The sequence below is a fragment of the Streptomyces justiciae genome, assembly GCF_015163075.1.
In the GTDB taxonomy this organism is placed as follows: Bacteria; Actinomycetota; Actinomycetes; order Streptomycetales; family Streptomycetaceae; genus Streptomyces; species Streptomyces justiciae.
In genome coordinates, this window is the sequence record NZ_JADDXU010000002.1 from 799,230 (window position 1) to 854,678 (window position 55,449).

The following is a 55,449-nucleotide window of genomic DNA, read 5'->3' on the forward strand; positions in this document are numbered from 1 at the left end:
GTCGGACTTCGCCGCCGACATCCGGCTGCGGTCCGAACTCGCCCCGGGCACCTCGCTGTTCGCGCCCCCGGGAATCACGGCCGCCCCGGCGCCGACCTCGCTGACCAAGCCCCCCGCTCCCGGCGTCGAAGCGGCGCAGGAGCCCGAGCAGGCCGACCACCCGGACCGCATCACCGACGCCCAGGCCGTCCGCCTCGCCTACTACCCGCACATCGAACGCGTGGCGTCCCTGCTGCGCAGCCGGCTGCCGGTGCTCGTCATCAGCGAGAAGCTGATCGTGACCCATCTGTGGGAGGAGATGGTCACGTTGGCCGAGTGCCGCGGCATCCGGCTCGACGACGACTCGCAGGAGGACGAGAGCGGCCGCGGCTCCGGTGACCCGGTCGGGGACATGAACGGCGCGTCGATGAACACCCGCCAGCGCCGCCTGGCCCGACTACGCGCCCAGCTGGAGGAGTTGAAGGAGGGCGACGTCATCGTCCTCACCCACCTCGACCTGCTGGCCGGCAGCGCCGACATCGGCCGGCACGCCGAGGCGCGCGAACTGGTCGAGCTGCTCTACGCCTTCCCCGACCAGCTGGTCCTCGCCTTCGCCGACCCGACCCTGCCGTTGCCGGACGTGCTGGCCGAGCGGTTCAGCGCCCGCGTCACCCTCAGCGGTCTGCCACCGAAGGTGAAGACACCGGAGACCGAGGAGACACTCCTGGGGGCCGCCCTCGTGACCCGGGAGGAGGCGGAGACCTTCGAGGGGTTCCAGCCGCGCGAGTTCTACAAGCACGTCGCCGGCATGAACCCCGTACGACTGCGCCAGGCCATGCGGTACGCGCACGAGAAGCACCGGACGCAGCCGAAGCGGGCCACCCAACAGGATCTGCGGGAGACGCTGTTGACGTTCAAGGCGCAGCAGTCCTCGCACTTCGAGGTCCCCAACGTCACGCTGAACGACATCGGCGGCTACGACGAGGTCAAGGACGAGATCCGGCAGACGCTCGCCATCATCAGCGGTGCGCAGAGCCTGCCCGACGACATGGAGGAGGTGCGCTCCGAACTCGTCCCGCGCGGCATCATCTTCTACGGCCCGCCCGGCACCGGTAAGACGCTCTTCGCGAAGGCCATCGCCAACGGCATGAACGCCACCATCCAGGTGGTGTCCGGGCCCGAGGTCACCGACATGTACGTCGGTGAGAGCGAGCGCAAGGTGCGGGAGATCTTCGCCTCCGCGCGGCGCAGCGCGCCCTCCGTCATCGTCTTCGACGAGATCGACGCGATCACCATGGAGCGCAGCAACCGCCCCGACGGCGGCAGCCGGGCCGGCAACAGCGTGGTCGCGCAGATCCTCACCGAGATGGACGGCTTCCGGCCCGAGGTGCCGATGCTGGTGATCGGCACGACGAACCGCATCGACATCATCGACAAGGCGCTGCTGCGGCCGAGCCGGTTCCGCTCCATCGCCATCTCGCTGCCCGACGTCACCGCCCGCCGCGCCATCCTGCGTCACCACGCGGGCCGCTACCACATCTCCCTGGACGACGAGGTGCTGGAGCTGATCGCCGAGGCGACCGCGGGCCGCAACGGCGACGAGCTGCGCTCGCTGATGCGGGACGCGTTCGTCGGCCGCCACATGCACGGCATCGAACCGGACGCCCGCCGGCTGGGCTGGCTGGTGGGACGGCTCCAGCAGGGCCGCCTGGAAATGATCTCGGAGCGCCGATGAGCACCGCGACGGCCACCTGGAGTGGCGACGACCTCAATGCCGTACGACGTCTCAAGGCGCTCGGCCGCAGCATCGACCAGCACTTCGTGGGGCGGCGGCTCGCCCTGGACCTGCTGGAGGTCGCGGTGCTGGCGCACGAGCACGTGCTGCTGCTCGGGCCGCCCGGCACCGGCAAGACGGACCTCGTCAGCCGGTTCGCGTCGGGGCTCGGCAGCCGTCCCTTCGTACGGCTGCTGACCCGGTTCACGGAACCGGCGGAGCTGTTCGGGCCGGTGGACGTGCCCGCCTTCCAGAACGGCGACCAGTACCGGTTCCGCACCGACGGCATGCTGCCGAAGGCTCATGTCGCGTTCCTCGACGAGATCTTCCAGAGCGGCAGCCCGATCCTCAACACGCTGCTGACGGTGATGAACGAGCGCGTGTTCCACAACGGCCACGACGTCGAGGCCGTCCCGCTCATCACGCTCGTCGGCGCGGCCAACTCCCTTCCGCAGGACCCCTCGTTGCTCGCCTTCGCCGACCGGTTCCTGCTGCGGCTGACGATCCCGCCGGTGGCCGCGAACCGGCTGGACGAGCTCCTGGAGAAAGGCTCCGCGCCCGGCCGCGGCACGTCCGCCGGTGACGAGCACGCGTGGATCGACCCGGCCACCCTGGACCGCCTCGGCCGGCAGCTGGCGCACGCCGATCTGAGCGAGGTCACCCCCGAGTACGCCGAGCTCGTCCGTGAACTCCTCGGCCAGGGCGTGACGTTGTCCGACCGCAGGATCATCCGGGGCCTGCGGCTCGTCGCCGCGGCGGCGCTGCGCGAGGAGCGGGTCCGGGCCGAGGCCCCCGACCTGTGGCCGCTGGAACACTTCTGGTCCGACCCGGCGCACGCGCCGGTGGTACAGGAGGCGGTACGCCGTCGCACCGGCGGCCCCGCCGAGGACCCCGACGAGCCCGCCCGGACCGTACAACGCCTGGTCTCCGAGGCGCGCGTCCTCGGCCGCCAGGTCGGCGCCGGGTCGCCGCCCGCGTCCGTGGAACGCGTCCTGCGTCAACTCAATGCCCTGAGGCTGGAGTTGAGGCGTGCGGTTCCGGGCAACAGAGAGGGCGAGAGGGAGCTCGCGAGTATCATCGACAACACTCTGGCCTTGCTGGACCAGGGCTGACGCACACCTCCGGGCGCCCGCGCCCGGCCGCGGAATCAGGGGGACACCAACTCTATGTGCAATCCGCGCAGGGTCCGTGTCGAAGCCACCAGGGAAGTCGTCGAGGCGTGGGAACTGGCCCTGGAGCGGCGTGCCAGCGCCAGCGACTCCGTGGTCAGCGAGCTGGAGGTGCGCCACCCCTTCGGCGGCACGCTGGGGCAGGCCACCCGGCAGGTCTTCGAGGCCACGCTCACCACGGCCGAGGGCTGGCGCGCCGAAGGAGGCGGCCATGTCCTGGAGTTGACGGACGGCCGGGTCCGCTACGACCCGGCCACCGGTGAACTCGTCGTCACCGCCCGTCTGGAGGACCAGGTCACCGTGGAGGGCCACGCCGCCGAGACGCTGCGCGGCACAGTCCGCGAACAGGCGACCGGCAGCGGTGAAGGGCGGTACTACGCCGACGGGTTCGCCGGACGCACCCGTGAGGTGGCCGAGCGCGAGGCGCAGGCGGTCGCCGAGGCCGACGCCGTGCGCCGGGCGCGTGAGCTGGCGGGGCGGCTGCGGGTGCAGGCGAGCCGCGAGTCGACCACCGCGGCCGCCGCGGCGGAGGCCCGGCTCCAGCGGGCCGCCGACGACGACGCGCGGGCCCGGCTGGCGGAGGAGCGCGAGCGGGTCCGGGCCGATCTGGAGGCCCGCAACCGGGAGCGCATCACCCGGCTCGGCCAGGACGGGCTGCGGGCCGTCAACGGGGTGCTGGCCACGGCCTACCAGCGGGCGCTGCTCGACTTCGCCCGGCAGCACGGCGCCACCGGCATCCGGCAGGAGGAGTCCGACGGCGGCATCGACATCGAGTTCGAGCTCGACATCGACGTCGACGGGATGGCGAACTGAACTCCGGACCCGCTCGGAGGCTTCGGCGGCGAGGGGAGTCCGGCTGGAGATCGGTTCCGGCGGCGAGGGGCGTCCCGCTGGAGATCGGTTCCGGCGGCGAGGGGCGTCCCGCTGGAGATCGGCTTCGGCGGCGTGGGGAACTGATCCCGGAGGGAGAACTGATCGATGCGGGTGCGGGTGCGGTTCCGGTTCAACACGGACACCGGAGAGGTCGAGCTGTTCCAGGTGGACGACATCGGTACCGGCTCCGGTCCCGACCACGACGCCGAACACGACCGGATCAGCGCCGAGTTGGGGCAGGTCCTGGCGCGCAGACCGGACGTCGAGGAGATCTCGCCGTTCGACGAGCCGCCGCTGTGGCGGCACGACCCGACACCGCAGACCCCGGCGCACGACCGGGACGAGGAGACCGAGGGTCCCGAGCCGGGTGAGCGGGAGACCACATGAGCCGGCGCACCCGGCTGCTGCTCAAGGCCGCGCGCTGCTACGCCGAGGCCCAGGCGCACACCGAGGCCGCCCGCTGCTACGACCTCCTCGGCTGGCAGTGGTCGGCGGCCGACGCCTACCAACGCGCCGGCGACCTGGAGCACGCCGCGCGCACCTACCGGCAGGCCGGCCACCCGGAGCAGGCGGCCCGCTGCTACCGGCTCCTCGGCCGCCCCGAACTCGCCGCCCGCTGCTGGCAGGAGCGCGGCCGCAGACTGGAAGCCGCCTGGGAGCTCCTCCTGGCCGGTGACATCGCCCCCGCCCGCAGGCTCCTCGCCGCCGCGGACACCGTCGGCAAGGGCCCGCAGCAGCTCCGCCTCGAACTCGCCCGCGCCCTCGCCGACCGTCTCGGCGGCGGCCCGCCGGGCCCCCTCCTCGACCTCTTCCCGCGCGTGGAGGCCCGTCTGCCCGCCCTGGCCTCGCGCACCGAGCGGCGTCTGATGCTGGACTGGGGCGTCGAGGCCGCGGACCGCGTCGAACGGTTCGACTGGGGGGCACGGCTGTTCCGTGCGGCCTACGACGGCCAGGGCGGCGGCGACGTGCTGAACCGCTGGCGGGAGTGGGCCGGCGAGCGGCTCGGCTCCGCCGCCTGGCTGCCGTCCGGGCCGCCCGTGGAGGCGGGCGTCGCGGCGGAGGCCGGCCGGGCGGAAGGTCCCTGATTCCATGGAACGCAGCGAAAGCCCTCTGCGCCGGCTGCTGAACCGCATCACGCCGGAGAACGCGCCCTCCTCCGGCACTCCGCCGACGCCGATCGTGGCCCGCCCCGCCCCGCGCGGAGCCCCGCCACCGGCCCCACCGACCCCGCAGCCGCCTCCGGCCCGCCCCCAGCCCCGGCCGCCGCACCAGTCCAACGGTGCCCACGACCACGGCGTCCCCTTCAGCGTGCGCCCGGCACGTCCGCCGGAGGAGGAGCCGCCGATCCCGGTGCCGCCGGTGTCGTACACCTCCTCCCCCGTCGTCGACTGGCGGGTCGCCGCCCGTTTCCCCGCCCCGCACCGGATTCTGGGCGCGATCGAGGCGCTGCACCGGGCCGGGGCGGCGGAGTGGAGCTGTCACGTCGAGCCGGGCGGCGGGGCCGTCTGGCTGCTCAGCGTCATCGGCCCGGCCGTCGGCACCGACCTCCTGACACTGCACGGCGGGGAGCCCCGGCCGGTGCTCGGGCACGGCGCACTCGCCGAACGCAGCGGCGGGCCGCACCAGTTGGCAGAGGTGCTGTCCTGGCCCCGGCTCGACACGGTGGACCTGGTCTCCCGCCTCCCCCTCTCCCCACCGGACCGCACCACCCACCCCACGCTGCACGTCCTCGCGGCACCCCAACTCCTGTCCTCCGTGGCCCGCCAGGCTCTGACCTTCGGTGTGGAGGTGTCGACGCTCGCGGTGCGGGCCCGCCCGTTGGACAGCCCGGAGACACCTCAACGCGAGGCGACAGTCCTGTTGTTGACATCGCCCGACGAGATCCCGCACGCGCTGCTCGTGGCCCTCTCCGCGCTTCCCCGCACCTCGGTGTGCCGCCCGGTGGCCGCCTGCGAACGCCTGCTGCTGGACGTACGACTGCGCCCTCCCGTCGACGACGCGCTGCTGTACTCCCCGGTACCGCAAGGAGAGTTGTGGTTGATCGGGGACGTCGAGGAGTGGCCACCGCTAAGGCTGGAGCCGCTCGGCACGCCCTCACCGATACCGGCCGAACTGATCGGCGTGGCCCCCGAACCACCCTCCGCCTCCTACGTGTTGCCGGAGGGGGCACCCTCGGCGGAGATACGGCTGATGGCCGACGTGCACGCGCCCACCGCGGTCGACGCGGTCCTGCTGCACGACGACGAACTCCCGTTGCTACGGCGGTATCTGCCGGGCCGCCCCCTGGGCGAGGCGGGCTTCCTGCTGCCCGGCCCCGGCCATCATCTGCTCCTGGAACCGGCCGGGTTGGCCCGCGACCTGCCCTTCGGGGTGCCCTTGTGCCGGATCGGTCCCGGCAGCCTGTTCCTGGAGTCCGGGCACACGCTCACGCCCCCGCTGCCGCCCGCGGCCCGCGCCCGCCTGTTCGGCCTCGACGGCACGTCGGCGGTCGTCTGCTGGCACGGCGGCCGGCACCGCTTCCCGCTCGCCCCGATGGTGCCCCTGTGGGCCCTGTGGGCCCCACCGGACCCGGTCGCGGTCTCGACGGGCCTGTCCAAGGCGGGCCGCGAACTCCTCGACGCCCTGGACGCGCTGGCCGGCGCGACGGGCACGCCCCAGGGGCCGGCCCCGACACCTCACCAGGACCCCGGCGAAGCGCTCGAACGGGCCACGCGACTAAGGGCGTTGGGCGACCACGAGGCCGCCGCCGAGGCGTACCGTTCAGCGGGCGACCCACTGGAGGCGGCCCGCCTGTTCGAACAGGCGGCGCTGGAGGGGACGGAGGACCGGTGACGGCAGCACGTTTCGGCGCCGAGCGCCTCACAGTGGTGACGGCAGCGCTCTTCGGCGCCGAGCGCCTCTCAGGAAGCCGTACTGGAGCAGGAGCGGTAGGCCCCCATGCCGAGCGGCCCGCAGCGAGCCGTACACGTCCGCCGTGGCGAACGGCTGCCCGGCCGGCGTGGAGCGGGGCCGGTGCCGCAGATCTCGGCGGCCGGCCACCCGCGGGAAGCCGCCCGACCCACGGGCCCAGCCCCACCGCTCCGGACGCCGTCGCCTCGCCGTCAATCCCCCATCGCCGACCCGGCGCATCGGAGTGCCCGTGACCGCCGCCCCCGGGACCACGGCCCCGCCCGGCCCCCGCCGGCTCCTCACCCTCACCGGTACCGACCCCTGCACCGGCCTCTCCCGTGACGGCACTGCCTTCGTGCATCTCACCGACCGCACCCTGAGTTGTCGCGACGACACCGGGCGGGTGTTGTGGTCGGCGGCCGGTGAGGGGCTGCCGGCGGCCGTGGCGTGGGGCCCGGACGGCGGTGAGGTGTTCGTGCTGCGGGCCGGGCGGGTCGAGGTGTACGACGGGGACAGCGGGGTCCTCGCCGACGACGGGTTCCCGGTGCCGGCGGGCGCGGACACGCTCACCGTGTCGCCCGACGGACTGTGGCTGGCCTGCGCCGGCGACGGGGTGCTGGTGCACCACCGGGGCACGCTCACCTCGACCCCGCTGCCGACCGTGGACCCGGTGATCGCCCTGGCCTGGGACCCGCAGGGCCGCCAGCTGTGCCTGGCCACCGCCACCGCGCTCCAGCTGTGGAGCGTCTCCCCGGTCCGGATGGACTTCGCCCCGTGCACCGGCCGTACCGGCATCACCGCGCTCGCCTGGTCACCGGACCGGGACGTGCTCGCCTTCGCCGACGCGACCGGCCTGCACCTGGTCGACCGGGCCACCGGCCGCCCCCTCGCCGACGCGTCGGTCTCCGGTGCCGTCGTGGGGCTGGGCTTCAGCCGGACCGGACGGTACGTGGTGGCCGCCACGGACCAGGAGGCGCTGCTCGTCCTGGACCGCGCGCTGGAGCGGGTCGCGACACTGCCCGCCCGCGCTACGTCACCGCGGGACCTGAGCGTGTCGGCGACGGGCCGGGTGCTCGTCACGGCCGGCGCGGGCACGGAGCTGTGGGAGCTGCCGGACGCGGCCCCGTATCGCGCGGAGCGCCGTGTGGGCGTAATGCTGCGCGGCTGGGCCGCGGCGATGTGCCGGTCCGTGGGCAGCTCGCTGCCGGCGCTGCGGGACCGGGCGCCACGGATCACCGGGCAGACGCTCCTGAACGACGGCGGCGACGGCCTGTGGGCCCCAGCGGTCGCGGCGTCGACACGCGACGGCCGATGGCTGCTGGAGACCGAACCGGGTTCGCTGGCCGCACTGCACACCGGCCGTAACTACGCCCACGGACAGCCGAGCGCACCCACCGGCCGTAACGACGCCCACCGACAGCCGAGCACACCCACCGGCCGTAACGACGCCCACCGACAGCCGAGCGCACCCACCGGCCGTAACGACGCCCACCGACAGCCGAGCGCACCCACCGGCCGAGCCGACACCCACCGACAGATCACCACGGCCACCGGCCCCGGCGGCGCCCACGACCTCGAACTCTCCCCCACCGCCCCCGATCTGCTGGCGTGCGCCTCGCGCGAAGGACAAGCCGGGCTGACCGTCCTCGACCTGGCCAGCGGTGAGGCCCGGGCCGTGCTGGAGGGCGGTCAAGGTCCCGCCTGGTGCCCGGCTCCGACCACCGACGGATCGGCGACGCTCGTCGTGCCCGAACCCGGACCCGCACCGACCCACCTGTTCGTCCACGTCCTGGACGCCCGCGGCACCCCGGCACAACAACGCAAGAGCCTGCATCTGCCGCAGGGCACCGGCCGCCCCTGCTGGTCACCGGACGGTACGACGCTGGCGGCCGGCACCCTGGGCGCGGTCATGCTGTGGCACATGCCGCGCCGGGAGCGGGCCCGTCGACTGCCCCTGCCCTCCGGCGCGTTCGCCACCCGCGTCGCCTGGTCGCCGGACGGCAGCCGGCTGGCCGCGACGCCGCCCGCCGGTCAGGGGTCGTTGGTGGTGTGGTCGACGCTCACCTGGCGCGTGCAGCGCGAGTTCGGTGCGCCGGGCGGGCGCGGCTGGGCGCCGGCGCTGGCGTGGTCACCGGACGGTTCGCTGCTCGCGGCGCCGGGTCCCGGTGCGGACACCACGGTGGTCGAGGTGTGGGACGTGGGCCGGGGCACGGTGGCGATGACTCTGGAGGGCGCTCCGGGTCTGGGGCCGGTGTGGGCGGTGCGCTGGGACCGGGACGGTCACCGGCTGGCGGTGACGCACAGCGGTGGGCGTACGGTCGTATGGGAGCTCCAGACCTCCGCGGAGGCGACGGAACCCGGACCGCGGCTGCCCGAATCCCCTGACTACCTGGCCGAGTTGGGCGCCATGGCCGCCGCCGTCGACGCGGCCGTACCCCTGGCCGCGCTCGCGGACATCTCGGCGCTGCTGCGACCGGCGCCGCCTCCGGGGCGACGCATCGTCCACCGAAGCCCGGCCGCCCGCGCGCTGCGGGACCTGGGCTGGCCGCGGTCGGCGCATCCGGCGCTGAGCGCGCTGGTGGCGTCGCGGCTGCCGGGGGACGCACGCTACGTCCCGCCGCCGGGCGTCCCGCTCCAGGAGCTGCGGACGACGCTGGAGTGGGGCCTGCGGGGCAGCGCCGAACAGCCGGAGCGGCCCTCCGTCACGGGCGACGAGCTGGCCGCCGCGCTCGACCGCGTCGACCGTGAACTCCTGCCGCTGCTCGCCCTGTTGGGGCCGGACGCGGTCCGCGAGGACCCGGCGCTGCCGCTGCGGCTGGCGGACGGGCCCTGGGCGTCGGCCGCGGAGGCCGCCGCCGGGCTCCCTGACCTGCCCTCGCGGCTGCCCGTCCTGCTCGGTGACGACGTCCCCGGCCCCACCACGGCCGGCGCCCCGGCGCAGTGGGCCCGGCACGGCCCGCCGGACCGGCTCGTGCCCAGCCAAATGGCGTTGCCCGCACCCCTGTTGAACGCGCTGTGGGCGCAGGACGCGCTGCTGTACCGCACCCGGCGCGGGCGGCTGCCGTGGACCGAGCGGGACGCGGTGCTCGTCCTCGACACGGGGGCCGCGGCCCAGGGGCAGGTGGGGAGTTGTCTGCGGCTGTGCGCGCATCTGCTGGCGGCGGCGCTGCTGGAGGCCGACCGCGCGGTGGCGCTGGTGCGCCTCGACGGCCGTGAGGCGGCCGCCCGGTTGACGTCGGCGTCGGATCTGCGCCGGCTGTGGACGCCGGTGCTGCCGGAGCCCGCCGACCCGGTACGCGCGGCGGCGCTGGCCCGTGCGGCGGCGCGCGCCCTGGCCGCCGTCGACTCGGGCGAGCCCCGCACCCTGCTGCTGACCCATGTCCACGAGCCGCCCCTGCCCGTGCCGGGCGCGCTGACCCTGCGCGTCCACTATCCACGGCATCCGGCACCGCCGGACGGGCCGGACACCTGGGTGCTGGCACCCGAGCCCGAAGGGGCCGACCTGCGGCGGGTGCTCGTACAGATCCTCGGGAAGCTCTAGCTCGCCCCTGCGAAAGCTCTAGCTCACCCTGGTCACTCTGGTCACCCGCACAGCATCTGCTCCACCGCGTCGGGCCCCATCTTCTCCAGCAACGCCTCCAGCGTGTCCGGCCGGAAGGCGTCGCCGAGCACCTCGACGCCCGTCTCGTCCCAGCTGATGCGCAGCCGTACGAGCCGTCCCTCGGGATGGTCGTCGTACTCGGCGGCGTCGATCAGGTCCGGCAGGTCCTCCACGAAGCGGTACTCGGTGCTCATGCCCCAGTCCTCTCGTCCACGGTCCAGATCCCGGCGATCCGCTCCCCGCACGCCGGGCAACTCCCGTCGCGCAGAAGGCTCTCCGTCTGCCCCCATACCCCTCGGGACACCACCTCGACCCCGCATCCCGGGCAGCGGGTGGCCCGCCCCTCCGCGCCGAGCGCCCGCTCGACGTACACATAGCGCAGTCCGGCGGCCCTCCCGATACGCGCCGCGTCCGCGAGGCGCTCCGGCGAGGTGGGGCGATGGTCGCGCATGCGGTACGTGGGGGTGAAGCGCAGCAGATGCCAGGGGGTGTCCGGGCCGAGGGAGGCCACGAACTCGGCGATGCGCACGAGCTGTTCATCCTCGGCGCTGGTTCCGGGGATGAGCGGCGTGCTGACTTCGACCCACACCCCGGCGGCCTTCAGCAGCCGCAGCGTCTCCAGGACGGGGGCGAGCGGCGCCCCGGTGAGCCGGCGGTGCGCGTCCTCGTCGGCGGCCTTGACGTCGACGTTGACGGCGGCGAGGACCGGGCCGACGCGCTCGACGGCTTCGGGGGTGAGGAAGCCGTTGCTCTTCCAGACCAGCGGGACGCCCAACGGGCGGGCGTGGGCGCCAAGTTCGAGGGTGAGTTCGGCTGCGAGGGACGGCTCCGAGTAGGAGAGGGCGAGTCCGCCGCCCCGCTCGGCGGCGGTGGCGACCAGCTTCTCGACGTCGGCGTCCTGCGCGGAGACACGGCTGCCCGGGTCCCTGCCGTACTGCGAGACACGGTGGTTGACGCAGTAGTCGCAGCGGAACGAGCAGCCGGGCGGGGCCAGCGTCAGCAGCGGCAGGCCTGGGCGGAAGTGGTAGAAGGGCTTGCGCTCCACGGAGGACCAGTGCTCGACGGTCGTCCCCCAGGTCGCCGTCAGGACCCGATCGCCTTCCCTGCGCCGCACCTTGCAGGCGCCGGTGTCACCGTCGCGCAGCCGGCAGCGGAAGGGGCAGAGCGTGCACTGGAGGCCGCCGTCGACGGCACGGTAGAAGTCCGCCGGTACCCACGCGACCACCCAGCCACCTCACCCCGTCACCCGGATTTCCACGGTACTCCGTTCCCGAGCGCCGCAGGGCGCGGACATAATGCTCGGATGACTGAGGTCTCCCCCTTCCCCAGCGGGGCGCTCCCGCTCCACAAACCGGTCGTCGTCATCGGCGCCGGGCCCGCGGGTCTGACGGTCGGCAACATCCTGCGGGCCGCGGGCATCGACTGCGTGGTCCTGGAGACGGAGACCCGCGCTTTCATCGAACAGCGGCCCCGCGCCGGGGTGTTGGAGGAGTGGGCGGTACGCGGCCTCGAACAGCGGGGCCTCGCCGCGAACCTGCTGGAGCGTGCGCAGCGGCACACGGAGTGCGAGTTCCGGCTCGGCGGGGAGCGGTACCGGTTCGAGTACCGGCGCCTGACGGGCCATCACCACTGGGTGTACCCACAGCCGTTGCTGGTGACGGACCTGGTGCACGAGTACGCGGACGTCCGCGGCGGCGACATACGCTTCGGCGTCCGGGACGTACGGCTGCACGGCCTGGACTCGGACCACCCCGTCGTGGAGTACGTCGACGACCTGGGCGAAGACCGGCTGATTCCCTGCGACTTCGTGGTGGGCGCCGACGGGGCACGCGGGGTGACCCGCGCCCTGCTCACCCCGGACCGCGCGCTCGTCTCCCGGCACGACTACGGCATCGGCTGGCTGGCGCTGCTCGCGGAGGCGCCGCCGTCCAACGACTGCGTGGTCTTCGGCATCCACCCCAACGGCTTCGCCGGGCACATGGCACGCAGCCCCGAAGTCACCCGCTACTACCTGGAGTGCCCTCCCGGCGACGACCCGGACAACTGGTCGCAGGACCGGGTGTGGTCGGAGCTGCAACAGCGCCTGGGCGCGAACGGCGCCCCGCCGCTCACCGAGGGCCGCCTCATCGAGAAGCGCGTCCTCGACATGCACAACTACGTGGTCGAACCCATGGTGTTCGGCCGCCTCTTCCTCGCGGGCGACTCCGCCCATCTCACCGCGCCCATCGCTGCGAAGGGCATGAACCTCGCCCTGCACGACGCGTTCCTGCTCGGCGACGCGCTCGTCGCCCAGCTCACCAAGAGCGACTCCACCGGCCTGACCGGCTACTCGGCGGCGTGCCTGGGCCGCGTCTGGGACTACCAGGAGTTCTCCCAGTGGCTGTCGGAGATCTACCACGGCACGTCGTCCGGCGACCCGTACCTCGCGGGCACCACCCAGGCCCGCCTGCGCCGCCTCTTCAGCTCCCCCGCGGCGGGACTCGCGTTCGCCGAGCAGTACCTGGGCAAGGACCCGCAGTACTGAACCGCGCTATCTAGTCGTGCACCGGCCGGTCACTGAGCCGGTGGTCCGCCACGTTCAGCGCCTCGTCGACCAGGCGGCGCAGATGCCCGTCGCGCAGGGCGTAGATCACCCGCCGCCCTTCCTTCCGCGTGGTCACCAGCCCCGCCAGCCGCAGCCGCGCCAGATGCTGGCTGACCGCGGGCCGGGCCGCCCCGCACGCCTCGGTGAGGGTCGTGACGTCCGCTTCCCCGCCGGTCAGGGCGTGCAGCAGGGTCAGCCGGGTGCGGTCGCCGAGCAGGGCGAGGAGTTCGGCGGCGAGGGCGAACTGTTCGTCGCCCGGGGTCTGCGGGTGCGCATGATGCGCAGGTGATAGGTGCATGCGTGCGCTCATACGCACATAATGGCGGTGTGGGCGGCGCGCGTCCACCGCACGCACCGGAAGGGGCTTCACGTGAGCGACCGGCACCACCACGAACACGGCCACGGCCACGGGCACACCCACGCCGCTCACGGCCACGGGGACGGCCACACCCACGCCCCTCACGGCCAGGCCCACAGCCATGAGCACACCCACACAGCCCACCAGCACAAGCACAAGCACACCCTCCGCCACCGCCTGAAGCACCTCCTCACCCCCCACTCCCACGAGACCGCCGACAAGCTCGACCCGGCCCTGGAGTCCTCGGCGCGCGGTATGCGCGCCCTGTGGGTGTCGCTGGTGGTTCTCGGCGTGACGGCGCTGGCGCAGGCCGTCGTGGTGGCCGTGTCGGGTTCCGTCGCGCTGCTCGGCGACACCGTGCACAACACGGCGGACGCGCTGACCGCCGTACCGCTCGGGATCGCGTTCGTGCTGGGCATGCGCGCGGCGACCCGGCGCTTCACCTACGGCTACGGGCGGGCCGAGGATCTCGCGGGCATCGCGATCGTGCTGACGATCGCCGCGTCGGCCGCCTTCGCGGGGTGGACCGCGATCGAGCGGCTCCTCGACCCGCGTCCGGTGCAGCACGTCCCGGCGGTGGCGATCGCCGCGCTGGTGGGGTTCGCGGGCAACGAGTGGGTGGCCCGCTACCGCATCCGCGTCGGCCGTGACATCGGCTCGGCCGCGCTGGTCGCCGACGGACTGCACGCCCGCACCGACGGGTTCACCTCACTCGCGGTGCTGCTCGGTGCCGGCGGTTCGGCGCTGGGCTGGCAACTGGCCGACCCGCTCGTGGGGTTGGCCATCACGGCGGCCATCGCGCTCGTGCTGCGGGACGCGGCGCGCGAGGTGTTCCGGCGGGTGATGGACGCCGTGGACCCGGCGCTGGTGGACCGGGCCGAGCGGGCCTTGCTGGAGGTCGAAGGGGTTCGCGGGGTGGGCGAGTTGCGGCTGCGCTGGATCGGGCACCGGCTGCGCGCCGAGGTCGCGGTGGTCGTGGACGGCGACGCGACGGTACGGCAGGCGCACGCCATCGCCGTCGACGCGGAACACGCGCTGCTGCACGCCGTGCCGCGCCTCACCGCCGCCCTGGTGCACGCCGACCCGGCGCCGCTCCCGGGCGAGACCGACCCGCACCTCACCCTCGCCCACCACATGGCGGCCTAGGGCCTGCCCGGCGGATCATGCCGCAGACGCGAGGTCTGGCACGCGCATCTGCCGCGTTGTCGTCGGTTGCCGACGCTCCGCGTCGCCGCCCTCCTCCGCCTTGCAGCTGCACGCACCAGACCCCGCTCACCGGCGCTAATGAAGTTCCGCCGCTTTCCTGCGACCTGATCCGCCGGACAGGCCCTAGCTCAGACGCCCAGCCCGTCCAGCACCACCGCACCCGGCAGCTCGGCGAACGCCTTGCCCGGCACGAGGAGTTTGCCGCGCCGGCGTCCGCTGCCGACGAGGACGTAGGGCAGGTCGACGACGGCCGAGTCCACCAACAGGGGCCAGTCGGCGGGGAGTCCGAGGGGAGTGATGCCGCCGTACTCCATGCCGGTCTCCCCCGTCGCCGTGTCCATCGAGGCGAACGAGGCCTTGCGGGCGCCGAGTTGGCGCCGTACGACACCGTTGACGTCGACCCGGGTGGTGGACAGCACGACGCACGCGGCGAGCGTGGACTCGCCGCCGCGCTTGCCCGCCACCACGACACAGTTCGCGGACCGCTCCAGCAGCTCCTGCCCGTAGTGCTCCACGAAGACGGCGGTGTCGGCCCACTGGGGGTCGGTGTCGACGTAGACGATCTGCTCGGCGGGCACGCTGCCGCTCCACCGGCGTACGGCGTCCGCTACGGGCGCGGTCAGTTCGTCGAGGCAGTCCGGGGCCGGTGTGGCGTGGTCGAAGCGTCCGATGGGTGCGTCCATGACCGCACGCTAACAGCCGTGCGGCGCCGGCCCGCCGGGTGTCTCACGTCGCGGGCGGGACCGAGATGGCCAGCACGAACACCGTCGGTTCGGTGCCCTGATTGCCGTAGGTGTGCGCGGCGTTGGCGTCGAAGGTGACGCTGGAGCCGGCCGGGACGCGGTGCTCGGCGCCGTCGACCGTGAGGGTCAGCTCCCCGGCCGTGACATGGCCGATCTCGACGGTGCCGACCGGGTGCGGATCGGAGGAGCTGCTCTCCCCCGGCATCAGCTTCCACTCCCACATCTCCAGCGGGCCGGGCGCCTCCGTACCCGCGAGCAGCCGGCTGTAGCTGCCCGCGTCGGTGTGCCAGAGCCGCACCACCTGCTCGGGAGGGACGATCCGCACCTTGGGTCCCTGTTCGTAGTCGAGCAGGGTGGTGACGCTGACGCCGAGCGCGTCGCCGATCTTCACCACCGTGCCGATGCTGGGGTTGGTACGGGCCTGTTCGATCTGGATCAGCATGCCGCGGCTGACTCCGGCACGGGCGGCGAGCACGTCCAGGGTGAAGCCGCGCTCGGTCCGCCAGCGCTTGACGTTGCGCGCCAGGGACTGGGTCAGCAGGTCGAGGTCCGACACTTCACGTCCAATATTTTGTATGACAGCGTGCAAGTTGATGAACTACGGTGGGGTGCACCGAATCGTTCATCGAACTGTACTGCGAGGCGCTCCCGTGACAGCACTCTTCGCCCTGGCCACGAGCCTGTTGTGGGGCCTGGCCGACTTCGGCGGCGGACTGCTGACCCGGCGCACCCCGGCGCTGACGGTGGTCGTCGTCTCGCAGGCGATCGCGACGGCCGTGCTCGGCGCGGTCGTGGTCGCCACGGGCGGCTGGAGCGAGGTCGGCCCGCGCCTGTGGTTCGCGTTCGCCGCGGGCCTGGTCGGCCCGGTCGCGATGATCTGCTTCTACAAGGCGCTCGCGCGCGGCCCGATGGGCGTCGTCTCCCCGCTCGGCAGCCTCAGCGTCGCGGTCCCGGTCGGGGTGGGCCTCTTCCTCGGCGAGCGTCCCGGCCCGATCCAGTTCGCGGGCATCGCGGTCGCGGTCCTCGGCGTCGTCCTCGCGGGCGGCCCGCAGCGCGGAGGCGCCCCCGTGCAGCGCGAGACGATCGTCCTCACCCTGATCGCCGCGCTCGGCTTCGGCATGGTGTTCGCGCTGATCGCGGAGGCGTCGACGAACGTCACCGGCCTGTTCCTCGCGCTCTTCGTCCAGCGCGTCACGAACGTCGCGGCGGGCGGCGTGGCCCTGTACGCCTCCGTCCGCAAGGGCAACGCGGCCCTCCCCCCGACCGGCTTCGACTGGTCCACGCTCCCGACGCTGGCCTTCGTCGGCCTGGCCGACGTCGCGGCGAACGGCACCTACGCGATCGCGGCCCGCCTCGGCCCGGTCACGGTGGCCGCCGTACTCGCGTCGCTCTACCCGGTGGTGACGGCCCTGGCCGCACGCGGCTTCCTCAGCGAACGCCTGAAGGCGATCCAGGCAGCGGGCGCGGGCCTCGCCCTGGTGGGCACCCTGCTCCTGGCGACCGGCTGAATCAGTCGAGCTCGGCGAGCTTCGCCGCGGTCTCCTCGTCCAACCCCGCGAGGGCGTTCAACTGCTCCGGGGTGATCCCCTCGGGTATCGGCACCGGCGCCGGCGTCCGCAGCGGCGGCTGCCACCCCTCCTCGGCAGTCCAACGCCGTACGACGCGCGCGGGCGCCCCCGCGACCACGGCATGGTCGGGCACGACACCCCGCACCACCGCACCGGCGGCGACGACCACGTTCCGCCCGATCCGCGCACCGGGCAGGATCACGGCACCGGTCCCGATCCAGCACCCCGACCCGATCTCCACCGGCTCCATGCGCGGCCACTGCTTGCCGATGGGCTCGTGCGGATCGTCGTACGAGTGGTTCGTCGACGTCACATAGACGTACGGCCCGAAGTAACAGTCGCTGCCGATGGTGACGGTCGTGTCGGCGATGACATGGCTGCCCCGCCCCAGCACCACTCCGTCCCCGATGCGCAGGATGGGGTCGGGACCAAGATCCAGGTCGGGCATGAGCCCGGCCGTCAGCGTGACCTGCTCCCCGACGATGCAGTGCGAGCCGATATGAATCCACGGCTCCCCGAAGACTGTGCCCAGCGGGAAGGCGAGCCTGGTACTCGTTCCCATCGCGCCGAAGCGGAAGCGCCCCGGCTGCTCGGCGGTCACGGAGCCCGTGCGCTGCACCCAAGCCCAGCCGGCATGGACGGCGCGCTGCGCCACGCGGCGCCGCCAGGATGAGAACGTGTTCTTGCGCTTCAGCACCCGCTCACGGTACTGAGAGGACGGCCCCCGTATGAGGTCGGGGGCTTGTGATCTTCGCCCTACCGGGTGGCGTACGGTGCGGAGGTACCGAGGACGGCCAGGAGGAGCGAGGCGATGACGCACAAGGCGTTGATCACGGGCATCGGCGGCAGGGAACCGAAGATCGACGGGGAGGCTTTCGTCGCCCCCAACGCGACGGTGATCGGAGACGTGACCCTCGCCGCGGGCGCCAGCGTCTGGTACGGAGCGGTGGTCCGAGGCGACGTCGAGACCATCTCCGTGGGTGCCCGCAGCAACATCCAGGACAACTGCACCCTCCACGCCGACCCCGGTTTCCCGGTGACCATCGGCGAACGGGTCTCGGTGGGCCACAACGCGGTGGTGCACGGGGCGACGGTGGGCGACGACTGCCTGATCGGCATGGGCGCGACGGTCCTGAACGGCGCGGTGATCGGCGAGGGCTCCTTGGTGGCAGCCCAGGCGCTGGTACCCCAGGGGATGCAGGTCCCGCCGGGTTCACTGGTGGCGGGAGTCCCAGCGAAGATCAGACGCGAACTGACGGAGGAAGAGCGCCAGGGCGTAACCCTAAACGGCACGCTCTACGCAGACCTGGCGAAGGCCCACAACGAAATCCACGGCTAGGGCAGCCCACCTAGGGGCGCGGGGAACTGCGCGACCAGCCACAACAGACCCGCGCCCAAAACTACTCAGCAACCCCTACGGTCTCAGCCTCCACCGAAGCCCCCTGCGCCTTCTTCGCTTTCCTCTTCAGCACCAACATCGAGGTCAGCCCAATAAGAACGGCCAGCGCCAGCCCCAGCCAAGAGAACCGCTTCAGCCAGTCCTCCGCGACGACACCCACGTAGTAGATGACCGCGGTCGTACCCCCGGCCCAGATGATCCCGCCCAGCACATTGGCGATCAGGAACTTCCAGTACGGCATGTGCAGCACACCCGCCAACGGCCCCGCAAAGATCCGCAGCAGCGCGACGAAACGGCCGAAGAACACGGCCCACATGCCCCACTTCTCGAAGGACCGCTCGGCCGTCGCGATATGCCCCTCGCTGAAGTGCTTGGGGAACTTCTTCCCCAGCCAGGCCAGCAACGGCCGCCCACCCTTGCGCCCGATCGCATAGCCGATCGAGTCACCGATGACCGCACCCGCGCTGGCGCAGGCGCCGAGGACGACGGGGTTGATGTCACCGTGCTGGGAGGCGAGCAGCGCGGAGGAGACGAGGATGATCTCGCCCGGCAGCGGGATGCCCAGGCTCTCCAGGCCGATGACCAGGCCCACCAGCAGATAGATGCTGACCGCGGGTACGGTCTCGAGCCATTCCTGGACGTGCACCGCCGGTTCCTCCCGTGTCCTGTGATCCCGTGTGATCCCGGCGCACGCCCACGTGGGCGTGCGCCGGAAGCCTACCCGTTAGGAGACGGCGGCCGAGTCCCAGAGGTTGCACCGATGCGCGCTGTGGACGTCCGTGCTCACGGCGTTACCGCCCGCGGAAGCGGTCCGCAGCGAGAGCACCTTCCCGGTACCGGAGGGCATCGCGGGCTGTCCCTCCGCCCGCGGCACCCCGCCCCGCACGAAGGACCCCCAGTACTGGACCATCTGCCGGGACAGGACCCGCTGCTCCGTGTTCAGCGGGGATTCCAGGCCGAAGTGCTTGAAGAGGTACTGCACCTCGTTGACATGGGTCGCGCCGAAGTCGAAGTCCGTCCCGAGGTTGCGCAGCGAGGCGAAGGGCGGGCCGGTGCGGTCGGCGAACTCGTACGCGTAGACCGGTCCGCGTCCGGCGAGCACCTCGTCGAGCCGGAGCGCCGGGCAGGCGAAGAGCATGTCGCCGAAGGCCGTGGCGAAGCCGATGGTCGGGGACTGCTGGGCGGCGAGCGGATAGCTCCGGAGGGCCTCCTCTCCGAACTCCTTCCGCATGATCGTCGGGTACTCCTCGGCCGTGAGCGGGTTGCCGCCGAGGTCGAAGCGGGCGAAGGCGAACAGCCGCCCCTCGTCCTGGTTCGCGCCGTTCATCACCGGCACCCCGGCCGCGGCCCCCTGGGCCAGCGCGATGGACGGCTGCCGTGGCAGGAAGCGCCCGCCGGTCACCGGCCCCCAGTCGAAGTCGCCCTGGGCGGCGAGGATGTCGGCGGCGGACTTGCCGCGCAGACAGGCGACGGTGTCGCAGCCCAGCTTCCGCGCGAAGTCGGCGCCGTCGGCCACGGCCGTCTCGTGCGGGCGGGCGGCGCAGTCGTCGTACGCCCCGCTCTCGATGATGCCGGCGCGGAACAGGCCCTTGGCCGTGGGTGAGGCGAGCTGGGTGCAGACCGAGCGGCCGCCCGCCGACTCGCCCGCGATGGTCACCCGTCTGGGGTCGCCGCCGAAGCGGCCGACGTTGACGCGCACCCAGCGCAGCGCGGCCTGCTGGTCGAGCATGCCGAAGTTGCCGGAGACACCGTCGGACGCCTCGTCGTCGAGGCCGGCCGTGGCGAGGAACCCCATCGCCCCCAGGCGGTAGTTGACGGTCACGACGACCGTGCCGGTCTGCCGTGCGAACGTGTCCGGCACGATGTCCTGACCGGCGCCCGCGGTGAGCCCGCCGCCGTGGAACCAGACCATGACCGCGTTCCGGCGGGCGCCCTCGGGGACGTAGACGTTGAGATCGAGACAGTTCTCGGTGTACGAGGGCTGCTCGTATCCCGGGTCCCAACTCGCCGCCTGGACACACTTGTTGCCGAAGTCCTGTGCCCCGCGCACTCCTTGCCAGGGCCGGACCGTCCGTGGCGCGGTCCAGCGGAGCTTCCCGACCGGCGGCTCGGCGTACGGGATGCCGAGGAACTGCCGCCCCTCGGTGGTGACTTCACCCCGCACCAGGCCCGCTTCGGTGCGCACCACGACGTCGCCCGGTGCGGCCTGGGCCGACGCGGGCAGCACCAGGGTGGCCGCGAGTGCCGTCAGTGCGACGGCGATCCGGCGTATCACCGCGCCACCCCCGCCCGCGTCCGCAGCCGCAGATCCCCGGCCGACGCGCCGACCCACACGTCCCGGCGCCCGGTCCCGAGCACCCAGTCATGGCGTTCCGGGTCCCAGGAGGACAGGGTGCGCGCGGCGACGCGCACGGTGACCCGCTTGCGCTCCCCCGCCCGCAGGGTGAGCCGGCGATAGCCGCCCAACACCCGTACCGCCTGGTCGAGTCGGAGGCGCGGCGAGGGTCCCACGTACACCTGGGGCACGGCGATTCCTTCCCGGCGGCCGGTGTTGCGGACGGTGAAGGACACCGAGAGACCGTGGCCGTGGGCCTCGGCTGACAGGTCCTCGTAGGCGAAGGTCGTGTACGACAGTCCGTGTCCGAAGGGGAACAGCGGCTCTACGCCCTCGGCGGCGTACCAGCGGTAGCCGACGTGGATGCCTTCCGAGTACTCCTCGACGCCGTCCACGCCCGGGTAGCGGCGCGGGTCCCCGGCGACCGGGTGGTGGTCGTCGTCGGTCGGGAAGGACTGGGTGAGCCGGCCGCCGGGGTCGGTGTCGCCGAACAGGACGGCGGCGGTGGCGGCCGCGCCCTCCTGGCCCGGGTAGTACATCTGGAGCACGGCTCCCGTGCGCTCCAGCCAGGGCATCGACGTGGCGGACGAGGTGTTGAGGACGACGGTGGTGCGCGGGTTGGCCGCGGTGACGGCCTCGATGAGCTGCTCCTGGTGGCCGGGGAGGGCGATCGTGGTGCGGTCCTGGCCCTCGGTGGCGTCCTCGTAGGCGAACAGGACGACCTGGCGGGCGGCCTTCGCCGCCGCCACCGCCTCGGCGACGTCCGCGGCCCGGGTCGCCCCGGTGACCCGGCGCAACCGGAAGGTCTGTCCGGTGTCGTCGCCCTGTGCGGTGATCTTCAACGTGTGTGCGCCCTTGGCCAGTTGCAGCGTTCTGCGGCGCACGAGCAGTCCGTCGGGCGCGGTGGAGACGAGGCCGCCCGCGAAGTACTCGCCGTAGCCGGGCAGCACCGGGAAGAGGTCCTCGCCGTCGAGGAGCACCTTGGGCCGGGAGGCGGACGCGCCGGTGAAGTGGAGGACGAAGGTCCACTCGTCGGCGTCGGAGAGGGTGAGCGTGCCGTCGTACGTCCACTGCTCGCCCGCGGCGATCTGCCGGCCCTCGCTGTCGAGGACGGGGCTGACCGCGGACGCGGGGATCGGCTTGCCGTAGAGGTCCTCGCCGAGAGCGTATGTCACGTGCGCCGCACGGGACTTGAGGGCGCCGAGGGGGCTGTCGGCGTGGTCGGGGACGACGTGGGCGCTGCCGCCGCCGCTGACGAAGGGCAGGGAGCCGGTCGGGCCGATGACGGCGATGCTGTCGGCGGTCAGGGGCAGGGTGCCGTGCTCGTTGCGGAGCAGGGTCGCGCCCGCCTTGGCGACCTCCAGGGCGACGGCCGCGCCCGCCTTCGCATCGCGCTCCGGACGGGCCGGGGCGGTGCCGTCGAGGAGGCCGAAGCGGTCCATGGTCGTGAGGATGCGGCGTACGGACCGGTCGACGTGGTGCTCGGGGACGCTGCGGTTCCGGACGGCCTCCTTCAGTGCCGTACCGAAGTAGGTGCCGTCCGGCATCTCCATGTCGAGGCCCGCGGCGAGGGCCTTGCGGGTGCTGTGGGCGGCGAACCAGTCGGTCATCACCCAGCCGTCGAAGCCCCAGCGCTCCCGCAGGACGTCGGTGAGGAGTGTCCGGTTCTCACAGGCGAAGGTGCCGTTGACCTTGTTGTACGCGCCCATCACCGCGCCGGTGCCGATGCCGACGGCCGCCTCGAAGCCGCGCAGTTCGACCTCGTGGAGGGTCTGTTCGTCGACGCGCACGTCGATGGACATGCGGTCCTTCTCCTGGTTGTTCATGGCGTAGTGCTTGACGGTCGCGACGAGGCCCTCGACCTGGATGCCCTGGATCTCGGCGGCGACCAGGTCGGCGGAGAGCAGCGGGTCCTCGCTGAAGGTCTCGAAGTTGCGGCCCGCGTACGGGGTGCGGATGACGTTGACCATCGGGGAGAGCAGGACGTCCTGGCCGAGGGCGCGGCCCTCGTGGCCGATGACGCGGCCGTAACGGCGGGCCAGTTCCGGGTCGAAGGCGGAGGCCAGCATCACCGGGGCCGGCAGGGCGGTGGCGTGTTTGGTCACGCGGACGCCGGCGGGGCCGTCGGCGAGGCGGAGCGGGGGGATGCCGAGGCGTTCGACGCCCGGGACATAGCCGGCCTGGCCGAGGGAGGCGGGGTCGGTGGCGCCGTGCAGGAGGGAGATCTTCTCGTCGAGGGTGAGCTTGGCGAGGAGGCCTTCGACGCGGGGCCCGGCGCCGTGGCCGGGTCTGCCCGCGGCGTGGGCGGGGGGTGTGAGTCCGCCGGTGGCCGCCGCGGCGACGGTGATCGCTCCGCCCAGCAGACGCAGGGAGGATCGCCGGGAGACGGGGTCGGTCATGAGCCGTCACTCCTTCGGTATCTGAACGCACTTGCGACAAAAAGGACTTGACGCGGGGTCAGAAACGCCTGGGACGCGGCGCGAAAACTATGACCGCTGGTGACTCGTGTCAATGAAATGAACAAGGACCGCCCCGAAGGGGCGGCCCTCATCTTCAGCGAAGGACGGAACCGAGGGAGGTGACGACCTCGGACACCACGGCGGGCACCTCCACCGGCACCCGGGGCACCACCCCGGCTTCCGGCTCCTCCCGGTGATCGACCTGCGCCACGCGCGTCTCGTAGGGCTCGGGATCGTCGCCCTGGGGCCGGTCCTCACTCGGGGGTTCGACGGGCAGCCGCGGTGAGGGCACGGCGGGGAGGCGGCCGTCGCCCTTCTCCTCCTCCGGCGCCGCCTGCTTCCCCTTCTCTCCCGTCCCGCTCTTCTTCCGCGGCTCTCCCGTCACCGCGGAGTCCGTCGTCTCCAGCACCCATCGCCGGCCCTCGGCGCCGTCCCGGTCGACGAGCACGACCTCCCTGTCCTTGCCGGACGCGAGGGCGAGGTCCTTGTGCCAGCGCAGCAGGATCTCGCCGCGGACCGTGAGGTCGTACTGCACCTCACCGGCGTGCACCAGGCAGCCGGCCAGGACGACCGATCGTTTGCCGGGGTCGGAGCCGAGGCACAGGGTGGGGTCGGCGAGGCTGCGCAGCAGGCCGTCGTCCTGGTACGACCACTGCTGGGACACGGCCGTGGAGCAGGCGGCGAGGACCGCGGGGACCCCGTCCGCGGCCGTGTCGCCCTGGAGGTCGAGGCAGAGGTCGGTGGCGAGGTTGCGAAGTCTGCCGTGTCCGATCTCCACGGGGTCGGTGGCGGAGGCGGCCGAGGGAGAGCTCACGGGGCCCGGCCGCACCGAGGGGTCGGTGTCGTGGCCGCTGGGGGCGCCCCAGGTGGCGCTCGGTTCGGGGACACCGTTGTCGGTGGACCAGCCGCGGGCGGCGAGCACGGTCGCCAGCAGGGCCAGGGAGGTCAGGCCGATGACGGCGACGGCCTTCGCGTGCCGGCGCGGCGCGACGCGGCGACGGATCGGTGCGGGGCGGTGCCGGCCGCCGCGTGGGCGGGCGCCCGGTGACTGGCTGGTGCCGCCGCGGCCGGGGCGGGAGTCGAGGTAGCGCCGGGCGCCCCAGCCGAGCACGGTCTCGGCGAGCAGCGCCTCCAGGCCGCCGTCGAAATGGCTCAGTTGCTCGGCGGCGTGCCGGCAGTAGCGGCACTCCATCAGATGCTGTTGCACATCGGGCAACAAGGCGCCGCCGCGGCGGATCGGGACGTCGAGGAGGCGGTTGTAGAAGCGGCATTCCTGGGAGGGCGCGAGTTCCCGGTGGGCGCGGACGCAGCCCTGCCGGAATTGCTCGCGGGCCTGTTCCAGCGCGTCCGCCGCGCGGCCGACGTCCACACCCAACAGACCGGCGGGTACGGATATGGGCTCGGCCTCGACCTCGATGTGCCACAACAGGCATTGGGAGGCTCCGGGAAGCGCCTGGAAAGCGCGCTCGGCGAGCTTCCGCCTTTCGGGTGTGGCACCGCGCGCCGCACGCAGTCCGCGCCCTCCGGTCGGCTTGCCCAGTTCCGGCAGAGCCGCGGAAATACGGTCCTCGGCGGCCCAGTCCTTCACCGTCTCCCTCACGGCGGCCAGGAGTTGCGGGCGTACGGCGCCGCCGTTGGCACGGCCGAACACCCGGTGGAACGCCGCGGCGGCCACGAGCTCGGCCGAACCGGACGACGAGGCCAGGCAGATGACCGCGTAGTCATGTGTCGCCCGCCAGTGCCGGGCGAGCAGCAGGGCAACCGCGCGGGCGCCGCCCTCGGCGCCGCCCAATTGGGCGACGAGATTACGGTCGGACTCTCCGGGGCTCGCTCCTGGGCGTGGCGGGTAGGGGGGCCGTGGGGGGGAAGGGGATTGCACTGAACCATTTCCTTCCAAGCCGCGGACGCGCAGGGAAAGCACGTACGTCGGAAAAGCAGGTGCGTGATTGGTGCATACCTATGCCGCGTCAGCTACTGAGCGGTCACCAGGGGGCGCTCACTTTCGCACATACGAATCACAGGAAACAAGAAGTTCGAGTGACCGATGTTCAAAACGCTGTGAATTCAGATAAGTTACCGGCGGTATCCGCACCCGCATTCGAAACCGCGGACGGAGGGACGTCAAGTTGTGTGCGGGTAAGGGTGGTTGGCACACGAAATCTCCAACCTTCGCGCCACTGCCGCCGGACGCACAGGCCGCTCCCATGGTTCTCCCTGGAAGCTCTCATTCCCGTCGGCCAGCATGAGCCGCATGACCGCCCCCCACACCCTCGCAGCCCCCGCCGCGCCCGCCTCGACCCGCACCGTGCGCAAGGCGGTCGTACCGGCCGCCGGGCTCGGCACCCGCTTCCTGCCCGCCACGAAGGCGACGCCGAAGGAGATGCTGCCGGTCGTCGACAAGCCGGCCATCCAGTACGTCGTCGAGGAGGCGGCCGCCGCTGGTCTCGACGACGTGCTGATGATCACCGGCCGCCACAAGCGCGCCATCGAGGACCACTTCGACCACGCCTTCGAGCTGGAGCAGGCGCTCGCCGCCAAGGGCGACACGGTCCGCCTGGACGCCGTGCGCGACCCTGCTCGCCTCGCCAACATCCATCACATCCGGCAGGGCGAGCCCCTGGGCCTCGGCCACGCGGTGCTGTGCGCCCGCCGCCATGTCGGCGACCAGCCGTTCGCCGTACTCCTCGGCGACGACCTCATCGACCCGCGCGAGACCCTGCTCAGCCGGATGCTCGACGTCCGCGACCACTACGACGGCACGGTCGTCGCCCTGATGGAGGTCCCCCCGGAGCAGATCCACCTCTACGGCTGCGCGGCCGTCGAACCCACGGAAGAGGACGGCGTCGTCCGGGTCACCGGCCTGGTGGAGAAGCCGTCACGGCGGGACGCGCCGAGCACCTACGCGGCCATCGGGCGCTACGTCCTCGATCCCGCGGTCTTCGACACCCTGGAGCGCACCCCGCCCGGCCGCGGCGGCGAGATCCAGCTGACCGACGCCCTCCAGGAACTCGCCGCGGGCGGCACGGTGCACGGGGTCGTCTTCGACGGGCTGCGCTACGACACCGGCGACAAGGCCGACTATCTGCGCACGGTGGTCCGGCTGGCCTGCGACCGGCCGGACCTGGGCCCCGAATTCCTGGCCTGGCTCAAGGAGTTCGTGGCGACGGCCGAAGCGGAAGGGGCGGACCGGCGCCGTCTCGCCGCTTGATCCGCCCCTCCTCTCAGCTGTTGGGACGCAGCGTCCACAGGACGGTCATCTCACCGGTGACCGCGCCGTCGCCGCGCCGGATCTCGATCGCCACCGGGAACTCGGGCCGCTCCCCCGCGTCCAGCTCGGCGACCACGTCGGCGGCGGGACGCCCGAGCGTCGCGGTGGCGGTCACGGGACCCATGGCCAGCTTCTTGTAGGCGATCTCGGCGCTGACCGCGAGCGGCACGGCGCGCGAGAGCTGGTCCCCGAACGCGGCGAGCACGATCGCCCCGCTGGCGGACTCACCGAGCGTGAACATCGCCCCGGCGTGCGGTCCGCCCACGTGATTGTGGAACTCGCCCTGGTCCGGAAGGGAGACCACGGCCTTCTCCGGCGTGGTCTCCAGGAACTCGAGGTTCAGGGTCCGGGCCATGGGCACCGTGGCGGCAAGCATCTCGCCGATGGACATCTGGTCTGCGCTCATGGCCGCATGTTACCCACGAGTAGCGTTTGCTGACCAGAGCGGTGTGATGATCGTCGTATCCTTGCGCCCCATGTGGCCAGGAGAGCGCTCGCCGGGGGACGGCACCGATCCGCAGCAGCACGCGAACCCCTATCGGCAGCCCGGATACCAGCAGCCGAACCCGTACACCGTCCCCGCGCAGCCGCCCGCGCCGCAGGGCCGGGACCCTCGTGACCGACGTACGAGAACCCTCGCGATCGCCCTGGCCGCGGCCGTTGTCGTCGCCGCGACGGTGACCGGGGCCGTGCTGCTCGGTGGGGGCGACGACGAGGCCGGACCGGACCCGACGCCCACCTCGGCCTCCCCCGCCACGTCCGCCGACCCGCGCGGCGGCGGCGAGCAGAAGCCGACGGTGGCCGGCTGGAAGGTCGTGGTCAACCCGGGCCTGGGGGTCGCGTTCGACGTCCCCGCCGACTGGGCGCTGGAGTCGCCGGACTGGGTGTCGTACGTAGCCGCGAACGACGATCCCGAGGACAAGCCGCTCGTCGCCATGAAGGCGCCCGCCGTCCTGAAGAAGCAGTGGTGCTCGTCGGACGACGACAAGGACGGCCGTACGGAGGACACCGCGCTGGCCAGTGCGGGCTCGCGCGGGAACAACGGGGCGAAGAGCACCGAGGAGATCGCCCGCGCGGACTCGGCGGCCTGGGTCTACGGCCTGTACACCCAGCCCGACAACAAGAAGGTCAGCACCGGACCCGTCACCTCCTTCACCACCGCGTCCGGTCTGACCGGCAGCGTCGCCACCTCGCAGTCCTCCGGCGTCGTACGGCGGGACAAGTGCGACTCGGACGGCAAGGCGACGACCTTCGCGTTCACGAACTCGGCGGGCGACTTCGCCTCGTGGTCGTTCGTCGGCGCCAAGGGCGTGACGGACGAGGTTCCGCAGGCCACGGTCGAGAAGGTGCTGAGCACGGTACGGGTGTTCACGGCGACGGATTCCTGACAAGGGCCGTTCCACTTGCTACGTCCCTGACAAGGGTCGGTGACCGAACCGATGCACAGGCGCCACTAAGGTGGCCTCCCATGTGGCCAGGACAGCAGCCGCCCGGGGGCGAGCAGAACCCGCAGGACCAGAACAACCCGTACCAGCAGCCGGGGTACCAGCAACCCAATCCGTACCAGCAGCCCGGCTATCAGCAGCCCAATCCCTACGGGCAGCCGCCGCAGCCGCAGCAGCCGCCGACGCAGTGGGACGCGCCGGGCGTTCCGCAGCCCGCGCAGGGCGGCGGCAGCGGCGGGGGCGGCAACCGTACGAAGGTGACCGCGATCGTCGCGGCCCTCGCGGTCGTCGTGGCCGCCGGTGTCACCGGGTTCCTGGTGCTCGGCGGCGACAAGGACGACGAGGCCGACGGCGGCTCGGGCAAGGGCGGCCGGTCGGCGGCCCCGTCGAAGTCCACCGCCACGGACCCGAGCGCCTCCGCCTCGGGCTCGGACGACAATCCGCGCGGCGGCGAGGCGGAGAAGGCGACGATCCCCGGCTGGAAGGTCGTCATCAACCCCAAGTGGGGCACCGCCTTCGACGTCCCGGCGGACTGGGAGGTCGAGTCGCCGGGCATGCTCATCGGCTTCGAGAAGGACGACGCCAAGGCCGGCGACAAGCCCATCATCACCATGTCGGCGCCGGCGTACCTCAAGGAGAAGTGGTGCACCTCCGACGACGACAAGAACGGTGACACCGAGGACACCGCCCTCGCCACCGCGGGTACCAAGGGTGCGAACGGCGCCAAGGACACCGACGAGGTCGCGGTCAACCAGGTCCCGTGGTGGGTGTACGGCGGCTACACGCAGCCGGACAAGAAGAGCATCACGTTCGACGAGAAGGCCAAGGAGTTCACGACCACGTCGGGCGTCGAGGGCAGCATCGCCTGGGCCCGCTCCAAGAACACGCCCCGCAAGGGCAAGTGCGCGACCGACGGCAAGGCGGTCACGTTCGGGTTCAAGAACTCCGCGGGCGACTATGTGGCGTTCAGCCTGTACGGCGCCACGGGCGTGAAGGACGAACTCCCCGACTCCACCATCATGAAGATCCTCGGCACGGTACGGCTGCACGGCGAGCCGACCGGCTGACGCCCGCTCCCGGAGGCCGGTCGTCCACCCTTCGGAACCTTTCCGGTTCCCCGTGGCACCGGCCTCCCGGCCCCTCTAGGGTTACCGGCCATGTGGCCAGGACAGCAGCCGCCCGGGGGCGAGCAGAACCCGCAGGACCAGAACAACCCGTACCAGCAGCCGGGACATCAGCAGCCGAACCCGTACCAGCAGGCCGGGTACCAGCAGCCCAATCCCTATGCTCAGCAGCAGCCGCAGTGGGATGCCCCCGGCGCTCCGCAGCCCGCGCAGAGCGGCGGCAACGGCGGAGGCGGCGACAACCGTACGAAGATCACGGCGATCGTGGCGGCCCTGGCCGTCGTCGTGGCCGCCGGTGTCACCGGGTTCCTGGTCCTGGGCGGCGACAAGGACGACGAGGCCGGCGGGGGCGACGACCCGAGCCCGACCGCCACCGCGTCCAAGTCCCAGCCTGCGAGCCCGAGCTCGTCCACCGGTGCCGACGACCCGCGCGGCGGCGAGGGCGCGCAGCCCACGATCCCGGGCTGGAAGGTCGTGGTGAACCCAAAGTGGGGCACCGCCTTCGACGTACCGGCCGACTGGAAGGTCGAGACGCCCGGCGTCTTCATAGGCTTCGAGGACGAGAAGAAGGGCGACGGCTCGGTCCTCATCGGCATGTCCGCCCCGGCCTACCTCAAGGAGAAGTGGTGCACCTCCGACGCCAACAAGGACGGCAGCAGCAGTGACACCTCGCTGGCCGCGGCCGGCACCAAGGGCCAGAACGGCGCGAAGAACACCGCCGACGTGGCCCGCAACGACTCGGCGTGGTGGGTGTTCGGCGGCTACACCGACCAGACGGACAAGTCCAAGAAGCTGCTCACCATCGGCAAGCCGAAGTCGTACACCACCGCCTCCGGCGTCGAGGGCAGCGTCGCGACGACGTACTCGACGGGCGTGACGAAGAAGGACAAGTGCGACTCCGACGGCAAGGCGACGACGTTCGCCTTCAAGAACTCCGCGGGCGATTTCGTCTCGTGGACGTTGTACGGGGCGAAGGGCGTGAGTGACGAGGTGCCCGAGGCCACGATCCAGAAGATCCTCAGCACGGTCCGGCTGTACGGCGAACCCACGGGCTGACCGGAGGAAACCGGCCGGAATTCGTTTGGCATGCGAGGGACGGGGCGGGGATAGTCGGCCGGTGACCTCCGCCGACGCCTCGACACACCGCCGCATGCCCGACTGGGCGGGCCGCAACTACACGCTGCTGACCTCCGCCGCGTTCATCACCAACCTCGGCAGCCAGGGCGCGCTGATCGCCGCCGCGTTCGCCGTGCTGGAGAGCGGCGGCGACGGCGGTGACGTGGGCCTGGTGGCGGCCGCGCGGACGCTGCCGCTGGTGGTGTCCCTGCTGATCGGCGGGGCCGTGGCGGACCGGCTGCCCAGGCACCGGGTGATGGTCGCGGCGAACGCCCTCAACTGCGTCTCGCAGGGCCTGTTCGCCGTACTCGTCCTCGCCGGTGAGCCGCGGCTGTGGCAGATGATGCTGCTGACCGCGCTGGGCGGCACCGGACAGGCGTTCTTCGGCCCGGCCGCCGAGGGCATGCTGATGTCCTCGGTCTCGGGCGAGCAGGCGAGCCGGGCGTTCGCGGTGTTCAGAATGGCGATGCAGGGCGCGGCCCTGGGCGGCGCCGCGCTGGGCGGTGCGATGGTCGCCGTGATCGGTCCGGGCTGGGTCCTGGCGGCGGACGCGCTGGCGTTCGCGCTGGCCGGGGCGCTGCGCTCGTTCCTCGACGTGAGCCACATCCCACCGCGCACACCAGGGCACGGTCTGCTGTCCGATCTCCGGGAGGGCTGGCGGGAGTTCATCGGTCGGCCGTGGCTGTGGGGCATCGTCGTCCAGTTCTCCCTCGCGAACGCCGTCGTCGCCGCCGCTGACGCGGTCTACGGTCCGCTCGTCGCCCGGGACCATCTGGGCGGGGCGGGGCCCTGGGGTCTGGCCTTGGGCTTCTTCGGCGCGGGCACGGTCGGCGGGGCCCTGCTGATGACCCGCTGGAAGCCGCGCCGCCTGCTCCTCGTCGGCACCCTCTGCGTATTTCCGTACGCCTTCCCCTCGGCCGCCCTCGCCGTGCCGGTGTCGGTCCCGGTGCTGTGCGCGGTGATGTTCCTGACCGGCGTGACGCTCGAGGTCTTCTCGGTGAGCTGGATGACCGCGCTCCATCAGGAGATCCCGGAGGAGAAGCTGTCCCGGGTCTCGGCGTACGACTGGTTCGGCTCGGTCGCCATGGTGCCGCTGGCGACGGCGCTGGCCGGCCCGGCGGAGTCGGTGTTCGGCCGCTCCCACGCGCTGTGGGGCTGCGCGGCGCTGGTCGTGCTGGTGACGGCGGCGGTCCTCTGTGTCCCCGACGTACGCAACCTGCGCCGGACCGGCAGCAGGACGGTGATGACGCAGCCCGCCGGCACGGACTCAGCCGATGCCGAACGCCCCGTCGGGGGGCTCGGGTGACGGCACCGCGTCCTCATCCCGCACGGGCCGCGCGACGCCCGTGAACATCCGCAGGGCGTCCCCGTGCTCGACCCGGGCCGGAAAGGCGTCCGCGGCGGTGCGCCGGGCCAGCGCGGCGGTGTCGAGGGGATGCCGGGCGGCGACGACCACGGCGTTCCCGAACCGCCGCCCGCGCAGCACCCCCGGCTCGGCGATCAGCGCGAGCTCCTCGAACACCGTCCCCAGGGTCGCCAGTTGGGAGCGCAGGAACGCGAACGGCGCGGCATCGGCGAGGTTGGCCAGGTAGACGCCCCCGTCCCGCAGCACCCGGCCCGCCTCCCGCGCATACCCCACGGACGTCAGATGCGCGGGCACCCGCGAGCCCCCGAAGACATCGGCGACGAGCACGTCCGCGGAGTCACTGGGCGCCCCCTCCAGCCACGTACGCGCGTCGGCGGCGTGCAGCGCTATGCCGGAGCCGTCGGGGAGCGGCAGATGCTCCACGACGAGCTCCAGCAGCCCCTGATCGGCCTCGACGACGTCCTGCCGGGAGCCCGGCCGGGTCGCCGCCACATACCGGGGCAGGGTGAGCGCCCCGCCTCCGAGATGCAGCACGTCGAGCGGCTGTCCAGGGTCGGTTGTGATGTCCAGGACATGGCCGAGCCGACGCGCGTACTCGAACTCGAGATGCGTCGGCTCGTCCAGATCGACATACGACTGAGGCGCCCCGTCGACGGTGAGCAGCCAGGCCCGCTTGCGATCGACGTCGGGCATGAGCTTGGCAAACCCGTGATCAACGGCACGGGCGACGGGGATGGCTTCGGTCACTTGTCCATTGTGCCTTCAGTGGACATCCCTGAAGGGGCGCGGGACTGTGTCCATATGCGGCTCCGCCGCGTGGGCGCGACCAGCCACAACCGGTCCGCAGCCCCCCGCACACCTCAGCCCCTCACACGACGGCGGTCACGGTCCCAGCCCCTACGGTCCGACCACCCTCACGAATGGCGAACCCAAGACCGGGCTCCAACGGCACCTCCCGCCCCAGCTCAACGGTCATCGCAACCGTCTCCCCAGGCCGAGCGACTCCCACCTCACCAAGGTCCACATCCCCCACCACATCCGCGGTCCGGATGTAGAACTGCGGCCGATACCCCGTCGCGACCGGCGTCGTACGCCCACCCTCACGCGAGGACAACACGTACACCTGCGCCGTGAACCGCCGTCGCGGCTCGACGGAACCCGGCGCGGCAACAACGTGCCCACGCCGTACGGCATCCCGCGGAACCCCGCGGAGCAGCAACGCCACGTTGTCCCCGGCCTGCGCCTCCTCCATGGGCTTGCCGAACGTCTCCAGGCCGGTGACCACGGTGTCCACGGAGGCACCGAGCACTTCGACCCGGTCACCCACCTTCACGATCCCCCGCTCGACCGCACCGGTGACCACCGTCCCCCGGCCGGTGATGGTGAGCACGTTCTCGACGGGCAGCAGGAACGGCGCGTCCAAGTACCGCTCCGGCATGGGCACATACGTGTCCACCGCGTCGAGCAGCGCCTCGATGGACGCCGTCCACCGCGGGTCGCCCTCCAGCGCCTTGAGTCCGGAGACCCGTACGACAGGGACCGTGTCCCCGCCGTAGCCCTGCGAGGTGAGCAGGTCGCGGACCTCCAGCTCGACGAGGTCGATGAGCTCCTCGTCGCCCGCGTCGGCCTTGTTGAGGGCGACGACGATGTGGTCGACGCCCACCTGCCGGGCGAGCAGGACGTGTTCGGCGGTCTGCGGCATGATCCCGTCGAGCGCGGAGACGACGAGGATCGCCCCGTCGAGCTGGGCGGCGCCGGTGACCATGTTCTTGACGTAGTCGGCATGGCCCGGCATGTCCACGTGGGCGTAGTGCCGGGTGTCGGTCTCGTACTCGACGTGCGCGATGTTGATGGTGATGCCGCGCGCCGCCTCCTCCGGGGCCCGGTCGATGCGGTCGAACGGGACGAAGGTGCCGGCGCCGCGGTCGGCGAGGACCTTGGTGATGGCGGCGGTCAGGGTGGTCTTGCCGTGGTCGACATGACCCATGGTGCCGATGTTCAGATGTGGTTTGGTGCGCACGTATGCCGTCTTGGGCATGGCTGTACCTCGAAGTCTCTTCGTCAGGAAAGCGGGGACCCCAAGGACTTGCCGACCCTCCCCCTGCGGGGTCCGCCGGACGATCCGGAGAGGGTCAGCTTCGGGCGCCGTCGACGGCTGTCAGGAAGACGGGAACGGCAGCCTTCGGCGCATCCGCGACTGCGGATGCTGCGAGGAGGAAGGCGTGCCGGAACATGGCGTCGATCATTGCCGACACCCGGCCCGACGTCGAACGATTTTTCCCCGTACGGGACTTCACGCCCCGATGTTCTTCAACGCCTCCCGCACCGACAGCGGCGCGAAGCGGCCCTTCTCCCGCGCGAGGAAGCCGCGCACGGCCTCCGGGTCGGTCTTGGCGTACTCGCGCAGTGCCCAGCCGATCGCCTTGCGGATGAAGAAGTCGGGGCGTCCGGACTGGTGGAGGCAGTAGGTGAAGAGGCGTTCGGTGTCGGTGCGTTCCTTGTAGCGGAGCTGGTGGAGGAGCGCGGTACGGGCGATCCACAGGTCGTCGTCGACGATCCAGGCGTCCATGTCCGCCTTGAGCGCCGGGTCGGCGGCGACGAGGGCGCCGACGACGTGAGCGGCCAGCAGGTCCACGGTGTCCCACCAGGGGACCGTGGAGACCAGGTGCCGGGCCACGGGCAGGAAGCCGGACGACAGCACGCGCGCGTGGCGGCGCAGATAGTCGACGGCGAAGTACTGGTACTCGCGCTCGGGCAGCCGCCAGCAGCGCAGCGCGACGGCCGTGCAGTCGGCCTCGTCGGGCCGCGGCATGCCCTCCACGACGGTGCGGGAAAGGGCCCGGCGAACGGGGGTGGTGAGGCCGAGGAAGGGGGCGACGTCCTTCATGTACGCGCGCATGGGCTCGGCCCGCGCGGGGTCGGCCGCGGCCCCGTAGGTGGCCGTGAGCCGCTCCAGCACGGTGTCGGCAAGAGTGCTGCGCGGCAGTGAGGGAGATCCCACACCTGTGACGCTCATGAGACGAACCATACGGCGATCACACACATCGGTCGGTTAGTGTCACCGGATGCTCGATGCCACCACCCGCTCTGGCGGCACCGCCACGGCCACTCCCCCGGCCACCGCCACGGAGCTCGCGCTCACCGCACCCCTGCCGGTCGGTCTCGCTGCCCGCTGCTCCAGAGTGCTGCTCTCGCCCTGGTCACGGCTGTCCCTGCTCGTCGCCCTGCTCGTGGCTGCGGGGGCGACCGTGCTGCTGTTCGAGCCACAGCGGCTGCTGGCGGACGGCTGGCCACCCCAGCTGGGCGGGGCCGCGGCGGCCCTGGTCTTCGCGGCGGCGTACGGCCTGTGCACGGTGGCGTTCGTACCGCGCCCCCTGCTGAACCTGGCCGCGGGCGCCCTCTTCGGCACCCAGCTGGGGCTGGGCGCCGCCCTCGGGGGCACGGTGCTCGGGGCCGGCATCTCCTTCGCCCTCGGCCGCATCCTCGGCCAGGACGCCCTGCGTCCACTGCTGCGGGGCCGCTGGCTGAAGGCGGCCGACGGCCAGCTGAGCCGGCACGGCTTCCGCTCGATGCTGGCGGTGCGGCTGTTCCCCGGCGTGCCTTTCGCCGCCGCGAACTACTGCGCCGCGGTCTCCCGCATGGGCTACGTCCCGTTCCTGTTGGCGACGGCCCTGGGCTCGATACCGAACACGGCGGCGTACGTGGTGGCGGGGGCCCGCGCGTCGACACCGACGTCCCCGGCCTTCCTCATCGCCATGGCCGCGATCGCCGTACCAGCACTGGTGGGGGCAGCGGTGGCCTGGCGCAAGCGCCATCACTTGCGGAGCCGCTGAAAACACCGGGCGCGCGGGACGCAGGTCAGGGGCGCGGGGCTGTATCGATTTGCGGCTCCGCCGCGTGGGCGCGACCAGCCCCCACGCACCCGCACCCGCTCAAACAGCCTCAAGCACCATGGCGTTGGCGAGCCCACCCGCCTCACACATGGTCTGCAACGCATACCGCGCCCCGCGTTCCCGCATCGCATGCACGAGCGTCGTCGTCAGCCGCGTACCGCTGGCCCCCAACGGATGCCCGATAGCGATCGCACCCCCGTGCACATTCACCTTCCCCAGATCCGCCCCGGTCTCCTGCTGCCAAGCCAACACCACGCTGGAGAACGCCTCGTTGACCTCGAACAGGTCGATGTCGTCCAGCGACAGTGAGGCCCGCCGCAACACCTTCTCCGTGGCCGGGATGACCCCGGTCAGCATCAGCAGCGGGTCCGAGCCGGTCACGGCGAAGCTGTGCAGTCGCGCCAGCGGCCGCAGCCCAAGACGGGCAGCCGTCTCACTGGACGTGATCAGCACGGCCGACGCCCCGTCGTTGATCGGGCTCGCGTTGCCCGCCGTGACGTTCCACTCGATCTGCGGGAACCGCTCGGCGAAGGCGGGGTCGTAGTAGGCGGGCTTGAGGCCGGCGAGGATCTCGGTCGTGCTGGACGGTCGTACGCACTCGTCCCGCGCCACCCCGTCCAGCGGAGCCACCTCCGCGTCGAAGAGGCCCGCGGACCACGCCTCGGCCGCCTTGTGGTGCGAGGACACCGCGAAGGCGTCCATCTGCTCACGCGTGATCGACCACTTGGCCGAGATGAGTTCGGCGCTGATGCCCTGCGGGACGAGCCCCTCGGGGAAGCGCTCGGCGACTCCGGGGCCGAAGGGGTCCTTGCCGGGCGGCACGTTGGACCACATCGGCACGCGGCTCATCGACTCCACGCCACAGGCCACGACGAGGTCGTACGCGCCCGCCATCACGCCCTGCGCGGCGAAGTGCACGGCCTGCTGGGAGGAGCCGCACTGGCGGTCCACGGTGGTCGCCGGGACCGTCTCCGGGAAGCCCGCCGACAGGGCGGCGTAGCGGGTGGTGTTCATGGCCTGCTCGCCGACCTGGTCGACGGTGCCGCCGATGACGTCGTCGATCAGCGCGGGGTCGACGCCGGAGCGCTCGACGAGGGTGCGCAGGGTGTGGGCGAGGAGCTCGACGGGGTGGACGTGCGCGAGGGAGCCGTTCGGCTTGCCCTTGCCTATGGGGGTGCGTACGGCTTCGACGATCACTGCGTCACGCATGGTGCGGCCTCCGCGGTCACCAGACAGCTACCGGTCAGTAGGAAATCCAAACTCACCATAGCTCCGTGAGTTGGAAAATCAAACCCTCCCCTAGAATCGGGCTCATGGCCGCCACCAAAGACCCGCGCCCCTGTTCCATCGCCGACGCCCTGGCGCTCGTCGGCGAGAAGTACTCGCTGCTCGTCCTGCGCGAGGTGTGCCTGGGCAACGGCCGCTTCGACCAGCTGGTGCGCAACATCGGCGCCCCGCGCGACATCCTCGCGACCCGCCTGCGCCGGCTCGTCGACGCCGGCATCCTGACGAAGCGTGCCTACAGCGAGCGGCCGCAGCGTTTCGAGTACCGGCCCACTCGGGCGGGCCTGGAGCTGGAGCCGGTTCTGGTGACCCTCATGGCCTGGGGCGACCGGCATCTGCGCGAGGACGACAACCGGCCGATGGTCGTCGAGCACGCGTGCGGCAACGAACTGCTCCCGGTCGTCGTCTGCCAGGCCTGCGGCGACGCCGTGCGCCACGAGGACCTGAGCGCCCATCCGCAGGCTCCGGGCTGGACGGTGGCGGGGCCGACGGCGGCGTGAGGACGCGGCCGGTCAGCGGTGTGCGCGGCAGAACGCGCGGACGGCCTGGTTGAAGCGCTCGGGTGCCTGGAGGTTGCTGACATGCCCCGCGCCGGGCAGCACCACCAGCTCCGTGTCCGGGATCGCCGCCTCGAAGGCGCGGGCGACCTCCAGGGGTGACCGCACGTCGAGTTCGCCCCACAGGAGCAGGGTCGGCACCCCGATCTGCGGCAGCAGGTCTCGTTGGTCCGCCTCGGCCATCAGGAGCAGCTGCGCCCCCATGGTGGCCTGGCGCACGTCCCGCGCCATCGCGTCGAGCATCGGCACGTACTCGGGCGGTGGCTCTCCCGCGAACAGTCCCGGCAGCGTCGGGTCGAACTCCTCCGGCGGTACCGCGAGCATCCGCCGCGCGCCTTCGACCCGCAGGGCCACCTCCTCGGGCGGCAGCGAGCCCCTCCAGCCGGCGTAGGTGTCGGCCAACAGCAGGGTCTTCACCAGCTCCGGACGGTGCCGGTACAGCTCCAGCACGACCGTTCCGCCCCAGGAGAGTCCGCCGACGTGGGCGGGACCGAGTCCCACGTCCTCGATCACCGCGGCGAGACAGAGGGCGTAGTCCGCGAGGGTGAAGCCGGCAGGCAGGTCGGAGGAACGTCCGGCGCCCGGCTCGTCCCAGGCCACGACCGTGAACTCGTCGGCCAGTCCGGTCAGCTGCGGCCGCCATATCCGCGCGGCGTCCCCGGCGCCGTGCGCGAGGACCAGCGGAGGTCCCTGGCCGACGCGGTCGTAGGCGATCTCCACGCCGCCCACCTGCACCGTCGCCATGACTCCAGGCTAGACGCGGCCACCGCCGATGTCGCGACGGACCGGGATTCTCAGGCGCCCCGGTAGACGTCCAACCGCCCGCACATCCCGAACTTGCCGCGCTCCGAGGGCTGTTCGGACCGTACGACGGCGTCCGCGAGGTGGGAGAGGTCGCCCCTCTCCAGACGGTCGAGCTGCTCCTCCGTGGCCGCGGCGGCGGCCGCGGCACCGGCACGCCAGCGCTCCCGCCAGTCAGCCAGCCGAGGCCGTACGAGGGCGGCCGCGGCCCGGTGGAACGCGGCCAGCGCCTCCGGGCCCTCCGCCTCCCGCAGCAGCCGGTACCCCTCCAGGGCGAGGTCGCGCCGGGCCCGGGCGATCCGCTCCCGTTCCGCCTCGGGCGCGTCCGCCGGGATCGTGGTCGCGGCGGCGTACGTCTCCGGGTCGGTCAGGTACTCCGGGGGCAGCGTCAGCACCGCGTCGCCCGCCTCCGGCAGCCCGCTGTTCTGCATGAGGACGGTGATGCGCAGCTCGCCCTCGTTGACCAGCCGGTGGACGGTGCCCGGCGTGAACCGGGCGACCGTGCCGGGTACGAGGGGCGTGACCTCGTACCCGGCCGTCGTGAGGGTCTGCACGGCACCCCGGCCGCCGGTGACGACGTACGCCTCCGAACAGGTCAGGTGCACATGGGGCGTTCCGCCGTGCAGGCCGTCGGCGGCGGGCCAGTCGTAGACGCACAGGTGCGACACGGCGACCCCGCCGGGGAGCCCTTCGTAGGAGGTCACCAGGGGTGGGTCTCCAGGTACTTGGCGATCTCCTCGCGCTGCCAGGCGCCGTCGGCGACGACGACGCGGTAGCGGCGGGTGAGGGTGGCGCCGGGGGCGAGTGCGAGTTCGTCGTAGAAGGCCCAGGAGGGGGCCACGCCGGCGAACGGGTCGTTGCGGACGAACCAGTGGGCCGGGTGGGCGCCCTGGGTGCCGAGGTGGTCGTTCTCGGGGGCGTGCTCGAAGACGAGGGTGGCGTGGCCGTCGGTGCCGTCGTGCTCGCCGGAGAAGGCCAGCCAGGGGGCCTGCGCGCCGAGCAGGCCGGGGCCCTCGGCGTCCGGGGCGGTGATCCGGCCGTCCCGGAAGGCGCGCGGGCCGCGCCAGAACAGGCCGGTGTACCCGGCGAGTTCGCGTCCGGCGGTGGTCGGGCTGCCGAAGAGCAGCGGCTCGTCGCGCCGGTTGGTGATGGCGCTCGTCCAGGTCAGCGCCCAGGAGCCGGACTCGGCGTCGACGTCGTGGATCTCGATCCGGCGCCGCTCGTCGGCCCACAGCTCGCCGCTGTAGGGGTGCCAGGTGAGGCGCTCGGCGATGACGACCCGGTCGTCGTGCGCGGCGAGCTCGTCGAAGGCGACGTGGGCCATCGAGCCGACCCGCTCGGGGAGTTCGAGGTAGCCCTCGCCGTGCACGTAGGAGTTGCCGCCCCACAGGTTGGCGCCCGAGACATGGGACGCGGTCAGGGACAGGCCCTTGTGCCAGCGGTGGTCGTTGGGGCGGTAGTCGGTGACGACGTCCCCGGCCAGGGTCCGCAGCGGGTGGATGTACGGCTTGGGCGCCTCCCAGGCCGCCTCCGGGCGGTAGACGTACGCGAGCAGCTCGACGCCGGTGGCGGGGTCGGTGACGGTGATGCGGTCGCCGTGCGCGTGGACGATGCGCAGCGCGCTCATACGGGCACCTCCTCGCCGACGGCGGGGGCGGTGGCCGCGGGGGCCCAGCCGGGCGCGTTCCCGTGCATGGCCGTGTAGAACGGGTCGCCGGGGCCGATCTCGCCGGCCTTCACCGTGGCGTCCGTGAACGCCGACTTGTAGAGCGCGGCGACCAGTTCGAGGCTGGTGCGCCCGTCGGCGCCGCTGCTGCGCGGGCGTTCGCCGGCCCGCATGCTGGCGACGAGTTCGCGCAGCTGCTCCAGGTGCGAGCTGGGCACGTCCGGGCCGAAGTCCCGCCAGGTGTCGGCCTCCTCGCCCGGCACGCCCGCGGCCGGTGTGATGTGCCAGTTCGCGTTGGAGTGGCCGTACAGGTGGGTGAGTTCGACGGTCGCGCGCTCGCAGTCGATGCGGATGCGGCTGACCTCGTCGGGGCTCAGGACGCTGTTCACGATCGTGGCCATGGTGCCGTTCGCGAAGCGGACCAGGGCGGTGGAGACGTCCTCGGTCTCCACGTCGTGCACCAGCCGCGCGGCCATGGCGCGCACCTCGCTCCACGGGCCCAGCAGGTCCAGCATGAGGTCCATCTGGTGGATGCCGTGGCCCATGGCCGGACCGCCGCCCTCGGTCGCCCAGCGGCCACGCCAGGGCACGGAGTAGTAGGCGGTGTCGCGGTACCAGGTGGTCTGGCAGTGGGCGACGAGCGGTCTGCCGAGGGCTCCCTCGGCGAGCAGACGGCTCACATGGCGGGTTCCTGAACCGAATCGGTGCTGGAAAACGATGGAGGAGTATGGACCGTTCTCCACACCCTCTTCCGCCTCCACGGCGGCGTAGTCGGCCAGCGTCGGCACCGGCGGCTTCTCGCACCAGACCCAGGCCCCGGCGCGCAGCGCGGCGATGCTCTGCTCGCGGTGCAGGGTGGGCGGGGTGCAGATGGTGACCAGGTCGGGCCGCTGTTCGCGCAGCATGCGGTCGAGGTCGGTGTAGGCGTGCGGGATGCCGCCCGCCGTGCAGAACTCCTCGACGGCCGTGGCATCGATGTCGACCGCGGCGACCACCTCGGTCTCGCCCTCCTCGGCGAGCTCGGCCAGCGCGGGCAGATGGGAGCCGCGCGCGATGGCGCCGGTGCCGATGACGGCCGCGCGGATACGGCGACCTTCGAAGGGAGTGAGGGGGGACATGGGCGTGATCAGCACTCCTCTTACGAACGGCGGACAGCGCCGACGCCTGCCACCCGACCAGCAAGCGCTTTCTCTCCGCAGCAACCTAAGCGGCGGGACTATGACCGGTCAACAGGTCGTACCCCAGCTCACGGGGGCTTCTCACACCCTGGTCACCACGTTCCCCCGAAGCCCCTGTGGCGGGCCTGTCACCGCCGGACGCTAGGCTGCCCTCCGCACCTGTGATCACCGTGGCCCGGCGGCTCGGTGTGCCCGTCGCTCCTCCCACGATCAGCGCTTGGACTCCGTACCTTCATGTCTTGGTTTGAATCCCTCATCCTCGGACTCGTCCAGGGGCTCACAGAGTTCCTCCCCGTCTCCTCCAGCGCGCATCTGCGGCTGACGGCGGCCTTCTTCGACTGGAAGGACCCGGGGGCGGCCTTCACGGCGATCACCCAGATCGGCACCGAGGCGGCCGTGCTGATCTACTTCCGCAAGGACATCGGGCGGATCATCTCGGCCTGGTTCCGCTCGCTGACGAACAAGGCGATGCGCGGTGACCACGACGCCCAGATGGGCTGGCTCGTGATCGTCGGCTCGATCCCGATCGGTGTGCTCGGCGTCACCCTCAAGGACCAGATCGAGGGCCCGTTCCGCGATCTGCGCATCACCGCGACCATGCTGATCGTGGTCGGCGTCATCATCGGCATCGCCGACCGGATGGCCGCGCGCGACGAGAGCGGCGGCAAGCACCGGGCGCCCACCCAGCGCAAGTCCCTGGAGGACCTGGGCGTCCGGGACGGCCTGATCTTCGGCCTCTGCCAGGCCTGCGCCCTCATCCCGGGCGTCTCCCGCTCCGGCGCCACCATCAGCGGCGGCCTCTTCATGGGCTACCGGCGCGAGGCCGCGGCCCGCTACTCGTTCCTCCTCGCCATCCCCGCGGTGCTGGCGTCCGGCCTGTTCGAGACCAAGGACGCGCTGGAGGGCGGGCATGTGGAGTGGGGGCCGACGATCTTCGCGACGATCGTGGCCTTCGTGGTCGGGTACGCGGTCATCGCGTGGTTCATGAAGTTCATCTCGACCAAGAGCTTCATGCCGTTCGTCTGGTACCGCATCGCGCTCGGCATCCTGGTCATCGTGCTGGTGTCGGTCGGCGCGCTCAGCCCGCACGCGGCGGAGTCGGCGGGCTGACGCTCCCCCACGCCTCCAGCAGGACAGAATCCAACATGTTCGCCCAGTGAACTCCGTGACCAATCACATACGTTGTGCGTAGCCGTTCGGTAGCGCAGTGTCAGTGCTTGCCCCTAGGCTTGTCCGCATGTCCCCCGATTCCATGGCCTCTGGTTCCGTGCGGTCTGCTGCCGAAGTCAACGAGCAGATCCGTGCGCTGTGGCTGCGGGCGGGCGGTTCGCTGTCGACCCAGGAGCGCGAGGAGTACGAGCTGTTGGTGGTCGAGTGGGCGGCCGCGATCCGCGGCAATGTCATCGAGGCGGCCTGATCAGGGCCGCCCGGCTCAGTCGTTGACGGCTCCATAGCGCAGAACCCCGCCGCTGGGCAGGAGATACGCCATGCCCCGTTTCTCGGGCAGCACACCGCCCAGCGTCTCGGAGTCAGTCAGTCCGGAGACGCTCCACCCGATCAGGCCGAGGCTGAAGGCTGCCTCGCGGAACGCGTCGAGGCCGATGCCGGCCAACCACGCGTCGGCCGCGGCGGACCGGAAGTACGGACCGTCCTCGAACTCCACACCCGCCTGCCGCAGGGCCGACAGCGGCACTCCGAACGCCAGCCAGTCGCTGCCGTCGTCACCACCACCGCGCACCGCCGTGACGTCACACACGACGAGCTCCCCCGAAGGCAGCCGGGCCTGACCGAATAGATGCCCGAACTCCGCCAGCGAGGCGACCGTGCGCGGCACGGTCTGCTGCTCCTCCGGCTCCCGGTCCTTGTGCCCGTAGCAGCCCTCCGCCCCCGCCGCGCCCCACACCGCGTCCAGAACGGCCTGCAATCCGACGTCGTCCGTCGAACCGACCTCGATGGCCAGCTCGTACGTGCCTTCACCCCAGAACTGGTGGCGGAAGAGGGCGGCATCAGTCATCCGGCCATCATCGCCCACCCCCGCCCCTCCTAAGATCCACTCCATGGAGCACCTCGACAGCGTCCCCGCGCGCCAGGGCCTCGTCATCTTCCTGAACGGCACCTCCAGTTCGGGCAAGTCGAGCATCGCGGCCGAACTGCTGCGGGTGCTCGACGAGCCGTACTTCCACATGCCTGTCGACGCGTTCCACGCGATGCGGTCGAGCGCGCCGGTGCCGCCGGACGAGCTGGGCACCGTGCTGCACCGCACCTGGCAGGGCTTCCACCGCGCGGTCGCCGGGATGGCCGCCGCAGGGAACAACGTCGTCGTCGACCATGTGCTGAGCGCCGAGTGGCGGCTCCGCGACTGCCTGTCCCTGTTCGTCCCGCAGGACGTGGTGCTCGTCGGTGTGCACTGCCCGCCGGAGGAGCTGGAGCGCCGCGAGCGTGAGCGCGGCGACCGGCCGGCCGGGCTCGCGGCACGTCAGCTGGAGCAGGTGCACTCCCACGGGATCTACGACATCGAGTGCGACACGAGCCGCGCGACCCCGCTCGAATGCGCCCTGCGCATCAGGGAGTTCCTGCCCGGCCGCCCGACGCCGACGGCGTTCGAGCGGCTGCGCGCGGCCGGGTGACGTCAGGGGTCAGGGGTCCAGCAGGTCGCAGGCCTCCCGGAAACCGTCGTACGCCTCGCCGTACTGCCTGGCCGCGAGGAGGAACATGGCCTGGTCCGTCAAGGCCGCGCGCAGGGTCCCGGGGTCGGCGAGACGGCGAGCGAGGGCCACGCCCTCGGCGAAGACGGGGCGCAGCGGTTCGAGGAGGCGGTGGTTGAGGCGGTCCCGGTACACCGCGGTGCGGACGGCCAGCCTGCGGTGCTGGACGATCAGCTCGGGGAGCGGGGTGGACGGGTCCTCGCGCAGCGCGGTGACCTGTTCCTCCAGCGGCCCCAGGCCGTCCAGGTAGGCGTCCCTGATGTCCGGCGACCACTGCAGGCAGGGTGCACCGAATGCGGGCCCCGGCCTCCGTGCGGTCGGTACGGGCTCCGCCGACCGGCCCGACAGGGCGAACAGGACGACCCACCACGAGGACATGTCGCTCCAGCTCCTGCGTTCACCGGTGCGGTCCAGGTCGGCAAGCAGGGTGAGAGCCTCCTGCCGGGCCGCCGCGGCCTCGACGCGACGATCGGCACCGTCCAGCATCCCTGCCTGGTGCACCAGTTGGCAGACCAGTATCGCCAACGAGGCGCTGTCCGCCGCGACTTCCGCCCGGGTGACGTCCACCAGCTCCGCGAAGGCGTCCAGAGCCGCGTCCTGCTGTCCAGCGGCATCCAGGGCGGCCACCCATCTCACCACTGCCCAGAACGAGTTGTCCCCCGCGGCCAGCGGGCGCTCCGCGTCGACCGACTTCTCACACACCTCGGCCGCTTCCTCGTACCGCCCCTCCTCGGCCAGCACCTCCGCCAGTCGCCAGTGCCCGTACGCGGGGCTCCCCACCTGCCCGTGCTCGAAGCCCCAGCGCCCGGCCGCGGCCATCTCCTCGCAGACGGCGAGGCCCTCCGCCCGCCGCCCGAGGGCATAAAGACCGTGCTGACAGGCGTCCAGAGCCCGGACCAGCAACGTGGCCCGCCGCGGATCCCCCTCGTCGATGCGCCGCGCCACGGCCGCTGCCTCCGCGTGCCGGGCCAGCCGCACCTCCGGCAGATCACGGACCTCCCACTCGTACCCGTACGACACCAGCGCGTCGGCCAGTTTCGGCACATAGGTCAGCGGACTCACCGCCGACAGCACCCGGTACGCCTCGACCTGCCGCGCGACGCTCGGCCTGTCCGACTCCAGCAGAATCGTCCGCGCCCTGAGCACCGCATCCTGATCGACCTTCTCCGAGTGATTCATGACGGCGATTCTGAGAGCCGGGGCAGGGCCTCAACAAGGCTCCCGAGCAGTGCCGTTCGTCCTACGAAAACCGGCGCTGACCTGTCATGATGGAGACGTCTTCACCCCGGACGACCTCCTCCGACCTCCCGGCCGGAGATGCCCGAAACGCCTCGCACCACACCGGAGTCGTCTTCGCTACCGTCGTGCCATGCGAGCGATCGTCATGGGCGCGGGCATCGGAGGGCTGGCCGCGACGCTGGCGCTGCGCCGGGCCGGGGCCGAGGTGACGCTGGTCGAGCAGACCCCGCGGTACACCGAGGCAGGCGCCGGGATCCAACTCGCCCCGAACGCCACGCGGGTGCTGCGCCGGCTGGGGCGACTCGACGCGGTCGCCGCGCTGTCCGGGCCGCCCGGCCATCTCAGCTTCCGTAGCTGGTCCGACGGGACGGAGATCTGCCGTTACACGCTGGGGCGCGAGGTCGACGACGCGTTCGGGGCGCCGTATCTGCAGGTCCACCGGGCCGATCTCCAGCAGGCGCTCGCCGCCGCGGTGCCGCCCGGGGCGGTACGGCTGGGCACCGAGGTCGTGGGCATTGACCAGGACGACAGGTCGGCCACCGTGACGACCGCGCACGGCGAACGCCTCAGCGCCCACCTGGTGGTGGCCGCCGACGGCATCCGGTCCGCCGCCCGCCAGTGGCTCTTCGGCACGGACGAGGCGGTGTTCTCGAGGACGGCCGCCTACCGGGCGCTGCTTCCAGCCGCCGCGGTCGCCGATCTGGAGCTGCCGGACACCGGGATATGGCTCGGCCCCGGCCGGCACTTCGTCCACTACTGGCTGCGGCGGGGTGAACTCCTCAACGTCGTGGCCGTGTTCGGGACGGAGACCGCCCACGAGTCGTGGACCGAGCGGGCCGAACCGGGGGAACCACTGCGGGCGTTCGAGGGGTGGGAGGACCGCGTGGTCCAAGTCCTCACGCGTGCCGGCCAGATGTACCGCTGGGGCATCTACACCCGCGCCCCGCTCCCCCGTTGGCATATCGGGCGGGTGACCCTGCTGGGCGACAGCGCGCACGCGATGGTGCCGTTCCAGGCGCAGGGTGCGGCGCAGGCCATCCTCGACGCGGCCGTGCTCGGCGACTGCCTCACCGACGCGGCCCCGGACGACGTACCCGAAGCGCTCGACCGGTACGTACGACGGCGGCTCGCGGCCGCCACCGGGATGCAGGCCCGCTCCGCGAGCGCCGGCGAGGAGTTCCATCTCCCGGACGGCCCGGCGGCCCAGGCGCGCAACGCCCGGATGGCGGCCCACGCCGCGGAGCACCGGTTCTGGTCGGCGTCGAGCGCCTGGGGCACCGACGCCCTCGAAGACCCGGCTCCACGATCAGGACCGCGCAACCGCATGAACGCCCCGCGCCGCCCCAACTGAAGCCCCCCCGCCGCCGATTGGAGTCCCCGCCGCCTAACTAGAGCCCTCCGCCACCCGACCGAGGCGGCCCCGCACCCAACCGAAGTGCCCCCGCACCCGACCGCAGCCCCGCCACCCAACTGAAGTCCGCCGCCACCCGATTGAAGCCCCGCCAGCCAACTCAAGCCCCCCCCGCCACCCGATTGAAAGCCCCGCCACCCAACTGAAGCCCTCCGCCACCCGATTGGAGCCCCGTGCCGCCCGATTGGAGCCCCCATCGCTCGATTGTCGACGCACACCCCTTGGCCCGGCCCGTCCCATGCCCAACACTCGGCCCATGACGCAGCGTGTGGAGCTCGCCACCGTGATGGACCGGCTGGCCGTCGACGAACTCATCACCGACTACGCCGTGGCCGTGGACGACGGCGACTGGGCGGCGTACCGGCGCCTGTTCGCCCCGGACGGCCGGGCGGACTACCGGTCCGCGGGCGGGGTCGAGGGCGACGCGGGGCAGGTCGCCGCCTGGCTCGCGGAGAGCCTGAGCCTCTTCTCCATGCGGCAGCATCTGATCGTCAACCGGCGCATCACCTTCGGCACGCTGGACCACGACACCGGCGACACGGCCCGCGTCCAGGCGGACTACGTCAACCCGATGCGCTTCGTGCAGGACGGCGATGGCGCCGAGGGCCCTTCCGCGCCCGACTTCGTGTGCGGCGGCCGGTACGCCTTCGGGCTGCTGCGCACGTACGACGGCTGGCGGCTGCGCGAGGTGGTCGTGCAGGAGAAGTGGCGGCGTCTTCCCGGTCCCCGGCCCGCGCCCGTGATCAACTGAGCCGATGCCCTCTGTCCCCGGGGCGTCCGTACCGAGCACACTGGAGGGACGCACGGGGTAGGGAGGCGCCGCATGAAGACGCTCGGCCACTGGCTCACCACCCCGTGGCGGAGATCCGTGGTCGCCGCCCTGGCCGGCGCGCTGCCCGTGCTTGCGTTCCCGGCGCCGTCGCTGTGGTGGTTCGCCTACGTCGCCCTGGTCCCCTGGATGCTGCTGGCCCGCTCCGCGCCGACCGGGAAGCGGGCGGCGTACGACGGCTGGGCGGGCGGCTTCGGTTTCATGCTGGCGATGCACCACTGGCTGCTGCCGAGCCTCCATGTCTTCACGCTCGTCATCGCGGCCCTGCTCGGCGGGTTGTGGGCGCCCTGGGGATGGCTGGTCCGGCACTTCCTCACCGGTCCCGGCCGGCGGATCGTCGGCGCCTTCTTCGTGCTGCCGTCGGGATGGCTGCTGGTGGAGCTCGTCCGGTCCTGGCAGGGGCTCGGCGGACCGTGGGGCGTGCTCGGCTCCAGTCAGTGGCAGGTGGAACCCGCGCTGCGGCTGGCCTCGGTGGGCGGGGTGTGGCTGATCAGCTTCCTGATCGTGGCCGTGAACGTCGCGTTCGCCGTGCTGGTCGTCGTCCCGCGCTCCCGCGTCCCGGCCCTCGCCGCGCTCGTCGCCACCGCCGCCGTCACCTCCGCGTCCTGGATGTGGTCACCGCGCCCCGACGCGGACGGGCGGGTCCGGATCGCGGTCGTGCAGCCGGGTGTGATCGACGGTCTCGGCAGCGGTGACAAGCGTTTCGCCCGCGAGGAGCGGCTGACCCGGGAACTCGCCGGGCAGGACGTCGACCTGGTCGTGTGGGGCGAGAGCAGCGTCGGCTTCGACCTCGGCGACCGGCCTGACCTGGCCGGACGGCTCGCGACGCTCTCCCGGGAGACCGGCGCCGACATCCTCGTCAACGTGGACGCCCGCCGCTCGGACAAGCCCGGCATCTACAAGAGTTCGGTGCTGGTCGGCCCGGACGGGCTCACCGGCGACCGCTACGACAAGATGCGGCTCGTGCCGTTCGGCGAGTACATCCCGGCCCGCTCCCTGCTCGGCTGGGCGACCTCGGTCGGCAAGGCCGCGGGCGAGGACCGGCGGCGTGGCAGCGAGCAGGTCGTCATGGACGTCGGGCACGGGCTGAGGGTCGGCCCGATGGTCTGCTTCGAGTCCGCGTTCCCCGACATGAGCCGCCATCTCGCCGAGTCCGGCGCCGAGGTGCTGATCGCCCAGTCGTCGACGTCGACGTTCCAGGACAGCTGGGCGCCCGCGCAGCACGCCTCGCTGGCCGCCCTGCGCGCCGCCGAGACGGGCCGCCCGATGGTGCACGCGACGCTCACCGGGGTGTCGGCGGTGTACGGCCCCGAGGGACAGCGCGTCGGCTCCTGGCTCCCCACCGACGCGAGCACCTCCGCGGTCTACGAGGTCCCGCTGGCCACCGGTGTCACCCCGTACGTCCGCTACGGCGACTGGCCGACGCACGCGGCGCTGCTGATCCTGGCCGCCTGGTGCGTCGTACAGGGGCTGAAGGCCGTACGGCTCAGGCGGCCCGCTCCCGCACCGCGCGTACCACCCGCTCGCACAGCTCATGGGTCGCCAGCGCGTCCCGGGCGCTGAGCACCTTGCCCGCGCGCACCGCGTCGAGGAAGGCGAGCACCGCCTGTTCGATGCCGCGCTGCCGGGCCACCGGCACCCAGTCGCCGCGCCGGCGCACGGTCGGCTGGCCCTTGTGGTCGATCACCTCGGCAAGGTTGACGATCTGACGCTTGGTGTCCTGCCCGGAGACCTCCAGGATCTCCTCGGCCGAACCGCTGAGCCGGTTCATCACGCCGAGCGCGGTGAAGCCGTCCCCGGCGAGCTGGAGGACGACGTGGTGCAGCAGTCCGTCCTGGACGCGGGCGCGCACGGTCACGTCGTCGACCGGGCCCGGGGCGAGGAAGCGCAGGGTGTCGACGACGTGGATGAAGTCGTCGAGGATCATCGCGCGCGGTTCCTCGGGCAGCCCGATCCGGTTCTTCTGCATGAGGATCAGCTCGCGCGGGTGGTCGGCGCACTGCGCGTACCCGGGCGCGAACCGCCGGTTGAAGCCGACCGCCAGCGACACCCCGCGCTCCTCCGCGAGCGCCACCAGCCGCTCGGAGTCGGCCAGCTCGTAGGCCAGCGGCTTGTCGACGTACGTCGGTACGCCCGCCTCCAGCAGCCGCGTCACGATGTCGGGGTGCACGACGGTCGGCGCGTGCACGAAGGCCGCGTCGAGTCCCGCGGCGAGCAGCGCGTCGAGGTCCTGGTGCCGCTGTGCCTCCGGAAGGCGCAGGCCGTCGGCGACCCGGGCGAGGGTGGCGGGCGTCCGGGTCTGGAGGTGGAGTTCGACGCCGGGGAGGCCGCCGAGCACCGGCAGGTAGGCCTTCTGGGCGATGTCGCCGAGTCCGATGCAGCCGACCTTCACTGGTGGGTCTCCCTAACGCTCGCCCGTGCCTGACACGACGGCAGCATACGGCGACCGCGGCGGCCGCCAGTCGGCGATGCCGTCGAAACCTCGCAGGAGGAGGGCCGGCCCGACCTGTGACAGCGCGGCGATCGCCGTGTCGCGTACGGCCATCAGGGCGCGGTTGCCGGTCATGTTCAGGCGGCTGATCCGGACGGCCTGGCGGGCGATGGACGTCGTACGGGGCAGGCGGGCGGCGGTGTAGGCGGGGAGGTCGTCGCAGTGGTGGGCGAGGACCACCGCGTCCTCCAGGGCCTGGTTGCCGCCCTGGCCGAGGGTCGGCGGCATGGCGTGGGCGGCGTCGCCGAGGAGGGCGACGCGGCCGCGGTGGAAGGCGGGCAGCGGGTCGGCGAGGTGGTGGACGTCGTGGCGCAGGACGTCCTCGGGGCGGGCGGCGGCGAGCACGGCGGGGATCGGGTCGTGCCAGTCGCCGTACCGGCGCAACAGTTCGGCCCGCTCGTCGTCGGGGGCGTGCTGTCCCGCCGGGGTCATGGCGGCGGCGTAGGCGTAGACCCGGCCGTCCTTGAGCGGGTGGGTGCCCCAGATGCGGCCGCGGCCCCAGGTCTCGTGGGAGGCGAACTCCACGCCGGGGACGGGGATCACCACGCGCCAGGTGGTGAAGCCGGAGTAGACGGCTCCGGGGTGGTCGGGGAAGAGCGCGTGCCGTACGGCGGAGCGGACGCCGTCGGCGGCGACGACCAGGTCGGCCTCCAGCTCGCCGTCGGGCGTCCGGACGCGGGCCGGGCGGTGGGCGTCGCCGGGGTCGAGGAGGGTCGACGCGGCGGCGGTGCGGACGGCGTCGGGCGGGAGCAGGGCGGCGAGGCTGGTGACGAGGGTGGCGCGGTGCAGCAGGACGAGGGGGCCGCCGAAGCGCTCGGCCGCGGCGGCGGCGCTGGTGCGGGAGAGCCAGCGGCCGCGGGGTGTGCGCAGTCCGCCGTCGCCCTGCCAGGCGGCCAGGTCACGGATCTCGTCGCCGATGCCGAGGACGTCCAGGGCGCGCAGCGCGTTGGGCGCGAGGGAGATGGCGGCGCCGACGGGTTCGAGGGAGCGGGCCCGTTCCAGGACGGTGACCCGGTGGCCGCTCAGCCGCAGGGCGGCGGCCGCGGCCAGGCCACCGATGCCGCCTCCGATGACGACGACGTTCTTGGGCTGTGCCATGGCTCCTCCTGGGGCAGGGGTATCCGGCCACCTCGTCACTACAGGTGTAGTGACGAACGATGTCGAGATTACTACGCCTGTAGTGCGGATTACTACAGGCGTAGTGCGACGGGTAGGTTGAGGCCCATGGCCGTACGCACATCGACCGCCGCCGCCACGGGCGCCTCCCGCGGCGACCGCGTCGCCGACGCCGCCCTCGCGCTGCTCGCCGAGCGGGGCATGCGCGGTCTCACCCACCGGGCCGTCGACGAGGCGGCGGAGCTGCCGCCGGGGTCCACCTCCAATGTCGCCCGCACCCGCCAGGCCTTGCTGGAGCTGGCGGTACGACGGCTCGCCGACCGCGAGGCGAAGGTGCTGGGCCTGCACGAGATGCCGGCCCCCGACAGCGGTCTGCCCGCGATGGTGGACGCCTTGGCCCTGGCGACCCACCGCGCCCTGACCCGCAACCGCGAACTGACGCTGGCCCGCTACGAACTGGCCCTGGAGGCCACCCGCCGCCCCGAGCTGCGCGCCTACTTCGACGCGACCGGGGCCCGCTTCCGCGACCAGCTGAGCGTCCTCGTCACGGCGCTGGGCTCGACCGAGCCGGCCCGGCATGTGCTGTCCCTGGTGGCGTGGGCGGACGGGCTGATGTTCTCCTGCGTGGCCGGGGCGTTCGGGACGCAGGTGCCGAGCCTGGACGAAGTACGGGCGGGACTGCGGGAGTTGCTGGACGGCATGCTGGGGGCGTGAACCCGCGCGTCGGCGGCCCCGCGTCGCCGTCACCCCTGGCGGTGCCGCGCCCTCCGTACGGGGCCGGAGATCACCCGTGCGGGGCAACCTGCGCTTGTCCGCTGTCCCGAACCCGGCGGTAAGCAGCAGAGTGACGCAGGTGCATCGAACGACGACCACCGCAACGCTCCTGGTCACCGTGGCTGTCTCGGCCCTCTCCGGCTGTGTGACGGTCCAGCGACCGGTCGCCCCGGGCCCACCGGCGGCGCCCTCCCTGCCGGCGGCGCCCCGACCGGACGGTCAGGCCGAGCCGCAGATCGTGCAGGCGCCGGCGCGGGAGGCCCTGGAGCTCATCGGCCCGTCCCGCGAGGCGAAACCCGGGGCGCCCGCCACGCACCGGGCGGCGCCGCCGTCGCCCACGCAGGAGCAGGCACCGCGGCAGCAGCCACCGCGCGCACACCCCGAGCACCCCGCCCACCCGGCGCATCCCGAGACCCGCCGGCCGCCGCATCCGCACGTCGAGATCCCCGACGTGGCGACGGCGGTGCCGAAGAACCCGGATGTCTGCGGCCTCGGCAAGCGGTACGGCGGCTGGCGCAAGGACAGCCCGGAGGCGAGGATCTGCGAGCAGACGTACGGGCGTTAGGGCCTGTCCGGCGGATCAGACCGCAGAAGAGCCGCGACGCCTCGCCCCGCGTCCGCGACATGATCCGCCGGACAGGCCCTTAGGCCCTCCGCAGGCTCACGGGCGCTGTCTCGGCGGCGCCCATCCGCCCTCCCCCGGCGACCCCTCCCCCAGCCGCAGCTCCAGTCGGCTGATCGCGGCGCGCACCCCGTCGCCGTAGCTGTCGTCGGCGAGGGCGTCCGCTGCTCCGCGCGCCCGGCGGAGGTGGGTGCGGGCGGCGTCGGAGCGGTCGAGTTTCACGTAGTCGGCGGCCAGATTGAGATGCAGCGAGGGATACAGGGCGCGCACCGCCAGCGTGCTCTCGTGCTCGGCGAGGCGGTCGTCGGTGAGTTCCTCGGCGGCCGTCAACGCCCGCAAATCCCAGGCCAGTTCGTCCGAGGGGTCGTCCTGGGCGTCAGCCATGTAGTGGGCGAGGGTGCAGCGGTGCAGCGGGTCGCCGTCCTCGCCGATCTCCGCCCACAGGTCCAGGAAGCGGTGCCGGGCCTCCTCACGGTCCCCCGCGTGATGCAACATGACGACCTGCCCGATCCGCGTCATCACGGCATCCGGCGCCGCCTGCTCCTGTCGCTCCGCCACCGCGTCCTCCACACCCTCGGGCCGTCCTGTCCCGCCCGACGCTAATCGGGAGCACTGACAATCACGGCGAGGCGGGGCCGACCCGGTGGATCGGCCCCGGGAGCAGGTCAGCCCAGGTTGGGGATCGTCCAGTCGATCGGCTCGTGGCCCTGGAGCGCCACCGCCGCGTTGATCTGGGTGAAGGGGCGGGAGCCGAAGAACTTCTTCGCCGACAGGGGCGAGGGGTGGGCGCCCTTCACGACCACGTGCCGGGTCTCGTCGATCAGCGGGAGCTTCTTCTGGGCGTAGTTGCCCCAGAGGACGAAGACCGCCGGGTCGGGCCGGTCGGCCACCGCGCGGATGACCGCGTCGGTGAACTTCTCCCAGCCCTTGCCCTTGTGCGAGTTGGCCTCACCGGAGCGGACGGTGAGCACCGCGTTGAGCAGCAGGACGCCCTGCTGGGCCCACGGCAGCAGATAGCCGTTGTCCGGGATCGGGGTGCCCAGCTCCTCCTTCATCTCCTTGTAGATGTTCCGCAGGGAGGGCGGGGTCTTCACACCGGGACGGACCGAGAAGCACAGGCCGTGGCCCTGGCCCTCGCCGTGGTACGGGTCCTGACCGAGGATCAGGACCTTCACCTGGTCGTACGGCGTCGCGTCGAGCGCGGCGAAGACCTCCTCGCGCGGCGGAAAGACGGGACCCTTCGCCCGCTCCTCCTCGACGAACTCGGTCAGCTCCTTGAAGTAGGGCTGCTGGAGCTCGTCGCCCAGGACCCCGCGCCAGGACTCGGGCAGCATGGCGATGTCGGTCACGTCAACGTCCTTATGTCGTGCGGTCACTTCAGTGCTCAGAACCTACAGGCGACCACTGACAACGGACCGCACACCCTCAAAGCCCCCACTCACCAGCTCGTCTTGCGGTACAGCTCGCCCATCATCATGATCGTCGACGGGTCCAGGGCCGTCTCGCCGCCGGAGATGTCGTCGTTCGCGGCGACGTACTGCCGGCCCTGCCACAGCGGCAGCAGCCGGGCGTCGTCGGTGATGATCTGCTGGGCCTCCTCGAAGTCCTTGACCACGTTGGCGCGGTCGCTCTGGCGGCGCGAGCGCGGCAGCAGGGTGCCGGTGATCTCGGGCTGCGGGTAGGGCGTGCCGAGGGCGTTCTTGTCGCCGACGAAGGGAGAGATGAAGTTGTCGGCGTCCGGGAAGTCGGGGAACCAGCCGCGCCCGAACACGGGGTACTCGCCGTTCTGGTAGCCGGTGACGTAGGTCTTCCAGGGGCGGCTCTTGAGGGTGATCTCGAAGAGGCCGGAGTCCTCCAGCTGGCTCTTCAGCTCCTCGAACTCGGCCTTGGTGGCGGAGCCGTAGCGGTCGGTGGTGTACCAGAGGGTGAGCGGGACGGTCTGGGTGATGCCGGCGTCCTGGAGGATCTTCTTGGCCTTGGCGACGCTGGGGTTGCCGTAGTCGTCGAAGAAGCCGGTGGTGTGGCCGGTGAGGCCCTTCGGGACCATCGAGTACAGCGGCTCGACGGTGTCCTTGTAGACCTTGTGCGCGATCGCCCCGCGGTCGACGATCTGGGCGACGGCCTTGCGGACGGCGAGCTTGCCGGCCCAGGGGTCCTTCGGGTTGAACACCAGGTAGCTGATCTCGGTGCCGGAGCCGTCGAAGAGCTGGAGGTCGGTGTCGTTCTGCTCCTTGTCCAGGCTGACGACGTCGTCGGCGCCCAGTCCGCGGAAGGCGACGTCGAGGGAGCCGTCCTTCAGGCCCTGCACCATGGGCGCGGATTCCTTGAAGTAGCGGATGGTCACCGCGTCGTTCTTGCGCTCGGCGTACCCGTCGTAGTCGCCGTACTTGACGAGTTCGGCCTTGTCCTCGCTGTACGACTTGAGGGTGTACGGCCCGGAGCCGACGATGCTGTCGCCCTTGCGCAGCGCGTCGGCCGGGTACTCGTCGGGGTCGACGATCGACATGGCGGGGGTGGCGAGGACGAACGGGAAGGTCGCGTCGGGCTTGTTGAGGTGGAAGACGACCTCGCGCTCGCCGAGCGCCTGGACGCGTTCGAGGCTGCCGAGGAGACCGGCGGGGCCACCGTTGACGTTGATCTTCCCGATCCGGTCGATGGAGTGCTTGACGGCCTTGGCGTCGAGCGTGTCGCCGTTGGAGAACTTCAGGCCCTCGCGCAGCTTGCAGCTGTAGACGCGGTTCGCGTTGTCGGTGAACTTGCAGCTCTCGGCGGCGTCGGGCTGGGGCGTGGTGGCGCCGGAGGGATAGCTGAGGAGGGTCTGGTAGATGTTGCGGAACAGCTCCCAGGAGCTGTCCCAGGAGGCGGCGGGGTCCAGGGTGCTGGGGGCGCTGGTGGTCCCGACGACGATCGGCCCCTGGTCGTCGGAGGAGTCCGACGACAGGACACCGCACCCGGCCACCAGCGACGATATGGACGCGAAGGCCGCCATCCGACGAAGGCCTCGGTTCCGGTTGAACACGCGCACGCTCCTCGATCTGCCATGCCAAGGGTTGGCAGACCATACCGCAGCCTCGGGCGAGCCGAACCGGGTCTTCCGGCTGGTTCTCGACCGCTGAGATCGCGGCAACGCTGTCAGGAGTCTGTGCGGTTGTTGTACGTCCCCGTGTGGGTTGTTTGTACGTCGACACGGGCGCCGTTTCTGTCGAGCGGCGCCCGTGCCGGTCGTACGTCGTGGGTCAGCCGACGCCGGCGTTGAGGAAGATGCCGCCGTCGACGACGAGGGTCTGGCCGGTGATCCAGGCGGACTGCTCGGAGGTGAGGAACTCCGCGGCGCCGCCGATGTCGGAGGGCACGCCGAGCCGGGCGAGCGGGTAGGAGGCCGCGGCCTCCTCCTCCCGGCCCTCGTACAGGGCCTGGGCGAACTTGGTCTTCACGACGGCCGGGGCGATCGCGTTGACCCGCACCTTGGGCGCGAACTCGTGGGCGAGCTGCTGGGTCAGGTTGATCATCGCGGCCTTGCTGACGCCGTAGGCGGCGATGAAGGGCGAGGGCGCGATGCCCGCGACGGAGGCGATGTTGACGATCGCGCCGCCGTTGTCCTTCTGCCAGGCGTGCCAGGTCTTCTGC

Annotated in this window: 54 protein-coding genes (2 of these 54 running past the window's edge); 26 read left to right on the forward strand and 28 right to left on the reverse strand. The window is 72.2% G+C overall.

What is annotated here, in order from left to right:
• The 7 genes from IQ210_RS07680 to IQ210_RS07710 form a co-directional block, all read left to right on the forward strand.
• Positions 1-1,714, forward strand: partial view of an ATP-binding protein gene (locus tag IQ210_RS07680; RefSeq protein WP_194078074.1) — the 3' portion only. Its footprint begins 152 nt before the window's first position; the window shows 1,714 of its 1,866 coding nt (coding positions 153-1,866); its start codon lies off the left edge, out of view; its stop codon occupies positions 1,712-1,714.
• Positions 1,711-2,865 (forward strand): AAA family ATPase, encoded by a 1,155-nt coding sequence (locus tag IQ210_RS07685; protein WP_194078075.1) that lies wholly within the window; start codon positions 1,711-1,713, stop codon positions 2,863-2,865. Before IQ210_RS07680 ends, IQ210_RS07685 begins: the two co-directional genes overlap by 4 nt.
• Positions 2,866-2,919: 54 nt before the next feature.
• Entirely contained in the window at positions 2,920-3,735 is an 816-nt protein-coding gene (locus IQ210_RS07690) for a hypothetical protein (RefSeq protein ID WP_194078076.1), read from the forward strand.
• Positions 3,736-3,900: 165 nt separating this feature from the next.
• Positions 3,901-4,182 (forward strand): hypothetical protein, encoded by a 282-nt coding sequence (locus IQ210_RS07695; RefSeq protein WP_194078077.1) that lies wholly within the window; start codon positions 3,901-3,903, stop codon positions 4,180-4,182.
• Entirely contained in the window at positions 4,179-4,880 is a 702-nt protein-coding gene (locus IQ210_RS07700) for a soluble NSF attachment family protein (RefSeq protein ID WP_194078078.1), read from the forward strand. Before IQ210_RS07695 ends, IQ210_RS07700 begins: the two co-directional genes overlap by 4 nt.
• Before the next feature lie 4 nt (positions 4,881-4,884).
• Complete coding sequence (locus IQ210_RS07705; RefSeq protein WP_194078079.1) at positions 4,885-6,627, forward strand: hypothetical protein; 1,743 nt, start codon at positions 4,885-4,887, stop codon at positions 6,625-6,627.
• Positions 6,628-6,934: 307 nt separating this feature from the next.
• Positions 6,935-10,225, forward strand: a complete 3,291-nt coding sequence (locus tag IQ210_RS07710) for a hypothetical protein (RefSeq protein ID WP_194078080.1) — start codon at positions 6,935-6,937, stop codon at positions 10,223-10,225.
• 41 nt (positions 10,226-10,266) lie between these two features.
• Here IQ210_RS07710 and IQ210_RS07715 read toward each other — a convergent pair whose 3' ends face one another.
• Together IQ210_RS07715 and amrS are read right to left on the reverse strand one after the other, a co-directional pair.
• Complete coding sequence (locus IQ210_RS07715) at positions 10,267-10,479, reverse strand: radical SAM-modified peptide, FtsH ternary system-associated (protein WP_194078081.1); 213 nt, start codon at positions 10,477-10,479, stop codon at positions 10,267-10,269.
• A complete protein-coding gene (gene amrS, locus IQ210_RS07720; RefSeq protein ID WP_194078082.1) occupies positions 10,476-11,510 on the reverse strand; it encodes an AmmeMemoRadiSam system radical SAM enzyme in 1,035 nt (344 codons plus the stop codon). Before amrS ends, IQ210_RS07715 begins: the two co-directional genes overlap by 4 nt.
• 78 nt (positions 11,511-11,588) lie before the next feature.
• Here amrS and IQ210_RS07725 point away from each other — a divergent pair, with 78 nt between their 5' ends.
• A complete protein-coding gene (locus IQ210_RS07725) occupies positions 11,589-12,809 on the forward strand; it encodes a 4-hydroxybenzoate 3-monooxygenase (protein WP_194078083.1) in 1,221 nt (406 codons plus the stop codon).
• A gap of 10 nt (positions 12,810-12,819) precedes the next feature.
• Here the strand turns inward: IQ210_RS07725 and IQ210_RS07730 are convergent, their stop codons facing one another.
• Positions 12,820-13,179: an ArsR/SmtB family transcription factor gene (locus IQ210_RS07730; protein WP_194078084.1), complete on the reverse strand. Its 360-nt coding sequence runs from the start codon at positions 13,177-13,179 to the stop codon at positions 12,820-12,822.
• Positions 13,180-13,239: 60 nt separating this feature from the next.
• On the opposite strand from IQ210_RS07730, the gene IQ210_RS07735 reads away from it, so the two are divergent.
• Complete coding sequence (locus tag IQ210_RS07735) at positions 13,240-14,373, forward strand: cation diffusion facilitator family transporter (protein WP_194078085.1); 1,134 nt, start codon at positions 13,240-13,242, stop codon at positions 14,371-14,373.
• Positions 14,374-14,561: 188 nt separating this feature from the next.
• Here IQ210_RS07735 and IQ210_RS07740 read toward each other — a convergent pair whose 3' ends face one another.
• On the reverse strand, positions 14,562-15,116 hold the full coding sequence (locus IQ210_RS07740) for a YbaK/EbsC family protein (protein ID WP_194078086.1): 555 nt from the start codon (positions 15,114-15,116) through the stop codon (positions 14,562-14,564).
• Positions 15,117-15,159: 43 nt separating this feature from the next.
• Positions 15,160-15,732: a helix-turn-helix domain-containing protein gene (locus IQ210_RS07745; RefSeq protein ID WP_194078087.1), complete on the reverse strand. Its 573-nt coding sequence runs from the start codon at positions 15,730-15,732 to the stop codon at positions 15,160-15,162.
• A gap of 94 nt (positions 15,733-15,826) precedes the next feature.
• Here IQ210_RS07745 and IQ210_RS07750 point away from each other — a divergent pair, with 94 nt between their 5' ends.
• Entirely contained in the window at positions 15,827-16,684 is an 858-nt protein-coding gene (locus IQ210_RS07750) for an EamA family transporter (RefSeq protein ID WP_194078088.1), read from the forward strand.
• A gap of 1 nt (position 16,685) precedes the next feature.
• On the opposite strand, the gene IQ210_RS07755 is transcribed toward IQ210_RS07750, so the two are convergent.
• Positions 16,686-17,441 carry an acyltransferase gene (locus IQ210_RS07755; protein ID WP_194078089.1) on the reverse strand — a complete coding sequence of 252 codons (756 nt, stop codon included), beginning with the start codon at positions 17,439-17,441 and terminating at the stop codon, positions 16,686-16,688.
• Positions 17,442-17,555: 114 nt separating this feature from the next.
• Here IQ210_RS07755 and IQ210_RS07760 point away from each other — a divergent pair, with 114 nt between their 5' ends.
• On the forward strand, positions 17,556-18,083 hold the full coding sequence (locus IQ210_RS07760) for a gamma carbonic anhydrase family protein (protein ID WP_194078090.1): 528 nt from the start codon (positions 17,556-17,558) through the stop codon (positions 18,081-18,083).
• Between the two features lie 61 nt (positions 18,084-18,144).
• Here IQ210_RS07760 and IQ210_RS07765 read toward each other — a convergent pair whose 3' ends face one another.
• From IQ210_RS07765 to IQ210_RS07780, 4 genes are all read right to left on the reverse strand, one after another.
• On the reverse strand, positions 18,145-18,789 hold the full coding sequence (locus IQ210_RS07765; protein WP_194078091.1) for a DedA family protein: 645 nt from the start codon (positions 18,787-18,789) through the stop codon (positions 18,145-18,147).
• 78 nt (positions 18,790-18,867) lie between these two features.
• Positions 18,868-20,418, reverse strand: a complete 1,551-nt coding sequence (locus tag IQ210_RS07770; RefSeq protein WP_322656324.1) for a carboxylesterase/lipase family protein — start codon at positions 20,416-20,418, stop codon at positions 18,868-18,870.
• The gene (locus tag IQ210_RS07775; protein ID WP_194078092.1) at positions 20,415-22,877 is read right to left on the reverse strand and encodes a beta-glucosidase family protein; all 2,463 of its coding nucleotides are present in this window, start codon (positions 22,875-22,877) and stop codon (positions 20,415-20,417) included. The genes IQ210_RS07770 and IQ210_RS07775 overlap by 4 nt, the downstream gene beginning before the upstream one ends.
• Before the next feature lie 154 nt (positions 22,878-23,031).
• Positions 23,032-24,729 carry an RICIN domain-containing protein gene (locus tag IQ210_RS07780; protein WP_228047087.1) on the reverse strand — a complete coding sequence of 566 codons (1,698 nt, stop codon included), beginning with the start codon at positions 24,727-24,729 and terminating at the stop codon, positions 23,032-23,034.
• 459 nt (positions 24,730-25,188) lie between these two features.
• Here IQ210_RS07780 and galU point away from each other — a divergent pair, with 459 nt between their 5' ends.
• Positions 25,189-26,145, forward strand: coding sequence for a UTP--glucose-1-phosphate uridylyltransferase GalU (gene galU / locus IQ210_RS07785; protein WP_228047089.1), 957 nt, complete (start codon positions 25,189-25,191; stop codon positions 26,143-26,145).
• A gap of 13 nt (positions 26,146-26,158) precedes the next feature.
• Here the strand turns inward: galU and IQ210_RS07790 are convergent, their stop codons facing one another.
• Positions 26,159-26,596, reverse strand: coding sequence for a DUF4442 domain-containing protein (locus tag IQ210_RS07790; RefSeq protein ID WP_079311530.1), 438 nt, complete (start codon positions 26,594-26,596; stop codon positions 26,159-26,161).
• Positions 26,597-26,681: 85 nt separating this feature from the next.
• Between IQ210_RS07790 and IQ210_RS07795 the strand changes: the two genes are divergently transcribed.
• The 4 genes from IQ210_RS07795 (at position 26,682) to IQ210_RS07810 (ending at position 31,196) form a co-directional block, all read left to right on the forward strand.
• Positions 26,682-27,593 (forward strand): hypothetical protein, encoded by a 912-nt coding sequence (locus IQ210_RS07795; protein ID WP_194078095.1) that lies wholly within the window; start codon positions 26,682-26,684, stop codon positions 27,591-27,593.
• Between the two features lie 80 nt (positions 27,594-27,673).
• A complete protein-coding gene (locus tag IQ210_RS07800; RefSeq protein ID WP_194078096.1) occupies positions 27,674-28,717 on the forward strand; it encodes a hypothetical protein in 1,044 nt (347 codons plus the stop codon).
• A gap of 90 nt (positions 28,718-28,807) precedes the next feature.
• A complete protein-coding gene (locus tag IQ210_RS07805) occupies positions 28,808-29,830 on the forward strand; it encodes a hypothetical protein (protein ID WP_194078097.1) in 1,023 nt (340 codons plus the stop codon).
• Between the two features lie 94 nt (positions 29,831-29,924).
• Positions 29,925-31,196: an MFS transporter gene (locus IQ210_RS07810; RefSeq protein WP_194078225.1), complete on the forward strand. Its 1,272-nt coding sequence runs from the start codon at positions 29,925-29,927 to the stop codon at positions 31,194-31,196.
• Here IQ210_RS07810 and IQ210_RS07815 read toward each other — a convergent pair.
• From IQ210_RS07815 to IQ210_RS07830, 4 genes are all read right to left on the reverse strand, one after another.
• Complete coding sequence (locus IQ210_RS07815; protein WP_194078098.1) at positions 31,158-32,003, reverse strand: spermidine synthase; 846 nt, start codon at positions 32,001-32,003, stop codon at positions 31,158-31,160. The genes IQ210_RS07810 and IQ210_RS07815 overlap by 39 nt on opposite strands.
• Before the next feature lie 121 nt (positions 32,004-32,124).
• On the reverse strand, positions 32,125-33,294 hold the full coding sequence (gene tuf / locus IQ210_RS07820; protein ID WP_194078099.1) for an elongation factor Tu: 1,170 nt from the start codon (positions 33,292-33,294) through the stop codon (positions 32,125-32,127).
• Positions 33,295-33,388: 94 nt separating this feature from the next.
• Positions 33,389-33,553, reverse strand: a complete 165-nt coding sequence (locus IQ210_RS07825; RefSeq protein WP_194078230.1) for a hypothetical protein — start codon at positions 33,551-33,553, stop codon at positions 33,389-33,391.
• Positions 33,550-34,272 (reverse strand): DNA alkylation repair protein, encoded by a 723-nt coding sequence (locus tag IQ210_RS07830; protein WP_194078100.1) that lies wholly within the window; start codon positions 34,270-34,272, stop codon positions 33,550-33,552. The genes IQ210_RS07825 and IQ210_RS07830 overlap by 4 nt, the downstream gene beginning before the upstream one ends.
• A 49-nt stretch (positions 34,273-34,321) precedes the next feature.
• On the opposite strand from IQ210_RS07830, the gene IQ210_RS07835 reads away from it, so the two are divergent.
• Positions 34,322-35,089: a TVP38/TMEM64 family protein gene (locus IQ210_RS07835; RefSeq protein WP_194078101.1), complete on the forward strand. Its 768-nt coding sequence runs from the start codon at positions 34,322-34,324 to the stop codon at positions 35,087-35,089.
• Between the two features lie 99 nt (positions 35,090-35,188).
• Here IQ210_RS07835 and IQ210_RS07840 read toward each other — a convergent pair whose 3' ends face one another.
• The gene (locus IQ210_RS07840) at positions 35,189-36,358 is read right to left on the reverse strand and encodes a thiolase family protein (protein WP_194078102.1); all 1,170 of its coding nucleotides are present in this window, start codon (positions 36,356-36,358) and stop codon (positions 35,189-35,191) included.
• A gap of 104 nt (positions 36,359-36,462) precedes the next feature.
• Between IQ210_RS07840 and IQ210_RS07845 the strand changes: the two genes are divergently transcribed.
• Positions 36,463-36,933: a winged helix-turn-helix transcriptional regulator gene (locus tag IQ210_RS07845; protein ID WP_194078103.1), complete on the forward strand. Its 471-nt coding sequence runs from the start codon at positions 36,463-36,465 to the stop codon at positions 36,931-36,933.
• A 12-nt stretch (positions 36,934-36,945) separates the two neighbouring features.
• On the opposite strand, the gene IQ210_RS07850 is transcribed toward IQ210_RS07845, so the two are convergent.
• Genes IQ210_RS07850 through IQ210_RS07865 form a run of 4 tightly spaced genes read right to left on the reverse strand, consistent with a single transcriptional unit; the run spans position 36,946 to position 40,575 of the window.
• Entirely contained in the window at positions 36,946-37,734 is a 789-nt protein-coding gene (locus IQ210_RS07850) for an alpha/beta fold hydrolase (RefSeq protein WP_194078104.1), read from the reverse strand.
• Between the two features lie 50 nt (positions 37,735-37,784).
• Positions 37,785-38,498 carry a cupin domain-containing protein gene (locus IQ210_RS07855; RefSeq protein WP_194078226.1) on the reverse strand — a complete coding sequence of 238 codons (714 nt, stop codon included), beginning with the start codon at positions 38,496-38,498 and terminating at the stop codon, positions 37,785-37,787.
• A complete protein-coding gene (locus IQ210_RS07860; protein ID WP_194078105.1) occupies positions 38,492-39,418 on the reverse strand; it encodes a DUF6807 domain-containing protein in 927 nt (308 codons plus the stop codon). The genes IQ210_RS07855 and IQ210_RS07860 overlap by 7 nt, the downstream gene beginning before the upstream one ends.
• Positions 39,415-40,575, reverse strand: coding sequence for a Gfo/Idh/MocA family protein (locus IQ210_RS07865; RefSeq protein ID WP_194078106.1), 1,161 nt, complete (start codon positions 40,573-40,575; stop codon positions 39,415-39,417). The genes IQ210_RS07860 and IQ210_RS07865 overlap by 4 nt, the downstream gene beginning before the upstream one ends.
• 294 nt (positions 40,576-40,869) lie before the next feature.
• Here IQ210_RS07865 and IQ210_RS07870 point away from each other — a divergent pair, with 294 nt between their 5' ends.
• The gene (locus IQ210_RS07870) at positions 40,870-41,745 is read left to right on the forward strand and encodes an undecaprenyl-diphosphate phosphatase (protein WP_194078107.1); all 876 of its coding nucleotides are present in this window, start codon (positions 40,870-40,872) and stop codon (positions 41,743-41,745) included.
• A gap of 127 nt (positions 41,746-41,872) precedes the next feature.
• A complete protein-coding gene (locus IQ210_RS07875; protein WP_079311520.1) occupies positions 41,873-42,052 on the forward strand; it encodes a hypothetical protein in 180 nt (59 codons plus the stop codon).
• 15 nt (positions 42,053-42,067) lie between these two features.
• On the opposite strand, the gene IQ210_RS07880 is transcribed toward IQ210_RS07875, so the two are convergent.
• A complete protein-coding gene (locus tag IQ210_RS07880; RefSeq protein ID WP_228047091.1) occupies positions 42,068-42,649 on the reverse strand; it encodes a hypothetical protein in 582 nt (193 codons plus the stop codon).
• Between the two features lie 43 nt (positions 42,650-42,692).
• Between IQ210_RS07880 and IQ210_RS07885 the strand changes: the two genes are divergently transcribed.
• Positions 42,693-43,262: a chloramphenicol phosphotransferase CPT family protein gene (locus IQ210_RS07885; RefSeq protein WP_194078108.1), complete on the forward strand. Its 570-nt coding sequence runs from the start codon at positions 42,693-42,695 to the stop codon at positions 43,260-43,262.
• A gap of 9 nt (positions 43,263-43,271) precedes the next feature.
• Here the strand turns inward: IQ210_RS07885 and IQ210_RS07890 are convergent, their stop codons facing one another.
• Positions 43,272-44,519, reverse strand: a complete 1,248-nt coding sequence (locus IQ210_RS07890; RefSeq protein ID WP_194078109.1) for a hypothetical protein — start codon at positions 44,517-44,519, stop codon at positions 43,272-43,274.
• 190 nt (positions 44,520-44,709) lie between these two features.
• Here IQ210_RS07890 and IQ210_RS07895 point away from each other — a divergent pair, with 190 nt between their 5' ends.
• From IQ210_RS07895 to lnt, 3 genes are all read left to right on the forward strand, one after another.
• Positions 44,710-45,930 (forward strand): FAD-dependent monooxygenase, encoded by a 1,221-nt coding sequence (locus IQ210_RS07895; protein WP_194078110.1) that lies wholly within the window; start codon positions 44,710-44,712, stop codon positions 45,928-45,930.
• A 316-nt stretch (positions 45,931-46,246) separates the two neighbouring features.
• The gene (locus IQ210_RS07900; protein ID WP_194078111.1) at positions 46,247-46,741 is read left to right on the forward strand and encodes a nuclear transport factor 2 family protein; all 495 of its coding nucleotides are present in this window, start codon (positions 46,247-46,249) and stop codon (positions 46,739-46,741) included.
• A 72-nt stretch (positions 46,742-46,813) separates the two neighbouring features.
• Positions 46,814-48,382, forward strand: a complete 1,569-nt coding sequence (lnt, locus tag IQ210_RS07905) for an apolipoprotein N-acyltransferase (protein ID WP_194078112.1) — start codon at positions 46,814-46,816, stop codon at positions 48,380-48,382.
• Here lnt and IQ210_RS07910 read toward each other — a convergent pair.
• Both IQ210_RS07910 and IQ210_RS07915 read right to left on the reverse strand, forming a co-directional pair.
• A complete protein-coding gene (locus tag IQ210_RS07910) occupies positions 48,306-49,211 on the reverse strand; it encodes a Gfo/Idh/MocA family protein (protein ID WP_194078113.1) in 906 nt (301 codons plus the stop codon). The two genes, lnt and IQ210_RS07910, sit on opposite strands and share 77 nt — an antisense overlap.
• 12 nt (positions 49,212-49,223) lie before the next feature.
• Positions 49,224-50,408 carry an FAD-dependent monooxygenase gene (locus IQ210_RS07915; RefSeq protein ID WP_194078114.1) on the reverse strand — a complete coding sequence of 395 codons (1,185 nt, stop codon included), beginning with the start codon at positions 50,406-50,408 and terminating at the stop codon, positions 49,224-49,226.
• 126 nt (positions 50,409-50,534) lie between these two features.
• Between IQ210_RS07915 and IQ210_RS07920 the strand changes: the two genes are divergently transcribed.
• Positions 50,535-51,140, forward strand: coding sequence for a TetR/AcrR family transcriptional regulator (locus IQ210_RS07920; RefSeq protein WP_194078115.1), 606 nt, complete (start codon positions 50,535-50,537; stop codon positions 51,138-51,140).
• 139 nt (positions 51,141-51,279) lie between these two features.
• Positions 51,280-51,765 (forward strand): hypothetical protein, encoded by a 486-nt coding sequence (locus IQ210_RS07925; RefSeq protein WP_194078116.1) that lies wholly within the window; start codon positions 51,280-51,282, stop codon positions 51,763-51,765.
• A 96-nt stretch (positions 51,766-51,861) separates the two neighbouring features.
• Here IQ210_RS07925 and IQ210_RS07930 read toward each other — a convergent pair whose 3' ends face one another.
• The 4 genes from IQ210_RS07930 to IQ210_RS07945 form a co-directional block, all read right to left on the reverse strand.
• Entirely contained in the window at positions 51,862-52,380 is a 519-nt protein-coding gene (locus IQ210_RS07930; RefSeq protein ID WP_194078117.1) for a hypothetical protein, read from the reverse strand.
• Between the two features lie 107 nt (positions 52,381-52,487).
• The gene (locus IQ210_RS07935) at positions 52,488-53,171 is read right to left on the reverse strand and encodes a uracil-DNA glycosylase (RefSeq protein WP_194078118.1); all 684 of its coding nucleotides are present in this window, start codon (positions 53,169-53,171) and stop codon (positions 52,488-52,490) included.
• 89 nt (positions 53,172-53,260) lie between these two features.
• On the reverse strand, positions 53,261-54,841 hold the full coding sequence (locus IQ210_RS07940) for an ABC transporter substrate-binding protein (protein WP_194078119.1): 1,581 nt from the start codon (positions 54,839-54,841) through the stop codon (positions 53,261-53,263).
• Positions 54,842-55,058: 217 nt separating this feature from the next.
• Positions 55,059-55,449, reverse strand: partial view of an SDR family oxidoreductase gene (locus IQ210_RS07945; protein ID WP_194078120.1) — the 3' portion only. It continues 377 nt past the right edge of the window; 391 of the gene's 768 nt are visible here — the last part of the coding sequence; its start codon lies beyond the right edge, outside the window; the stop codon is at positions 55,059-55,061.

What these genes read in the sequence shown, in the direction of transcription:
- IQ210_RS07920 (WP_194078115.1), top strand. Translation starts at nt 50,535, where the DNA reads ATGGCCGTACGCACATCGACCGCCGCCGCCACGGGCGCCTCCCGCGGC.
- IQ210_RS07800 (WP_194078096.1), top strand. Translation starts at nt 27,674, where the DNA reads ATGTGGCCAGGACAGCAGCCGCCCGGGGGCGAGCAGAACCCGCAGGAC.
- IQ210_RS07740 (WP_194078086.1), bottom strand. Translation starts at nt 15,116, where the DNA reads ATGGACGCACCCATCGGACGCTTCGACCACGCCACACCGGCCCCGGAC.
- IQ210_RS07695 (WP_194078077.1), top strand. Translation starts at nt 3,901, where the DNA reads ATGCGGGTGCGGGTGCGGTTCCGGTTCAACACGGACACCGGAGAGGTC.
- IQ210_RS07725 (WP_194078083.1), top strand. Translation starts at nt 11,589, where the DNA reads ATGACTGAGGTCTCCCCCTTCCCCAGCGGGGCGCTCCCGCTCCACAAA.
- IQ210_RS07870 (WP_194078107.1), top strand. Translation starts at nt 40,870, where the DNA reads ATGTCTTGGTTTGAATCCCTCATCCTCGGACTCGTCCAGGGGCTCACA.
- IQ210_RS07915 (WP_194078114.1), bottom strand. Translation starts at nt 50,408, where the DNA reads ATGGCACAGCCCAAGAACGTCGTCGTCATCGGAGGCGGCATCGGTGGC.
- IQ210_RS07795 (WP_194078095.1), top strand. Translation starts at nt 26,682, where the DNA reads ATGTGGCCAGGAGAGCGCTCGCCGGGGGACGGCACCGATCCGCAGCAG.
- IQ210_RS07805 (WP_194078097.1), top strand. Translation starts at nt 28,808, where the DNA reads ATGTGGCCAGGACAGCAGCCGCCCGGGGGCGAGCAGAACCCGCAGGAC.
- IQ210_RS07790 (WP_079311530.1), bottom strand. Translation starts at nt 26,596, where the DNA reads ATGTCCATCGGCGAGATGCTTGCCGCCACGGTGCCCATGGCCCGGACC.
- IQ210_RS07840 (WP_194078102.1), bottom strand. Translation starts at nt 36,358, where the DNA reads ATGCGTGACGCAGTGATCGTCGAAGCCGTACGCACCCCCATAGGCAAG.
- IQ210_RS07875 (WP_079311520.1), top strand. Translation starts at nt 41,873, where the DNA reads ATGTCCCCCGATTCCATGGCCTCTGGTTCCGTGCGGTCTGCTGCCGAA.
- IQ210_RS07860 (WP_194078105.1), bottom strand. Translation starts at nt 39,418, where the DNA reads ATGAGCGCGCTGCGCATCGTCCACGCGCACGGCGACCGCATCACCGTC.
- galU (WP_228047089.1), top strand. Translation starts at nt 25,189, where the DNA reads ATGACCGCCCCCCACACCCTCGCAGCCCCCGCCGCGCCCGCCTCGACC.
- IQ210_RS07895 (WP_194078110.1), top strand. Translation starts at nt 44,710, where the DNA reads ATGCGAGCGATCGTCATGGGCGCGGGCATCGGAGGGCTGGCCGCGACG.
- IQ210_RS07900 (WP_194078111.1), top strand. Translation starts at nt 46,247, where the DNA reads ATGACGCAGCGTGTGGAGCTCGCCACCGTGATGGACCGGCTGGCCGTC.
- IQ210_RS07885 (WP_194078108.1), top strand. Translation starts at nt 42,693, where the DNA reads ATGGAGCACCTCGACAGCGTCCCCGCGCGCCAGGGCCTCGTCATCTTC.
- IQ210_RS07690 (WP_194078076.1), top strand. Translation starts at nt 2,920, where the DNA reads ATGTGCAATCCGCGCAGGGTCCGTGTCGAAGCCACCAGGGAAGTCGTC.
- IQ210_RS07865 (WP_194078106.1), bottom strand. Translation starts at nt 40,575, where the DNA reads ATGTCCCCCCTCACTCCCTTCGAAGGTCGCCGTATCCGCGCGGCCGTC.
- IQ210_RS07880 (WP_228047091.1), bottom strand. Translation starts at nt 42,649, where the DNA reads ATGACTGATGCCGCCCTCTTCCGCCACCAGTTCTGGGGTGAAGGCACG.
- IQ210_RS07760 (WP_194078090.1), top strand. Translation starts at nt 17,556, where the DNA reads ATGACGCACAAGGCGTTGATCACGGGCATCGGCGGCAGGGAACCGAAG.
- tuf (WP_194078099.1), bottom strand. Translation starts at nt 33,294, where the DNA reads ATGCCCAAGACGGCATACGTGCGCACCAAACCACATCTGAACATCGGC.
- IQ210_RS07830 (WP_194078100.1), bottom strand. Translation starts at nt 34,272, where the DNA reads ATGAGCGTCACAGGTGTGGGATCTCCCTCACTGCCGCGCAGCACTCTT.
- IQ210_RS07850 (WP_194078104.1), bottom strand. Translation starts at nt 37,734, where the DNA reads ATGGCGACGGTGCAGGTGGGCGGCGTGGAGATCGCCTACGACCGCGTC.
- IQ210_RS07845 (WP_194078103.1), top strand. Translation starts at nt 36,463, where the DNA reads ATGGCCGCCACCAAAGACCCGCGCCCCTGTTCCATCGCCGACGCCCTG.
- IQ210_RS07730 (WP_194078084.1), bottom strand. Translation starts at nt 13,179, where the DNA reads ATGAGCGCACGCATGCACCTATCACCTGCGCATCATGCGCACCCGCAG.
- IQ210_RS07890 (WP_194078109.1), bottom strand. Translation starts at nt 44,519, where the DNA reads ATGAATCACTCGGAGAAGGTCGATCAGGATGCGGTGCTCAGGGCGCGG.
- IQ210_RS07775 (WP_194078092.1), bottom strand. Translation starts at nt 22,877, where the DNA reads ATGACCGACCCCGTCTCCCGGCGATCCTCCCTGCGTCTGCTGGGCGGA.
- IQ210_RS07685 (WP_194078075.1), top strand. Translation starts at nt 1,711, where the DNA reads ATGAGCACCGCGACGGCCACCTGGAGTGGCGACGACCTCAATGCCGTA.
- IQ210_RS07715 (WP_194078081.1), bottom strand. Translation starts at nt 10,479, where the DNA reads ATGAGCACCGAGTACCGCTTCGTGGAGGACCTGCCGGACCTGATCGAC.
- lnt (WP_194078112.1), top strand. Translation starts at nt 46,814, where the DNA reads ATGAAGACGCTCGGCCACTGGCTCACCACCCCGTGGCGGAGATCCGTG.
- IQ210_RS07835 (WP_194078101.1), top strand. Translation starts at nt 34,322, where the DNA reads ATGCTCGATGCCACCACCCGCTCTGGCGGCACCGCCACGGCCACTCCC.
- IQ210_RS07705 (WP_194078079.1), top strand. Translation starts at nt 4,885, where the DNA reads ATGGAACGCAGCGAAAGCCCTCTGCGCCGGCTGCTGAACCGCATCACG.
- IQ210_RS07700 (WP_194078078.1), top strand. Translation starts at nt 4,179, where the DNA reads ATGAGCCGGCGCACCCGGCTGCTGCTCAAGGCCGCGCGCTGCTACGCC.
- IQ210_RS07810 (WP_194078225.1), top strand. Translation starts at nt 29,925, where the DNA reads ATGCCCGACTGGGCGGGCCGCAACTACACGCTGCTGACCTCCGCCGCG.